This is a genomic window from Variovorax sp. YR634, from assembly GCF_900106655.1.
Taxonomy (GTDB): Bacteria; Pseudomonadota; Gammaproteobacteria; order Burkholderiales; family Burkholderiaceae_C; genus Variovorax.
In genome coordinates, this window is the sequence record NZ_FNOL01000016.1 from 112987 (window position 1) to 155377 (window position 42391).

At 67.8% G+C, this 42391-nt stretch carries 49 protein-coding genes and 1 pseudogene (1 of these 50 cut by a window edge); 20 read left to right on the forward strand and 30 right to left on the reverse strand.

The window, feature by feature from the left end; translation table 11 throughout:
• The 4 genes in view from BLV60_RS23735 to BLV60_RS23750 are tightly spaced (at most 19 nt apart) and all read left to right on the forward strand, a layout consistent with a single transcriptional unit that may run on beyond the window.
• Positions 1 to 557 carry the 3' portion of a glycosyltransferase family 4 protein gene (locus tag BLV60_RS23735; RefSeq protein WP_256329532.1) on the forward strand. The gene continues 835 nt to the left of window position 1, outside the view, so the window shows 557 of its 1392 coding nt (coding positions 836–1392); its start codon lies beyond the left edge, outside the window; it ends in the stop codon at positions 555 to 557.
• Positions 554 to 1330 (forward strand): hypothetical protein, encoded by a 777-nt coding sequence (locus BLV60_RS23740; RefSeq protein WP_093057743.1) that lies wholly within the window; start codon positions 554 to 556, stop codon positions 1328 to 1330. Before BLV60_RS23735 ends, BLV60_RS23740 begins: the two co-directional genes overlap by 4 nt.
• 19 nt (positions 1331 to 1349) lie before the next feature.
• Positions 1350 to 2318, forward strand: coding sequence for a Gfo/Idh/MocA family protein (locus BLV60_RS23745; protein ID WP_093057744.1), 969 nt, complete (start codon positions 1350 to 1352; stop codon positions 2316 to 2318).
• The gene (locus tag BLV60_RS23750) at positions 2315 to 3451 is read left to right on the forward strand and encodes a DegT/DnrJ/EryC1/StrS family aminotransferase (RefSeq protein WP_093057745.1); all 1137 of its coding nucleotides are present in this window, start codon (positions 2315 to 2317) and stop codon (positions 3449 to 3451) included. The genes BLV60_RS23745 and BLV60_RS23750 overlap by 4 nt, the downstream gene beginning before the upstream one ends.
• Before the next feature lie 18 nt (positions 3452 to 3469).
• Here the strand turns inward: BLV60_RS23750 and BLV60_RS23755 are convergent, their stop codons facing one another.
• Positions 3470 to 4174: a response regulator gene (locus BLV60_RS23755; protein WP_256329533.1), complete on the reverse strand. Its 705-nt coding sequence runs from the start codon at positions 4172 to 4174 to the stop codon at positions 3470 to 3472.
• Positions 4171 to 5556, reverse strand: coding sequence for a sensor histidine kinase efflux regulator BaeS (gene baeS, locus BLV60_RS23760; protein ID WP_093057788.1), 1386 nt, complete (start codon positions 5554 to 5556; stop codon positions 4171 to 4173). Before baeS ends, BLV60_RS23755 begins: the two co-directional genes overlap by 4 nt.
• A 138-nt stretch (positions 5557 to 5694) precedes the next feature.
• Between baeS and BLV60_RS23765 the strand changes: the two genes are divergently transcribed.
• The 3 genes from BLV60_RS23765 to BLV60_RS23775 are packed head-to-tail and all read left to right on the forward strand — an operon-like array spanning position 5695 to position 11484.
• On the forward strand, positions 5695 to 6885 hold the full coding sequence (locus BLV60_RS23765; protein WP_093057789.1) for an efflux RND transporter periplasmic adaptor subunit: 1191 nt from the start codon (positions 5695 to 5697) through the stop codon (positions 6883 to 6885).
• Positions 6886 to 6898: 13 nt separating this feature from the next.
• Positions 6899 to 10036, forward strand: a complete 3138-nt coding sequence (locus BLV60_RS23770; protein ID WP_093057746.1) for an efflux RND transporter permease subunit — start codon at positions 6899 to 6901, stop codon at positions 10034 to 10036.
• Between the two features lie 5 nt (positions 10037 to 10041).
• Positions 10042 to 11484: an efflux transporter outer membrane subunit gene (locus BLV60_RS23775; protein ID WP_093057790.1), complete on the forward strand. Its 1443-nt coding sequence runs from the start codon at positions 10042 to 10044 to the stop codon at positions 11482 to 11484.
• A gap of 17 nt (positions 11485 to 11501) precedes the next feature.
• Here the strand turns inward: BLV60_RS23775 and BLV60_RS23780 are convergent, their stop codons facing one another.
• Positions 11502 to 11999 carry a hypothetical protein gene (locus BLV60_RS23780; RefSeq protein ID WP_093057747.1) on the reverse strand — a complete coding sequence of 166 codons (498 nt, stop codon included), beginning with the start codon at positions 11997 to 11999 and terminating at the stop codon, positions 11502 to 11504.
• 179 nt (positions 12000 to 12178) lie between these two features.
• Between BLV60_RS23780 and BLV60_RS23785 the strand changes: the two genes are divergently transcribed.
• The 10 genes from BLV60_RS23785 (at position 12179) to BLV60_RS23830 (ending at position 22633) form a co-directional block, all read left to right on the forward strand.
• Positions 12179 to 13711: a class I adenylate-forming enzyme family protein gene (locus BLV60_RS23785; RefSeq protein WP_093057748.1), complete on the forward strand. Its 1533-nt coding sequence runs from the start codon at positions 12179 to 12181 to the stop codon at positions 13709 to 13711.
• A 37-nt stretch (positions 13712 to 13748) separates the two neighbouring features.
• Complete coding sequence (locus tag BLV60_RS23790; RefSeq protein ID WP_093057791.1) at positions 13749 to 15209, forward strand: sensor histidine kinase; 1461 nt, start codon at positions 13749 to 13751, stop codon at positions 15207 to 15209.
• The gene (locus BLV60_RS23795; RefSeq protein WP_093057749.1) at positions 15194 to 16555 is read left to right on the forward strand and encodes a sigma-54-dependent transcriptional regulator; all 1362 of its coding nucleotides are present in this window, start codon (positions 15194 to 15196) and stop codon (positions 16553 to 16555) included. The genes BLV60_RS23790 and BLV60_RS23795 overlap by 16 nt, the downstream gene beginning before the upstream one ends.
• A 151-nt stretch (positions 16556 to 16706) precedes the next feature.
• Positions 16707 to 17504 carry a hypothetical protein gene (locus BLV60_RS23800; protein ID WP_093057792.1) on the forward strand — a complete coding sequence of 266 codons (798 nt, stop codon included), beginning with the start codon at positions 16707 to 16709 and terminating at the stop codon, positions 17502 to 17504.
• A 19-nt stretch (positions 17505 to 17523) separates the two neighbouring features.
• The gene (locus BLV60_RS23805; RefSeq protein ID WP_093057750.1) at positions 17524 to 18783 is read left to right on the forward strand and encodes an MFS transporter; all 1260 of its coding nucleotides are present in this window, start codon (positions 17524 to 17526) and stop codon (positions 18781 to 18783) included.
• Positions 18780 to 19943 (forward strand): SLC13 family permease, encoded by a 1164-nt coding sequence (locus tag BLV60_RS23810; protein WP_176928899.1) that lies wholly within the window; start codon positions 18780 to 18782, stop codon positions 19941 to 19943. The genes BLV60_RS23805 and BLV60_RS23810 overlap by 4 nt, the downstream gene beginning before the upstream one ends.
• A gap of 43 nt (positions 19944 to 19986) precedes the next feature.
• The gene (locus BLV60_RS23815; RefSeq protein ID WP_093057751.1) at positions 19987 to 20538 is read left to right on the forward strand and encodes a hypothetical protein; all 552 of its coding nucleotides are present in this window, start codon (positions 19987 to 19989) and stop codon (positions 20536 to 20538) included.
• Between the two features lie 50 nt (positions 20539 to 20588).
• Entirely contained in the window at positions 20589 to 21296 is a 708-nt protein-coding gene (locus BLV60_RS23820; protein ID WP_093057752.1) for an AraC family transcriptional regulator, read from the forward strand.
• An 84-nt stretch (positions 21297 to 21380) separates the two neighbouring features.
• Complete coding sequence (locus BLV60_RS23825; RefSeq protein ID WP_093057753.1) at positions 21381 to 22229, forward strand: DMT family transporter; 849 nt, start codon at positions 21381 to 21383, stop codon at positions 22227 to 22229.
• A gap of 86 nt (positions 22230 to 22315) precedes the next feature.
• Entirely contained in the window at positions 22316 to 22633 is a 318-nt protein-coding gene (locus BLV60_RS23830; RefSeq protein WP_093057754.1) for a hypothetical protein, read from the forward strand.
• Positions 22634 to 22655: 22 nt separating this feature from the next.
• Here BLV60_RS23830 and BLV60_RS23835 read toward each other — a convergent pair whose 3' ends face one another.
• The 11 genes from BLV60_RS23835 to BLV60_RS23885 all read right to left on the reverse strand — a co-directional run bounded on the left by BLV60_RS23835 (position 22656) and on the right by BLV60_RS23885 (position 31225).
• Positions 22656 to 23699, reverse strand: a complete 1044-nt coding sequence (locus BLV60_RS23835; protein WP_093057755.1) for an NADP-dependent oxidoreductase — start codon at positions 23697 to 23699, stop codon at positions 22656 to 22658.
• A 109-nt stretch (positions 23700 to 23808) separates the two neighbouring features.
• On the reverse strand, positions 23809 to 25191 hold the full coding sequence (locus BLV60_RS23840) for a HAMP domain-containing sensor histidine kinase (protein WP_093057756.1): 1383 nt from the start codon (positions 25189 to 25191) through the stop codon (positions 23809 to 23811).
• Between the two features lie 91 nt (positions 25192 to 25282).
• Positions 25283 to 25978 (reverse strand): response regulator transcription factor, encoded by a 696-nt coding sequence (locus BLV60_RS23845; protein WP_176928901.1) that lies wholly within the window; start codon positions 25976 to 25978, stop codon positions 25283 to 25285.
• A gap of 50 nt (positions 25979 to 26028) precedes the next feature.
• A complete protein-coding gene (locus BLV60_RS23850; RefSeq protein ID WP_093057758.1) occupies positions 26029 to 26418 on the reverse strand; it encodes a hypothetical protein in 390 nt (129 codons plus the stop codon).
• On the reverse strand, positions 26412 to 26909 hold the full coding sequence (locus tag BLV60_RS23855; RefSeq protein ID WP_093057759.1) for a DUF4260 domain-containing protein: 498 nt from the start codon (positions 26907 to 26909) through the stop codon (positions 26412 to 26414). The genes BLV60_RS23850 and BLV60_RS23855 overlap by 7 nt, the downstream gene beginning before the upstream one ends.
• Positions 26902 to 27369 carry a Spy/CpxP family protein refolding chaperone gene (locus BLV60_RS23860; protein ID WP_093057760.1) on the reverse strand — a complete coding sequence of 156 codons (468 nt, stop codon included), beginning with the start codon at positions 27367 to 27369 and terminating at the stop codon, positions 26902 to 26904. Before BLV60_RS23860 ends, BLV60_RS23855 begins: the two co-directional genes overlap by 8 nt.
• A 126-nt stretch (positions 27370 to 27495) precedes the next feature.
• Complete coding sequence (locus BLV60_RS23865) at positions 27496 to 27870, reverse strand: DUF4148 domain-containing protein (RefSeq protein ID WP_093057761.1); 375 nt, start codon at positions 27868 to 27870, stop codon at positions 27496 to 27498.
• 133 nt (positions 27871 to 28003) lie between these two features.
• Positions 28004 to 29806, reverse strand: coding sequence for a phosphoenolpyruvate--protein phosphotransferase (gene ptsP / locus BLV60_RS23870; protein WP_093057762.1), 1803 nt, complete (start codon positions 29804 to 29806; stop codon positions 28004 to 28006).
• 10 nt (positions 29807 to 29816) lie between these two features.
• A complete protein-coding gene (locus tag BLV60_RS23875; RefSeq protein ID WP_093057763.1) occupies positions 29817 to 30086 on the reverse strand; it encodes an HPr family phosphocarrier protein in 270 nt (89 codons plus the stop codon).
• Positions 30055 to 30510, reverse strand: coding sequence for a PTS sugar transporter subunit IIA (locus BLV60_RS23880; protein WP_093057764.1), 456 nt, complete (start codon positions 30508 to 30510; stop codon positions 30055 to 30057). Before BLV60_RS23880 ends, BLV60_RS23875 begins: the two co-directional genes overlap by 32 nt.
• A 169-nt stretch (positions 30511 to 30679) precedes the next feature.
• Complete coding sequence (locus BLV60_RS23885) at positions 30680 to 31225, reverse strand: hypothetical protein (protein WP_093057765.1); 546 nt, start codon at positions 31223 to 31225, stop codon at positions 30680 to 30682.
• A gap of 100 nt (positions 31226 to 31325) precedes the next feature.
• Between BLV60_RS23885 and BLV60_RS23890 the strand changes: the two genes are divergently transcribed.
• Positions 31326 to 31823 (forward strand): TlpA disulfide reductase family protein, encoded by a 498-nt coding sequence (locus BLV60_RS23890; protein ID WP_093057766.1) that lies wholly within the window; start codon positions 31326 to 31328, stop codon positions 31821 to 31823.
• 65 nt (positions 31824 to 31888) lie between these two features.
• Here BLV60_RS23890 and BLV60_RS23895 read toward each other — a convergent pair whose 3' ends face one another.
• Positions 31889 to 32335, reverse strand: a complete 447-nt coding sequence (locus BLV60_RS23895) for a c-type cytochrome (RefSeq protein ID WP_093057767.1) — start codon at positions 32333 to 32335, stop codon at positions 31889 to 31891.
• Between the two features lie 162 nt (positions 32336 to 32497).
• On the opposite strand from BLV60_RS23895, the gene BLV60_RS23900 reads away from it, so the two are divergent.
• A complete protein-coding gene (locus tag BLV60_RS23900; protein ID WP_093057768.1) occupies positions 32498 to 33208 on the forward strand; it encodes a cytochrome b/b6 domain-containing protein in 711 nt (236 codons plus the stop codon).
• Positions 33205 to 33792, forward strand: coding sequence for a GNAT family N-acetyltransferase (locus BLV60_RS23905; RefSeq protein WP_093057769.1), 588 nt, complete (start codon positions 33205 to 33207; stop codon positions 33790 to 33792). The genes BLV60_RS23900 and BLV60_RS23905 overlap by 4 nt, the downstream gene beginning before the upstream one ends.
• 22 nt (positions 33793 to 33814) lie before the next feature.
• On the opposite strand, the gene BLV60_RS23910 is transcribed toward BLV60_RS23905, so the two are convergent.
• From BLV60_RS23910 to BLV60_RS23980, 15 genes and pseudogenes are all read right to left on the reverse strand, one after another.
• The gene (locus tag BLV60_RS23910; protein WP_093057770.1) at positions 33815 to 34321 is read right to left on the reverse strand and encodes a peroxiredoxin; all 507 of its coding nucleotides are present in this window, start codon (positions 34319 to 34321) and stop codon (positions 33815 to 33817) included.
• Positions 34322 to 34397: 76 nt separating this feature from the next.
• Positions 34398 to 34667 carry a 30S ribosomal protein S17 gene (rpsQ, locus tag BLV60_RS23915; RefSeq protein ID WP_015867662.1) on the reverse strand — a complete coding sequence of 90 codons (270 nt, stop codon included), beginning with the start codon at positions 34665 to 34667 and terminating at the stop codon, positions 34398 to 34400.
• Positions 34668 to 34676: 9 nt separating this feature from the next.
• Entirely contained in the window at positions 34677 to 34886 is a 210-nt protein-coding gene (gene rpmC, locus BLV60_RS23920) for a 50S ribosomal protein L29 (RefSeq protein WP_056589463.1), read from the reverse strand.
• A 55-nt stretch (positions 34887 to 34941) separates the two neighbouring features.
• Positions 34942 to 35358 carry a 50S ribosomal protein L16 gene (gene rplP, locus BLV60_RS23925; protein ID WP_007838137.1) on the reverse strand — a complete coding sequence of 139 codons (417 nt, stop codon included), beginning with the start codon at positions 35356 to 35358 and terminating at the stop codon, positions 34942 to 34944.
• A 52-nt stretch (positions 35359 to 35410) separates the two neighbouring features.
• Positions 35411 to 36325 carry a 30S ribosomal protein S3 gene (gene rpsC / locus BLV60_RS23930; RefSeq protein WP_093057771.1) on the reverse strand — a complete coding sequence of 305 codons (915 nt, stop codon included), beginning with the start codon at positions 36323 to 36325 and terminating at the stop codon, positions 35411 to 35413.
• Between the two features lie 17 nt (positions 36326 to 36342).
• Positions 36343 to 36675: a 50S ribosomal protein L22 gene (gene rplV / locus BLV60_RS23935; RefSeq protein ID WP_007838134.1), complete on the reverse strand. Its 333-nt coding sequence runs from the start codon at positions 36673 to 36675 to the stop codon at positions 36343 to 36345.
• Between the two features lie 9 nt (positions 36676 to 36684).
• Entirely contained in the window at positions 36685 to 36963 is a 279-nt protein-coding gene (rpsS, locus tag BLV60_RS23940) for a 30S ribosomal protein S19 (RefSeq protein ID WP_007838132.1), read from the reverse strand.
• Positions 36964 to 36973: 10 nt separating this feature from the next.
• Positions 36974 to 37798 (reverse strand): 50S ribosomal protein L2, encoded by an 825-nt coding sequence (gene rplB, locus BLV60_RS23945; RefSeq protein WP_093057772.1) that lies wholly within the window; start codon positions 37796 to 37798, stop codon positions 36974 to 36976.
• Positions 37799 to 37800: 2 nt separating this feature from the next.
• The gene (gene rplW, locus BLV60_RS23950; protein WP_093057773.1) at positions 37801 to 38136 is read right to left on the reverse strand and encodes a 50S ribosomal protein L23; all 336 of its coding nucleotides are present in this window, start codon (positions 38134 to 38136) and stop codon (positions 37801 to 37803) included.
• On the reverse strand, positions 38133 to 38753 hold the full coding sequence (gene rplD, locus BLV60_RS23955; protein ID WP_019657681.1) for a 50S ribosomal protein L4: 621 nt from the start codon (positions 38751 to 38753) through the stop codon (positions 38133 to 38135). Before rplD ends, rplW begins: the two co-directional genes overlap by 4 nt.
• Positions 38753 to 39433 (reverse strand): 50S ribosomal protein L3, encoded by a 681-nt coding sequence (gene rplC, locus BLV60_RS23960; RefSeq protein WP_093057774.1) that lies wholly within the window; start codon positions 39431 to 39433, stop codon positions 38753 to 38755. The genes rplD and rplC overlap by 1 nt, the downstream gene beginning before the upstream one ends.
• A 237-nt stretch (positions 39434 to 39670) precedes the next feature.
• Positions 39671 to 40219, reverse strand: a complete 549-nt coding sequence (locus tag BLV60_RS23965; RefSeq protein WP_093057775.1) for a hypothetical protein — start codon at positions 40217 to 40219, stop codon at positions 39671 to 39673.
• Between the two features lie 17 nt (positions 40220 to 40236).
• Positions 40237 to 41808, reverse strand: coding sequence for a hypothetical protein (locus tag BLV60_RS23970; protein ID WP_093057776.1), 1572 nt, complete (start codon positions 41806 to 41808; stop codon positions 40237 to 40239).
• 153 nt (positions 41809 to 41961) lie between these two features.
• On the reverse strand, positions 41962 to 42276 hold the full coding sequence (gene rpsJ, locus BLV60_RS23975) for a 30S ribosomal protein S10 (protein WP_007838118.1): 315 nt from the start codon (positions 42274 to 42276) through the stop codon (positions 41962 to 41964).
• Between the two features lie 21 nt (positions 42277 to 42297).
• Positions 42298 to 42391: pseudogene (locus tag BLV60_RS23980) on the reverse strand (elongation factor Tu); the annotation flags it as partial.

Genomic DNA, 42391 nt, shown 5'->3' on the forward strand with positions numbered 1-42391 from the left:
GGCCGATCACGCGGGAGAGCGTGGGCGCCGAACTCGACCGCTATGACGCCGGGGATGCGGGCAAGGCCGGCGAATGGATGCGTGCGCATGGCAGCCTCGACGCCACGCTCGGCGCGCTCGAGAGCTGCGTGCAGCGCATGGTCCGGCAACATCCGGTGATCGAGGTTCCAGCGAACCAGCGCGCGGACGAGATGTCCCGCTACATGCAGGACTGGATCCGGCGCGGCAGTCCTTCGGCGGCGCACTTGACCATTGCGTCTCTGCATCAGCACGTCGCAGGCCTTCAGCAGTCCTTCAACGACCATCAGCGCATGTATCAGGACCGGATCGACGCGCTGCATGCAGAGGCACTGCGCCAGTCGGAGCATGCGACACAGTCGAACGCCGACTGCAATGCACGGCTGGCCGGAGCCGAGCAGCAGGTCCGGCAGGCGCGCGCCGAACTCGCCCTGCTCCAGGCGCAGTTGCGCGAGGTCTATGCCAGTCACTCATGGCGCGTGACCGGTCCGCTGCGCCGTATCTCGACCCTTGTCCGCCCGGGCGGCCCAAGCGCATGAAGCCGCTGGTGATCGCCGCCCATTCGGGCCACGAACTGCTGCTTTGGAAATGGCTGCGCAATGAGCGGCCGGACTTCGTGGTGCTGACCAACGGCGCCGGGTCAACCGGTGTGCCGCGGCTCGAGCCGACGATCGACAACCTGGCGCAAGCTGGTGCCAACTGGATTCCAGCGGTTGTGCAGCCGGTCGCCGATGCCGACATCTACCGGGCACTGCTCGAAGGCGACACGCGCCTGTTCACGCAGTGGGTCGGTGCCTTGACGACGCACGTCGTCGAACAAGGCATCGACTGCATAGTCGCCGACGAAGCGGAGGACTACAACCCGTCGCACGACCTGTGTCGCCTGCTGGCCAACCAGGTCGCCGCGCACGCCGCAGCGCGCGGCTGCGAGGTCGTCTCGCTCGGCTATCCCACCGTGGGCCATCCCAGCCCGTCGGCGCGGCTGGCTTCCGAGCGCCATGTCATGGTGGAGCTCGACGAGCACGAGCTGCAGGCCAAGCTGGACGACATGCACGGCTATGCGCGCAGCTTCGGCGGCCAACTGGAGCGGGAGCTGGCGGGCTTCATCGCCGAGTTCGGCGTCCAGGCCTATGGGCGGGAATGCCTCTTCGCCGCACAGCCCACGCGCTACGAACTGGCGGAAGCGCCTGCAACCAAGCCCTCTTTCGAAATCATCGGCGAAGAACGCGTTGCCGCCGGCGTCTACAAGCACGTCATCCGCGGCGCTCACCTGCAGACCGTGGCCGACCGGCTGCGCGACGCAATGAGCTGACACAGCCATCGACGCCGCGATGTCCTTCACGACGCCTGCCATCGACGACGACAGCGCGGCCATCGTCGCCGACCCCATCGCCACCTTCGCGGTTCCGCTCCCGCTCGACGCTCCGCTGGCCCATGCAGTCGTGGGCCTCGGCCGCTTCGGCTGCGTCCATGCCCGAAAGCTCCTCGCCTTGAGCGGCTTCCACCTGCGTGCCCTGGTGGATTGCTCGTCGTCGGCCCGCGCTGCCAGCGAACTCGCGGCGCTGCCGCTGTTGCCGAGCCTGGACGATCTGCCGTCGGGCATCGCGTCGGTCACAGTCGCCACCAGCGACGACGCGCACGCCGAAGTCGCGATGGCATTGATGCGGCGCGGCTGCCACGTGCTGGTCGAGAAGCCGCTTTGCATCGACCGGCACGAAGGCGCCCTGATGATCCACACCGCCCGGCAATGCGGCGTCACCCTGAGCACCGGGCACATCGAGCGCTTCAACCCGGTGTTCGACGAAGCCGTGCTAGACCGGCTTCGGAACGCGGCGGCAAGCCACAGCCGGGGCCAGCAGGGCCGGCGTCCCTTCATGCGGTTTCGCCGCTATTCGACCCGCGTCGCCACGGCCAGGGACAGCGTACTGGACCTGATGGTGCACGACATCGACCTGTTCGCCTGGCTGTGCGCAATTCCCGTGGAAGCACCGCTGGAAGTGCTCGCGCGGCACATCGGCGAACAAAGCATCCGCGCCCGAGTGCGGCTGGGTGCCCTGATCGCCGAATTCGAGAGCGGCTACGGCAGCATGCCGGCCAGCGCCCGGTTGCATGTGTGCGACGGCCACCGTGAGCAGCTGCTGGACCTGCGCCGTTCGACAGCGACGACGACCGGCGACGATGCCCTGACACGGCAGTACCAGGGCTTCCGGCGCGCCATCCTGGGCCAGGCCAGCCGCGTCGCGTCGGGTGCCGACGGCCTTGTGGCCGTCACCCGGGCCTGCCAGATACTGCACGCATGAAAATCCCGCTGTTCCGGCCGGCGGCTTCCGCCGAACCGATGGCGACGCGCCTGGCCCAGGCCCTCGCCGCCGTGCTGCGCAGCGGCACGTACATCCTCGGGCCGCAGGTCCAGGCTCTGGAGGCGCGGCTGTCGGCGCTGCTGCATGGCCGCGAGACCGTGGCCGTGGGGTCGGGTTCCGAAGCGCTTTTGCTGGCCTTCAAGAGCCTCGGCATCGGAAGCGCGGGCGGAGGGGACGCGCTGGACGAGGTCCTGATGCCCACCTACACCTTCGTCGCGTGCGCGGAAGCAGTGCTCGGCGCCGGCGCGCGGCCGGTCTTCGTCGACAGTGCGCCAGACGACTTCCTGCCAACGCTTGCGCATTTCCGCAATGCCCGAACGCCCCGGACCCGCGCGATCCTCGCGGTCGGCCTCTTCGGCGACCCGAGCGGCCTGCCCGAGCTGGCCGCCTACTGCCGCGACGAAAAACTGCTGCTGGTCGAGGACGTGGCCCAGTGCCTCGGTGCCCGGGCCAGTGACGGCATCGCCGCGGGCAACGCCGGCACCTGGGGCGATGCCGCGGCAATGAGCTTCTATCCGACCAAGACTCTCGGTGCTGCCGGCGACGCCGGTGCGCTGGCCTTCAGGGACCCGCTCCACGCCAGCAAGGCCCGCCTGTTGCGCAACCACGGCTACCACGACGGCCAGCACCACTGCCTCGGGCACAACAGCCGAATGGACGAACTGCAGGCCTGCCTGCTCAATGCCGCCCTGGACGATTTCCCGGACCACATCGCGCGACGGCGTGCCATCGCCGCACGCTACCTGTCGGCCTGGGCCGACTTGCCGATTCGCTTGCCGCCAGACTCGCCCGGCCACGCGTGGAACTACTTCGTCGTCCGGCTGCCTGGCCCGCGCGAACGCGAAACCTTTGCGGCCCGGCTGGCCGCATCCGGCATCGCCACCCGCATCTACTACGAGCAGCCGCTGCACCGGCACGAGGCACTCCAGCCTTGGCACGGCAACGGCGCCCTGCCGCACAGCGAAGGGCTGGCCGGCTGTTCGCTCGCATTGCCGCTCTACCCGATGCTCGACGACGAGGAAATCGAGTACATCATCGGTGCCGTGCGGCGAGCTGCTGCGACTGGCGCGTGATACGGGCGAACGCGGCGATCAAGGCAAGTCGAGCCGGTACCCCACTCCATAAATCGACCGTATCAACTCCTGCCCCCGGCTCGCCGCATCGAGCTTGCGGCGCAGGTTCTTCACATGGCTGTCCACCGCCCGATCGGTCACCGCGCGCTGGTCTGCATGCACATGGTCGAGCAGCTTGTCGCGCGACAGCACGCGGCCCCGAGCATCGGCCAGCGCCTTCAGCAGGCGGAACTCGATCGGCGTGAGCCCCAGCGGGGTGCCGTGCAGCGTCGCCTTGTACGTCTGCTCGTCGATCTGCAGGGGCGATGCCTCGCGCGACGCATAGCCGCTGCGGCGCAGCAGCGCCTTCACGCGCGCCACCACCTCGCGCGGACTGAATGGCGTCTTGCAGATGTAGTCGTCAGCGCCGATCTCGAGGCCCATCAGGCGGTCGGCCTCTTCGACGCGCGCCGTGAGCATGATGACGGGCACCTCGCTGAACAACCGCAGCTCGCGGCACACGCTCATGCCGTCCTGTCCGGGCAGCATCAGGTCGAGCAGCACAAGGTCCGGCCGGCGAGCCTTCACGGAGGGCACAACCTCCAGCCCGTTGGCGATCCATTGCGAGGTGTAGCCCGAGGCCTGGAGGTAGTCGGCGAGCAGCGCCGCCATGCGCGGCTCGTCCTCGACGATCAGGATGTGCGCGGACGAAGAAGAAGCAGTTGCCATGATCGTGTCGTTCATTGCGGTAGCCGCACCGCAATCCACAGCCCGCCCAGCGGCGAAGCCTTCGCCTCGATGGTGCCGCCATGCGCCTCGACGATGCTGCGGCAGATGGCAAGGCCAAGGCCCGCGCCGCCACTGGCCCGGTTGCGCGAACCCTCGCCGCGGAAAAAACGCTCGAACAGGCGCGGCAGCAGCGCCGCGTCGACGCCAGGCGCCGAATCCATGAGATCGATCGCGATCTGGTTGTCGGCCTCGCGTGCCTCGATGCGCAGCATGCCGCCCGCGTCGGTGTAGCGGCAGGCGTTGAGCACGAGGTTGCTGAAGAGCTGCTGCATGCGCCGTTCGTCGGCGAACATCATCAGCGGCTGCGCGGGCAGCACCAGCTCCAGTCGCAGGCCAGCCGAAGCCAGCCTCTCGCGGAACGAATCCACGCTCAGCTCCAGCAGCTCGCGCAGGTTGATGTCGGCCTTGCGGTACGCGAGTGCGCCCACGTCCGCCATCGACAGGTCGTACAGGTCGGTCACCAGCTTGTTGAGCATGCCCACTTCGTGCTGCAGCGAGCGCACGGCCTGCGCGTCGAGGCGGCGCACGCCGTCTTCCATTGCCTCCAGCTCGCCGTGCAGCACGCCCAGCGGCGTGCGCAGCTCGTGCGACACGTCGGCCATGAACTCGCGACGCATCCGCTCGTTGCGCTGCAAGGTGAAGGCCAGCGAATTGAAGTCACGCGCCAGTTGCCCCACCTCATCGTGCGATGCCACCGCCACGCGGCTCGCGTAGTCGCCCGATGTCAATCGGTGCGTGGCCGCCGCCACACGCTTGACGGGCGCGAGCAGCACCCGCGCGATCCACCACGCGATGCCCGCGGCCAGCAGCACGCACAGGCTGCCGATGACCCAACTCGCGCGCAGCTGGTTTTTCTGGAAGCGCTGGTCGCCGGCCTCGCTCACGCTCTGGAACGGCATCATCGCGACCCAGCCCACGGTCTTGCCGTCGACCACCACGGCACGTTCAATGGCACCCTTGCGAATCTCCCTGAAGCCCACGATCACCTTCCTGTCCGTATCGAGCAGCGCGATGCGCAGCACGGCGCCCGTCAGGTCGGACACCAGCGCCGGGGTGCGCCCCGGCTCGAAGCGCTCGCCCGAGGCGGAAGGCGCGGGCCGCATGATCTCGAACCAGGGGCGGGGGTTGTCTCGCAGGAAGTCCCAGCTGCCGTTCTGCCGGTAGGCCGCAACGGCGTTCGGCAGCACGGAGTCGAGCCGCTCCACGCCCTGCTCGTTGAGGTAGCCGACAAAGCCGCGCTCGAAGTTCCAGCGCGAGGCCGCGCCCATCGCGACCACGGCCAGCACGGCGGTGGCCAGCACGGCGAGAAAGAGCTTGGTGGTGATGCTGATCTTCATGAAGGGCCACAAGATAAGCCAGATGAGGCCCGCGCGGTGCATTCAGCGCCCATGGCCGTGCATGCCGCAGGGACCTCCACATTCGCTCCACATTCACTGAAGACCATGGATTCCAAACCCGATTGGAATCTTCTGAACATGTCTTCCCGCTTCATCCGCACCGGCCTCGCGTGCGCCCTGGCCTTCGGCCTGCTGGGCGCGATCGCGGGATGCTCCGGCTCTTCTTCCGCACCGCCCCAGCTCCCCGCCGCGCAAGTCGGCGTGGTGACCATACAGCCCGAGAACCAGCCGATCACCACCGAGCTGTCGGGCCGCACCCGCGCCCGCCTGAGCGCGGAGATCCGCCCGCAGGTCGGCGGCATCGTGCAGCAGCGCCTGTTCGAAGAAGGTGCGCTGGTCAAGGCCGGGCAGGTGCTCTACCAGCTCGACCCCGCCAGCTACAAGGCGTCCTACGCCAGCGCGCAGGCCAGCGTCGCCAAGGCCGAGGCCACGGTCAACTCCGCGAAGGTCACCGCGCGCCGCAATGCCGAGCTCGCGAAGATCGACGCCGTCAGCCAGCAGACCAACGACGACAGCCAGGCCACGCTGCAGCAGGCCGAGGCCGAGCTCGGCGTGGCCCGCGCCTCGCTCGACACGGCGCGCATCAACCTCGGCTTCACACGTATCACCGCGCCGATCGCTGGGCGCATCGAGGCCTCGACGGTCACGCCGGGCGCGCTGGTCACGGCCAGCCAGACCACCGCGCTCACGACCGTGCAGCAGCTCGACCCGATCCATGTCGACGTGACGCAATCGACCACCGAGCTGCTGCGGCTGCAGCGCGAGCTGGCCGCCGGCACGCTCAAGAGCAGCGGCGACAAGAGTGAAGCCTCGGTGAAGCTGCTGCTGGAAGACGGCACGGTCTACGCCCACGCCGGGCGCCTGCAGTTCGCGAGCGTCACCGTCAGCGAAGGCACGGGCGCGGTCACGCTGCGCATCCTGGTGCCGAACCCAGAGCGCACGCTACTGCCCGGCATGTACGTGCGCGCAGTGCTCGAAGAGGGCGTGGCCGAACGGGCGCTGCTGGTGCCGCAGCAGGGCGTGACACGCACGGCCAGCGGCGATGCCTCCGCGCTGGTGGTCACAGCCGACAACAAGGTCGAGAAGCGCGCGCTGAAGGTGTCGCGCGCGGTCGGCAATCGCTGGCAAGTGACCGACGGGCTGAAGGCGGGCGAGCGCGTGATCGTCGAGGGCTCGCTCAAAGTCAAAGTGGGCGACACAGTGAAACCCGTGACCGCCGACACCACCGCAACGGTGGCCAGCGCGGCAAGCGCCGGCACCAGCCGCTGAGGAAGCAACGCACATGGCACGCTTCTTCATCGACCGGCCCATCTTCGCGTGGGTCATCGCCATCGTCATCATGCTTGCCGGCGGGCTGTCCATTGCCACGCTTTCGCTGGAGCAATACCCCAACATCGCACCCACCAAGGTCTCCATCAACGCGACCTACCCCGGTGCCTCGGCCAAGACCATCGAGGACTCGGTCACGCAGGTGATCGAGCAGAAGATGAAGGGCCTCGACCGGCTCGTCTCGATGTCGTCGAGCAGCACCTCGTCGGGCACCGCGCGCATCGAGCTCACCTTCGAGGCCGGCACCAACGCCGACGTGGCGCAGATGCAGGTGCAGAACAAGCTGCAGCAGGCCGAGTCGCAGTTGCCGCAATCGGTGCAGAGCCAGGGCGTGACGGTCACCAAGTCGGGCACCGACTTCCTGATGATCGTCTCGCTGGTCTCGCAGGACGGCAGCGCCTCGGCCACCGACATCGGCGACTACATCTCCAGCAGCCTGCTCGACGTGCTCAGCCGCATCGACGGCGTGGGCGACGTGCAGACGCTGGGTTCGGGCTATGCCATGCGCATCTGGCTCGACCCCGCCAGGCTGCAGAAGTATTCGCTGATGCCCTCGGACGTGACCAGCGCGCTCACCAGCCAGAACACCGAAGTCTCGGCCGGCCAGCTCGGCGCGCTGCCGGCGGCCGCGGGCCAGCGGCTCACCGCGACCATCACCGCGCGCAGCAAGCTGCGCACCGCCGACCAGTTCCGCGAGGTGATCGTCAAGTCGGACAGCAGCAGCGGCGCGATCGTGCGGCTGGGCGACGTCGCGCGCATCGAACTCGGCAGCGAGAGCTACACCGTCAGCTCGCGCTTCGACGGCAAGCCGTCGTCCGGCATGGGCGTGAAGCTGGCCACCGGCGCCAACGCGCTCACGGTGTCGAACGCGGTGAAGGCCAAGCTCGCGGAGCTGGCGCCCTTCTTCCCCAACCAGATGAAGGCCGTGGTCGGCTACGACACCACGCCCTTCGTGCGCATCTCCATCGAGGAAGTGGCCAAGACGCTGGGCGAGGCGATGGTGCTGGTCGTGCTGATCATGTACCTCTTTTTGCAGAACCTGCGCGCCACGCTGGTGCCCGCCATCGCGGTACCGGTGGTGCTGCTGGGCACCTTCGGCGTGCTGGCGCTGCTGGGCTACTCGATCAACACGCTGACCATGTTCGGCATGGTGCTGGCCATCGGCCTCCTGGTGGACGACGCCATCGTGGTGGTGGAGAACGTCGAGCGGCTCATGACCGAGGAAGGGCTCTCGCCGAAGGAAGCCACGCGCAAGTCGATGCGCGAGATCACCGGCGCGCTGGTGGGCATTGCACTGGTGCTGTCGGCGGTGTTCATTCCCATGGCTTTCTTCGGCGGCTCGACGGGCGTGATCTACCGCCAGTTCTCGGTGACCATCGTCGCGGCCATGCTGCTGTCGGTGCTGGTGGCGCTCACGCTGTCGCCGGCGCTGTGCGCCACGCTGCTCAAGCCCGTGGAGGCCGGCCACCATCAGGAGAAGCGCGGCTTCTTCGGCTGGTTCAACCGCAACTTCGAGCGCAATGCAGACCGCTACCGCTCGGGCGTCGGCGGCCTGCTGCGGCGCGGCAAGCGCAGCCTGCTGGTGTACGCGCTGCTGGTGGGCGTGCTGGCCGTGACCTTCATGCGCCTGCCCACCTCGTTCCTGCCCGACGAAGACCAGGGCACGCTGATGGCCCAGGTGAAGCTGCCCGCCAGCGCCACCGACGAGCAGCTGCAGCAGACCATGAAGCGCTTCGAGCAATACCTGTCCTCGCAGAAGGAAGTCAGCCACTACATCACGCTGACCGGCCTGAGCGGCGACCAGGCCACGGGCAATGCCTTCATCACGCTGAAGGACTGGAGCGAGCGTGGCGGCGACGGGCAAGACGCCGCATCGCTGTCGCGCCGCTTCACGATGGAGATGGCCGCGCGCACCAGCAACGCCAACGTGTTCGTGATGCTGCCGCCCGCCGTGCGCGGCCTGGGCTCGAACGCGGGCTTCGACGTGCAGCTGCAGGACCTGGGCGGCATCGGCCACGATGCGCTGGCACAGGCGCGCGAGCAGTTCCTGGCCCTGGCCAAGAAAGACCCCGCGCTGAGCCAGGTGCGCAGCAACAACCTGGACGACACACCGCAGTTCGCCATCGACATCGACGACCGCAAGGCTTCGGCGCTGGGCCTTTCGACCTCGGACATCAACGACACGCTGTCGAGCGCCATGGGCGGCAGCTACGTGAACGACTTCATCAACAACGGCCGCGTGAAGAAGGTCTACGTGCAGGCCGACGCGCCCTTCCGCATGCAGCCTGACAGCGTGAACAGCTGGTACGTGCGCAACGCCAGCAGCGAGATGGTGCCGTTCTCGGCCTTCGCCAGCAGCCGCTGGACGTACGGCTCGCCGCAGCTGTCGCGCTACAACGGCATGTCGTCGTTCGAGCTGATCGGCGACCCCGCCGCGGGTGTGAGCTCGGGCGCGGCGATGGACGCGGTGGAAAACATCATGAAGCAGCTGCCGCAGGGCATCGGCTACGAATGGACCGGCAGCTCGTATCAGGAACGCCTGTCGGGCTCGCAGGCGCCGCTGCTCTACGCGGTGTCGATTTTGTTCGTGTTCCTGTGCCTGGCCGCGCTGTACGAGAGCTGGTCTGTGCCGTTCTCGGTGATGCTGGTGGTGCCGCTGGGCGTGCTGGGCGCGGTGCTGGCCACGAAGCTGGCGGGGCTGTCGAACGACGTGTACTTCCAGGTGGGGCTGCTGGCCACGGTGGGGCTGTCGGCGAAGAACGCGATCCTGATCGTGGAATTCGCCAAGCAGCTGCAGGACGAAGGCGTTGCGCTGGTCGAGGCCACGCTGCAGGCCGTGCGCCTGCGGCTGCGGCCCATCCTCATGACCTCGCTGGCCTTTATGTTCGGCGTGCTGCCGCTGGCGCTGAGCACCGGCGCGGGCTCGGGCAGCCGCCGCGCCATCGGCGTGGGCGTGCTCGGCGGCATCGCGACCGCCACCGCGCTGGGTATCTTCTTCGTGCCGCTGTTTTTCGTCGTGATCCGGCGCTTCTTCGCGCAAAAGAAAAAACCCGCGGCGGCATCCACGCTGACCGCGCTGCCTGAGGCATGAACGCCATGACCCGAATTCATTTCAGACTCTCCGCACTCGTTGCAGCCGCGCTGCTGGCCGGCTGCGTCAACCTCGCGCCCGTGTACTCGCGGCCCGAAGCGCCGGTGCCCGCCACCTGGCCGGCCTCCACGGGTGCGAAGGAGGCCAAGGATGCAACCGTCTCCGCCACCACCGGCTGGCAGAGCTTCATCACCGACGACCGGCTGCGCCGCACCATCGCGCTCGCGCTGGCCAACAACCGCGACCTGCGCGTGGCGGTGCAGAACATCGAGAAGGCTCGCGCGCAATACGGCGTGCAGCGCGCCGAACTGTTCCCCAGCATCGCGGCCACGGCGGGTGCCACCCGCGCGCGCACCTCGGCGGCAACAAGCAGCAGCGGCGAATCGTCCATCGGCTCGACGTACAGCGCGTCGCTGGGCTTCAGCAGCTACGAGCTCGACCTGTTCGGCCGCGTGCGCAACCTCAACGAGGCGGCGCTGCAGAGCTACCTGTCGACCGAGGCCACGACCCGCAGCACGCAGATCAGCCTGGTGGCGGAAGTCGCCTCGGCCTGGCTCACGCTGGCCGCGGACAACGAACGGCTGAAGCTCGCGCAGGACACGCTGGCCAGCCAGCAGCGCACGTATGCGCTGACCGGCCGCATGCATGAACTGGGCGCCAGCTCGGCGCTGTCGCTGGCCCAGGCGCAGACGACCGTTGATTCGGCGCGTGTGGACGTGGCCAGCTACACCGCGCAGGTAGCGCTCGATCGCAACGCGCTGGACCTGCTGGCCGGCGCCACCGTGCCCGACGAGCTATTGCCGGCCGCAGGCATGGCCACGGCCAGCGCACTGGTCGACGTGCCCGCGGGGCTGCCTTCGACACTGCTGCAGCAGCGGCCCGATGTGCTGGCCGCCGAGCACACGCTGCAAGGCTCGAACGCCGACATCGGCGCGGCGCGCGCGGCCTTCTTCCCGACGATCTCGCTGACCGCGAGTTCGGGCTCGTCGAGCACGGCGCTGTCGGGCTTGTTCAAGGGCGGCAACAGCACCTGGAGCTTCGCACCGTCGGTCAGCCTGCCGATCTTCAACGCCGGCAGCAACCGCGCCAGCCTCGACTCGGCGAAGGCGCAGCGCGAGATCGACCTCGCCACCTACGAGAAGACGGTGCAGACCGCGTTCAAGGAAGTGGCCGATGCGCTGGCCACGCGCGGCTCGATCGGCGAGCAGATTGCGGCGCAGCAATCGCTGGTCGATGCCACGCAGAAGAGCTACACGCTGTCGAACGCGCTCTACCGCAGCGGCAGCTACAGCTTTCTCGAAGTGCTGGACGCGCAGCGTTCGCTGTATACGGCGCAGCAGACGCTGATCGGCTTGCGACTGTCGGAGCAGAGCAACCGCATCACGCTCTACAAGGTGATGGGCGGCGGGGAGACGGTGCGGGCCGAGACCACCGCGTCGGCACGCTGACCGCCCCCCGGAGTCCGTCAGCCCCGCGTAGCGTTCTCTTTCATCTTCGCCAGCGCGATGGCGATGGCCGCGCCGCCCAGTGTCTTGATCAGCCCCGAGTGCTGCGCGTAGAACTGGCTCACCTCGTCGATGACGCCGGCATGCTGCTGCTCGGCGTGCGTGGCGATCTCGGTCACCTGCGCGGGCGACAGCTGCGAGGCCTGGTCGGGCGTGACCTGCGTCTGCCCCGGCTGCAGCACGCGCCCGAGCACGCCGCCGGCCAGCGCCGAGGCGGCGGCCGGGCCCAGCGTGGCCAGGATCTGGTTGAGCACACCAGCCTGCTGCGTGGGCGACGACTGGCCGAACAGCTTGCCGACCGTGTCGCCGAAAGGCGGCGTCTGGTCCGAGCGCATGGCCGCGGCGAGCCCCGCGCCAAGTTCGCCGGGCGAGGCGTGCTGCGCGACCTGGTCGATGTGGTCTTCGGCGTTGTTGCTGTTGTTGCCGATGGCCTGCTGGAGGATGTCGAGTAATCCCATGGTGAGCTCCTTGGTGGTCGGGCATCGTGGCCCCGCCTTCCTGATCGGCAACTGACGGCGCTGTGTCCTGCACCGGCAGGCGTCGCCCAGGCGCTGGCCACGCGCGACAGGTCCGCTATCCTGCCGGCTGGCCAAGATGAAGGACTGACTCTCCCATGCACCCCGCTGTTCAAGCCTCTATGGAACGCAGTTTCGGCGCCATTGCCGATCTGGTTCGCCTCCACGCACAACACACCCCCGACCACGCCGCGCTGGCGGATGCCACGCGCACGCTGGACTACCGCGCGCTCGACGCGCTGATGGACCGCGTCGCGGCCAGCCTGCAGCGCGACGGGCTCAAGGCGGGCGACGCCATCGCCATCTGTGCCTCGTCGTCGGTGAACTACGCGGCCGTGTTCCTGGGTGCGCTGCGCGCGGGCGTCGCGGTGGCCCCGCTGGCGCCCGGCTCCACGCCCGCCAGCCTGGCCCGAATGATCGAGGACGCCGACGCGCGCATCCTGTTCAGTGACGCATCGGCAGCCGACGTGATCGGCCCCGCGAAGGAAGGCGGCATTCCGCGCGTGGCACTGGACGGCTCGCAGGTCGGCCGCGACATCGAAGACTGGCTGGCGCCGGCCGGTTCGCAGCCCGAGGCCGTCGAGGTGCAGCCCTCGTGGGCCTTCAACATCATCTATTCGTCGGGCACCACCGGCGAGCCCAAGGGCATCGTGCAGGGCCACGGCATGCGCTGGTCCCACGTGCAGCGCGGCGCCAGGTACGAATACAGCACCGACACCGTCACGCTGCTGTCGACGCCGCTCTACTCCAACACCACGCTGGTGGTGTTCTTCCCCACGCTGGCTTTCGGCGGCTGCGTGGTGCTGATGCCCAAGTTCGACGCGCTCGGCTACCTGCAGCTGGCCGAGAAGCGCCGCGTGACGCACACCATGCTCGTGCCGGTGCAGTACCAGCGGCTGATGGCGCACCCGCGCTTCGACGAGCACGACCTGTCTTCGTACAAGTTCAAGTTCAGCACCAGCGCGCCCTTCAACGCCGCGCTCAAGGCCGACGTGCTCAAGCGCTGGCCCGGCGGGCTGATCGAGTTCTACGGCATGACCGAAGGCGGCGGCACCTGCATCCTGGAAGCGCACCTGCACCCGACCAAGCTGCACACGGTGGGCCAGCCCGCCGAGGGCAGCGACATCCGCCTGATCGACGAGGAAGGCAACGAGCTGCCGCGCGGCAACACCGAGGTGGCCGGCGAGGTGGTGGGCCACTCGGGCGGCATGATGACCGGCTACCACCGCCAGCCGGAGAAGACACGCGAGGCCGAGTGGTTCGACGCCAGCGGCAAGCGCTTCATCCGCACCGGCGACGTGGGCCGCTTCGACGCCGACGGCTTCCTCACGCTGTTCGACCGCAAGAAGGACATGATCATCAGCGGCGGCTTCAACATCTACCCGAGCGACCTCGAGGCCGTGCTGCGCGGCCATGCGGCGGTGGCCGATGTGGCCGTGGTCGGCGTACCGTCGGAGCAATGGGGCGAGACGCCGGTGGCCTTCGTGGTGCGCCGCGAGGGCGACGCCACGAGCGAAGACGCGCTGCTGCAATGGACCAACGCGCAGCTCGGCAAGACGCAGCGCCTGGCGCGGCTGAGCTTCATCGACGAGCTGCCGCGCAGTGCGATCGGCAAGGTGCTCAAGCGCGAACTGCGTGAACGTGACCACGGCTGATGCGCAGCGGCCCGAAGGCGGAGCAGGACCGCGCCAGATGAAATCCCTGCGCGGTCAGTTGCTGTTCTTCTGGGTGCTGTTGTTCGGCATGTGCGCCGCGCTGGCCGTGGTGATGCTCACGCTGTACCGCAGCAGTGCGGGGGCGCAGGTGGCGGCGGGGCGCACGGCCACCGAGCAGTCATGCCGGGCCATCGCCGCGCGCTATGCCAGGTCGGCCACCGCGCCCGCCCCCGCACAACCCCAGGTCGACCTGCTGCAAGTGCTGCTGCAGCTGGTGCTGGTCGAGGCGCCGCACGTCGAAGGCGGCGTGTGGCAGGCCAGCGGCGGCCAGCTGGCCTACGCCTACCCCACCTACGAAGGCAGCGGCGTGAAGCGCGACGTGCCTGCCGCCGAGCAGCCGCTGATCGCCGAAATGGCGCAGCTTGCGGCCCGCACGCAACAGCCGCAGACCGACGTGGTGCGCGGCAGCCGCGAGGCGCTGATCGTCGCGGCCTGTCCGCTGGCGGCGCCGGGCAACGACCTGGCGGCCTGGACCATGACCCGCACCAACGGCGGTGCGCTGGCTGCGCAGGACAGCCTGCGCACCGGGCTGGGCGTGTTGCTGCTGCTGGTGCTGGCTTCGGGCCTGTGGCTGGGCTTCATCCTGCTGCGCGGACTGCGCCACGTGCAACGCCTGGAAAACCGGCTGGCGCAGGCCGATGCCGACGGCGGCGCCATGCCCGAGCTGCCTCGCACCGGCGTGCGCGAGCTCGACCGCATCGTCGACGGCTTCAACCACTACCGCCAGCGCTTCGAGGAGGCCCGCGCCCACCTGCGCGCGGCCGCCCAGCAGCGCAGCCGCGACCAGCGCCTGGCCGCGCTGGGCCGCATGACGGGCGGCATCGCGCACGAGATCCGCAACCCCATCGCCACCATGCGGCTGAAGGCCGAGAACGCGCTGGCCGCCACGCCCGAGAAGCAGGGCGAGGCACTGCGCGTGATCGTCGGGCAGATCGACCGGCTCGATGGGCTGGTGCAGAGCCTTCTTGCGCTCGTGCAGCCGGTGACGCTGGCTCCGGTAAAAGTGGAGCTGCACCGCTGGCTCGACGAGCGTGTGGCCGCCGTGGCGCCCAAGGCCGATGCCGCCGGCGTGCAGGTCACGCTGCAGCACGACAGGCCCGCCAGCGCCGTGTTCGACCCGGTGCACCTGGCGCGCGCGGTCGACAACCTGCTCGACAACGCGGTGCGCCATGCGCCGCGCGGCGGCCACGTCGTGCTCTCGGCCCTGCAGCCCGATGCGCGCACGCTGGCCATCCGCGTGGACGACGACGGCCCCGGCGTGCCCGAATCGCTGCAAGCCAGCCTGTTCGAGCCCTTCGCCACCGGCCGCGCCGACGGCACCGGGCTGGGCTTGGCGCTGGCGCGCGAAGTGGCGCTGGCGCACGGCGGTGACTTGCATCACATGCCGCTGACACCGGGCACCCGCTTCGAACTGGAACTTCCATGGCGCACCTCCTGATCGTCGACGACGACAACGCGTTTCGCGACACGCTGGCCGAAACGCTGCAGGGCCTGGGCCACGAGACGGTCCCCGTCGCCAGCGGCAACGAGGCCATCGAGACGCTGTCGCGCGAGCGCTTCGACGCCGTGTTCCTCGACCACCGCATGCCCGGCATGGACGGCCTGCAGACGCTTGCGGCCCTGCAGGCGCGTATGGCGCGGCTGCCGCCGGTGATCGTGCTCACCGCGTTCTCGAGCGCGGGCAACACCATCGAGGCGATGCGGCTGGGTGCCTTCGACCACCTGGCCAAGCCGATCAGCCGCGAGGCGGTGCGCGAGGTGCTGGAACGCGCGCTTCAGCGGCACACGGCAGCCTCGCCGTCCGCCAGCAACACCGGGGACGACGACGGCGACCTGATCGGCCCGAGCCAGGCGATGCGCGAGGTGCACAAGCGCATCGGCCTGGCCGCCGCCAACGCGATGCCGGTGCTGGTGCTCGGCGAGACAGGCACCGGCAAGGAAATGGTGGCGCGCGCCCTGCACCGCTACTCGGCCCGCGCCGAACGCCCTTTCGTGGCCGTCAACTGCTCGGCCATTCCGAAGGAACTGCTCGAAAGCGAACTCTTCGGCCACGTGCGCGGCGCCTTCACCGGCGCCACCGGCGATCGGCCCGGGTGCTTTCGCGCGGCCGACGGCGGCGTGCTGCTGCTCGACGAGATCGGCGACATGGCGCTGGACGTGCAGGCCAAGATATTGCGCGCGCTGCAGGAGGGCGAGGTCACGCCGCTGGGCAGCCACAAGACGGTGAAGGTCGACGTGCGCGTGGTCGCTGCCACGCACCGCGACCTGGCCGCCGCCGTGCGCGAAGGACGCTTCCGGGAAGACCTGCTGTACCGGCTCGACGTGCTGTCGATCCGCATGCCGCCGCTGCGCGAGCGACTGGCCGACATCATTCCGCTGGCGGAGCACTTCCTGCGCCGCGCCGCCTTGCAAGGTGCGCCCGATGCCGTGCCCAAGGCGCTGTCGGCCGAGGCGGCGCAGCGGCTGCTGAGCCACCCGTGGCCGGGCAACGTGCGAGAGCTGCGCAACGTGATGGAGCGCTGCCATGCGCTGGTGCGGCACCGCGTGATCGGCGGCGCGGACCTGAACCTCGCGCTCGGTGCCGCAGCTCCCGGCGAAGCCCCCGCCACGCTGCCCGCCGACTGGCTCGAGGGCGAACTGCCAGCCGCCGTCGAGAAGCTCGAGCGCCTGCTGATCGCCCACGCGCTCGCGCAGACGCAGGGCAACCGCGCCGAAACGGCACGCCGGCTGGGCATTCACCGGCAACTGCTGTATCGCAAGCTGGCGCAGTACGGGCTCGAATGAGCCGCAGGTGTCCGCAAACCGGACACCCGGTGTCTCCGGATCATGCGGACGCCGGCTGCCGGACACGCGCAAGTCGTTGATTTAAAAGGATTCATGCGCTGGCACGTTGTGTGAGATGTCCTTGGGCATCCATCCACACAAGGAGCTGACCATGACACCCCGTATCACCTTCATCGCCGCCGCCTGCCTGCTGGCCGGCAGCGCCGCCTTCGCCCAGATGCCGCCCCCACCACCGGGCGGACCGCTCCCCCCGCAGCGGCCCGGCGCCACCGCGCCACTGCCACACGCCGTGCCGACAGCGGGCACGGTCGCCAGCGGCCGCGTGCAGCAATGGCTGCTCAACCCGAACGGCGAGGCCGACGGGCTGCTGCTGGCCGACGGCACGCAGGTCGCATTTCCGCCGCACCTCTCGGCCGCCGTAATGCAGGTACTCAGGCCCGGCGATACGGTGCAGGTCAGCGGCTGGCGCGCACCCGGCGTGCCGGTGGTGCGCATGCAGTCGCTCGCCGCCAACGGCCGCAGCGTGACCGACGAGCCGCCGGTGCCCGGCATGGCCCCGCCGCCGCGCGAGCCGGGCGCGCTCGTTGCCCTGTCGGCGGGCGGGCGCATCGATCGCCTGCTGTACACCGACCGTGGCGACGTGCACGGCGTGCTGCTTGCGGACAAGACCACCGTGCGCTTTCCGCCGCACATCGGCGCGATGTACGGCGCGCAACTGCAGCCCGGCGCCCAGTTCCATGCGCGCGGCTGGGGCACGCGCGGCGCACAGGGCACGGCGTTGGAGGCCACCAGCATGGGTCCGACCGCGGACACGGCGCGCGAGGTGTTCGGCGGCCCGGGGCTGGTGCCTGCGCACCGAGGCCCCGGCGGTCCCCGTGGTCCGAGGGGCGCCGGCCCCGCGCCATACGCGCCGCTGATGGCGCCACCGGCCCCGATGCCGGCGTCCTGATCTTCCAGTCCAGCCTGCCATGACCTCCTCCGCCGCACCTTCGCGCCGCAGCCTGCGCGCACTCGACGCACTGGCCTTCTTCGCGCCCGACATCCAGGGCGGCGTCGGCCCGTTCCTGATCGTCTTCATGGCCGGCACGCTGGCCTGGGACCCGCAGCGCATCGGCACCGTGATGTTCGTCTCGGCGCTGGTCGGGCTGCTGGTGCAGGCGCCGGCCGGTGCGCTGATCGACAGCGCGCGGCACAAGCCGCGCTGGATCGCGGGCGCCATTTCGCTCATCGCGGTGTGCCTGGTGGTCATGGCGAACTGGCCGGGCTACGGCGTGATCCTGGCGGGCCAGTCGCTCATCGGCGCTGCGGGCACGCTGGTGGCGCCGGCCATCGCGGCTGTCAGCCTGGGCATGGTGGGCCGCGCCGGGCTGGATGCGCGCGTCGGCCGCAACGCCGCGATCACAGCGGCCGGCACGGTGCTGTGGGCGCTGGGCACCGGCTGGGTGGGCCACGCGTTCGGGCCGCATGCCATGTTCTTCTACGCGGTGGCGATGGCGCTGCCGACCATCGCGGCGGCCATGCTGATCCGCAAGCGCGACGTCGATCCACGGCTGGCGCGCGGCGCCGATGCCGATCACGAAGCCGACACGCCACGTTCCACCGCACGCTGGTACGACCGCCGCTTCATCGTGCTGCTGGTCTGCGCCTTCCTGTTCCACCTGGCCAACGCCGCCATGCTCACGCTGGTGGCGCAGAAGGTTGGCACGCAGGCCGGCACCTCGGCCACGCTGTGGCTGTCGGGAGGCGTGATCGTCACGCAGCTGGTCACCATTCCGATTGCCCTGGCGGTCGGACGCTGGGCGCCGCGGCTGGCGCGCAAACCCATCTTCCTGGCCGGCTTCGCGGTGCTCCCAGTGCGCGGGCTGCTGTACCTGCTGGCCGACAGCCCGGCCGCACTGCTGTCGCTGCAGGTGCTGGACGGCATCGGCGCGGGCATCTTCGGCGTGATGCTGACCTTGATGATCGGCGACATCACGCGCGGCAGCGGGCACTTCAACTTCGCGCTGGGCATCGGCGCGGCCTGCGTGGGGCTTGGCGCGGCGCTCAGCAACCTGGTGGCGGGCACGGTCGCGCACCTGGCCGGCTATGGCACGGCCTTCGTGATGCTGGCGGGCATCGCGGCCGCTGCGCTGACGCTGTTTGCGCTCGCAATGCCGGAAACTCGCGACCGGCGCCGTTCGATGGCGAACGCGCCGGCCGCCTCCGTACTGACCACCGCCGCTCCATGACCAAAGACACCGTGCCGACCCTGGCATCTTCCTCCTCGTCCGCCGCTTCCGGGGCCGACGCTCCCGCAACCCACGAAGGCGGCGGAAACGGCCTGCTCTGGGTGCTGGTGGCGGTGGCGGTGCTGTTCGCCTTCGTGCGCCCGCGCGCGCCGATGGACTGGCTCAAGCTGATCGACTGGCAGACTGTGGGGGCCCTGGCCGGGCTGCTCGCCATCACGCAGGGCGTGGAAAAGAGCGGCATGCTGCAGTCGGCCGCCCAGCGGCTGCTGGCGCGCACCACCAATCTGCGCCAACTGGCGCTGCTGCTCACCGCCACGGCCGCCGTGCTGTCGGCACTGGTCACCAACGACGTGAGCCTGTTCCTGCTGGTACCTCTGACGCGCGTGCTGGCCACGCAGGCGCACCTGCCGCTGGCGCGGCTGGTGGTGCTCCAGGCGCTGGCGGTGAACGCGGGCTCCGCGCTCACGCCCATCGGCAATCCGCAGAACCTGTACCTGTGGCACCGCACCGGCGAAAGCTTCGGCGGCTTCATGCTCATGATGGCGCCCACCGTGCTCGTCATGCTGTTCTGGTTGTTCGTGGCCGTGTGGCTGCTGGTGCCGCGCACGGCCATCGCGCTCAAGCCGGCGGCCGAAGCCGCGCCGGTTCAGCCGAGGCTGCTGGCGCTGTCGGGCGTGCTGTTCGTGGGCTTCGTCGTCGCGCTCGACCGGCACTGGCTGCTGGCGGGCCTGGCGGTGGTGTTCGTCGCCTACCTGCTGTTCCAGCGCCGCGTGCTGCTGGGCGTCGACTGGGCGCTGCTCGCCATCATCGCGCTGATGTTCGTCGACCTGCGCCAGCTCGCCGAACTGCCGGCGGTGGCTTCGCTGGTGGGCCAGTGGCCGATTGCCGAGGGCTGGCGCGCGTACCTCGCGGCCATCGTCACCTCGCAGTTCATCAGCAATGTGCCGGCCACCATCCTGCTGGACCGCTACGTGCACGACCTGCCCGCGCTGGCGGCGGGCGTGAGCGTGGGCGGCTTCGGCTGCGTGCTGGGCTCGCTGGCCAATCTCATCGCGCTGCGGCTGGCCAAGGTGCCGCACGGGTTGCGCGAGTTCCATCGCATCAGCATTCCCTTCCTGATCGTGTGCGCGGCATCGGCGGTGCTGCTGCGGCTCGGTTGATCGCGTTTTCCGTTTCACAACCACACTCGAAAAAGGACATTCCATGCCACATCCTCACGACACCCTCGACGTCTGGTCGGTCGAAGGCCGTTTCCAGCACCTGGTCTACAGCCCCAAGGGCCACATCGAAGGCGTGCTGATCGACACCGACGGCGTGCCCACGCAGTTCGTGTTCGATCGCCACGACGAATGCGCCGCGCCCGCGTTTGCCGGCCTGCAGGCCGGCCAGGCGCTGGTGATCGAGGGCATCGAACAAGACCCTTCGCCCAAAGGCGAAACCGAACACACGGTCTACCGCTTCGAGCGGCTGGCCTCGGTCGACGGCAAGGCGCCGCGGCAGGTGGACGCCGGCGAACGCATCGACGGCACGGTAGTCCGCTTCAACTACGCGCGCCACGGACAGGCCAACGGCGTGGTGCTGGACACCGGCGACTTCGTCCACACAAAGCCCGACGGCCTCGCGCGGCTGGCCCTGAAGGTCGGCGACAAGGTGCGGGCCGAGGGCCGCTCACAGCCGCTGGCGACGGGCCAGGGGCGCGTGGTCGAAGCGGTGCGGGTCAACGGGCAGGCGCTGCAGGACGTCGACGGAAGCTGATGCTGCCTGTGGCATTGCCGGGGCGCTGCGCGGACAATCCATGACAGCCCATGCCTGTCCTCGGTTCCTCCCCGTCGCCCCACCATGAACTCGCCCTGCGCGACTACGGCCACTCGCATGGCAGCCACGCGCACGACCACTTCCAGGTGCTGATCGGCCTCGACGGCGTGCTGGAGATCGAAGTGGAAGGCCGGGGCGCCGGCATCGGCGCGGGCGAGGCGCAGGTGGTCGCCCCGGGCGACCGGCACGACTTCAGCGCGCGCAAGCACGGCAGCCTGTGCCTGGTGCTCGACACCACGCAACCGGCATGGGCCCGCTGCGCCGAGCGCGCACCGCCCGATTCGCCGCAACTGCACGCGCTGGCGCGCTACCTGGCGCAATGCATGAAGCAGCCACAGGCCTCGGCCCTGGCATTGCAGCATGGCCCCGCGCTGTTGCTGGAGGCCTGGAGCCCGGCGCCGGCATCTGCCGATTCGCGCCGACGTCGTATCGACTGGCCCCTGCTCGCCGACTGGGCCCGGGCCCGCTGGCACGAGCCGTTGAGCGTGGCCGACCTGGCCGATGTCGCCTGTCTGAGCCCGAGCCAGTTCGCGCAGCGCTGCCGCGACGAGCAGGGCGTGAGCGCGATGCACTGGCTGCGCTCGCTGCGGCTGGCGCATGCGCGTGAGCTGCGGCTGGGCGGCATGAGCGTGGCTGAGGCGGCACGCCGCACGGGCTACCGGTCGCCCTCCGCACTCACAGCCGCACTGCGCCGCTGACTGCGCCCTCCCCGGCGCAAGACCGTCGTTGCGCGACGACGGACCGTCATTGCGCGACGACCGCGTCGCTTAGCCTTGCCGCCCATGTCGTCCACCGTCTACGCCCTGCTGGCCATCGCGCTCTGGGCAACGCTCGCCTCGCTCGGCACTGCGCTGTCGCATCTGCCGCCTTTTCTCCTGACCGGGCTTGCGCTGATCATCGGCAGCGTGCCGAGCTGGCCACTGGTGCTGCGCGACCGCTCGGCCTGGCGGGTGCCGCCGTGCACGCTGGCGCTGGGCATCTACGGGCTGTTCGGCTTTCACTTCCTGCTGTTCATCGCGCTGCGGCATGCGCCGCCGGTCGAAGCCAACCTCGTCAACTACCTGTGGCCGCTGCTGATGGTGGTGCTGGCGCCGGTGCTGCTGCCGGGCATGTCGCTGCGGCCGCTGCACGTGGTGGCTGCCCTGCTGGGGTTCGCGGGCGCAGCGATCGCGATCCTCGGCGCGCGCAGCGGCGGCGCGGCGGCAACGGGGGCGCAGGAGTACTGGGGCTTCGTGCCGGCGCTGGGCTCGGCCTTCGTCTGGGCGAGCTATTCGCTCTGGACGAAGCGCGTGGCGGCCTTCCCGACCTCGGCGATCGGCCTGTTCGGGCTGGTCTCGGGTGTGCTCTCGCTGGCCTGCCACGCCGTGCTCGAGCCCTCGGTGGCGCTGTCGGGCCGGGACTGGCTGCTGCTCGTGCTCTGCGGCCTCGGCCCGCTGGGCGCGGCTTTCTTCGTGTGGGACATCGCGCTCAAGCGCGGCGACGCGCGGCAGATCGGCATCCTGAGCTACCTCACGCCGCTGGGCTCGACCGCGCTGCTGCTGCTCGTCACCGGCCGGCCGCTCACCTGGACCATCGCCGTGGCGGCCTGGCTCATCGTCTCGGCGGCGGTCATGGGCACGCGCGCGCGCTGACTTGCGCAGAATCAGGCTGTATCCGACGGCTCGGCGTCTTCTTTTCTGGCTAGAGTGGAGGCTCAGGAATAAAGGAGCCAACCCACATGGACGACAAGAACAGGGATTTCGAGATCACGCCCAAGCTGGTGTTCGACCTGAACCTGGCGCTGTACCTCGACCTGGTGGCCGCGCTGGAGGGCGCGGGCGCCGTCACCTACCGCCAGATGGCGGCCCGGGTGCTCAACATCAGCATGGACGCGCGCGGCGACGGCGACACCGGCCTGTCGACGGTGCTCGAAGGCATCGCGCGGGGTTTCGCCGGCCACGGCGACGGCATGTCGATCGAGCTGCTGAAGGCCGCGAGGGGCCTTCGCGAAGACGAGGCGATGGGCGACATTCCCATGCGGCCCGACGAAAGCTGAAAAAGCGCCTTTTGCTTCTTTTTCAGGCTTGCGCCACCTGCAGCACCAGCTTGCCGAAGTTTTCTCCGGCAAAGAGCTTGTTGAGCGACTCGGGGAAGGTGTCCAGGCCCTTCACGATGTCTTCCTTGCTCTTCATGCGCCCGTCTTTCAGGTAGCCGGCCATCTCGGCGATGGCGATGTGATAGCGGTCGGCGTAGTCGAACACCACGATGCCTTCCATGCGCGCGCGATTCACCAGCAGGCTCAGGTAGTTCTTGGGGCCGGCCGCGGGCATGCTGTTGGCGTTGTTGTACTGGCTGATGGCGCCGCAGATGATGATGCGGGCCTTGCGCGCGAGCCGCGCCAGCACCATGTCGAGGATCTCGCCGCCGACGTTGTCGAAGTAGATGTCCACGCCCTTCGGGCAGTGGGTCTTGAGGCCTTCGCGCACCGCGCCTGCGCCGGCCTTGTAGTCGATGCAGGCGTCGAAGCCCAGCTCCTTCACAACCCAGTCGCACTTGGCGGCGCCGCCGGCGATGCCGACCACGCGGCAGCCCTTGATCTTGGCCAGCTGGCCCACGGTCTGGCCCACGGCGCCGGCCGCGCCGGAAACCACCACCGTCTCGCCCGCCTTGGGCATGCCCACGTCCATCAGGCCGAAGTAGCCGGTCATGCCGGGCATGCCCAGCACGTTGAGCCACTGGGTGATGGTGCCCACGCGCAGGTCGATCTTGACCAGGCCGTTGCGCTTGACCTGGTCCTCGGGGATCAGGATGTATTCCTGTACGCCCAGCGTGCCGTAGACGGTGTCGCCCACAGCGAACTGCGGGTTCTTCGAGGCAATGACGCGGCCGACGCCGCCGGCGCGCATCACTTCGTCGATGCCCACGGGCGGGATGTAGCTCTTGGCGTCGTTGAGCCAGCCGCGCATGGCGGGGTCGAGCGACAGCGACAGCGTCTTGACCAGCACGCCGCCCTCGGCCGGCTCGCCGACGGGTTCGGTGGTGAATTTCCAGTTCTCGCGGGTGGCCGTGCCCTCGGGGCGTTTGGCGAGGCGAACCTGGTGGTTGGTGAGTGAGCTGCTCATGGTGTCTCCTTGACCTTGAATGCCGGACGCTGGCACGGAGGCGCATCGTAGCCGTGGCCTGCGGGCGGGCTGGTAGCGCAGGTGACAGCGCCCGTCGGGCCGCTTTGCCTCAGGCCAGCCTGACGATGATCTGCAGCCCCGGCCCGGCGTTGCGCACCGTCAGCTCGCCGCCGTGCGCCTCGGCAATCAGCCGGCACAGGTACATGCCGAGGCCGACGCCGCCGGTGGCGCGCGCCCGTGCGCCGTCGGTGCGGTAGAAGGGCTCGGTCAGCCGTTCGAGCTGTTCGTCGTCCACGCCGGGGCCGTGGTCGCGCACCTCGATCTCGATGCCCTGCTTCCTGCCGTCGAGCACCGCGCGCAGCGACACGCACGGCGGCCGCGGCGCGTCGGCGCTGTAGCGCAGGGCGTTGTCCAGCAGGTTACGCACCAGCAGGCGGATGCGCATGCGGTCGACGGCATGCGGCGGCAGGCCTTCGGCCAGGTCGAGGTGCACGTTCTGCGCACCGGGCATCTCGGCCACGATCTCGCGGATCAGTGCCGCCAGGTCGACCGGTTCGCGCTGCAGCGCCACGTGCGGGCTCGCGAGGCGTTCGCTTTCGAGCAGGTCGCTGATGAGGTCGCGCATCTCGTTGAGGTCGCGCAGCAGCGCCTCGCGCTCGGCCTGGCCTTCGGGCGTGATCGGCAGCAGCTCGGCATTGAGCCGGGCGCGCGTGAGCGGCGAGCGCAGTTCGTGGCTCAGGGCGAGCAGCAGACCGCGCTTGGCGTCGAGCATGGCCTGGATGTCGTCGGCCATGGTATTGATGCGTTCGGCAAGGTCGCCGAGGTCATCGTTGCGGCGCACCGGAATGGGCTGCGTGAACTCGCCACGGCCGAAGCGCTGCGCGCCTTCGCGAATGTCGATCAACGGCCGCAGCAACCGGCTCACGTAGGCATAGCCCAGCAGCACGCACGACAGCAGCACGCCGAGCGTGGCCCAGCCGGTGGCGCGCGGCGCCAGTTGCCAGAGCTTGGGCGCCCAGCCGAAGATCACGCGGTGGCCGTCTGCCGTGGGGCGGATGAACCACTTGTCGCCGCCGAACACGTCTTCGCGGTCGTGCATCCAACCGCCGGGGCTGTTCGCGCCGCCGGGATTGGAATCCCAGTTGACCTTGGGTCCGACGATGCGGATGGTGATGGGCAGCCGCGCCACCAGCGCCTGTGCGCGCGCCACGTCGGGCGGCGTGCCGATCTCCGAGACCAGGCGGTCGGCGTAGTCGGTCAGCATCGGCTTGGCGGCTTCGGCCCAGCCGGTGGAAAAGGCCTTCTTCATGCCGCCCATGAACACCGCCGCCATCACCATGGCCAGCACCACGAACATCAGCACCAGCCGCACACGCAGCGAGCGGCGCCAGCGGCGCTTGCCCTGCACCTTCTCATTCCAGCGCGCATGCCACTTCGCATGCCAGTCTTCGCGCGATTGCTCGTCGCGGCACTCCTCGCCGCGCCACCTCATCCTGCGGGATTCCCGACGGCCGAGACTCATTGAAATACCTTCGCGCTTCGCGCTGCGGTGCGAGCTTGCTTGGGGCGGCCCGGCGCTGCGCTCATGCAGGTTCGCTTCGTGCCACGGCCAGCGCGTAGCCGGCGTTGCGCAGCGTCTTGATGCAGTCCAGCGGCTCGAGCTTCTTGCGCAGGCGGCTCACCACGATGTCGACCGCGCGGGTGTAGAGCTCGGCCTCGTGACCGCGCAGGCGGTTGAGGATGTCGTCGCGGCTGAACACCTTGCCGGGTTCGGCGGCCAGCAGCGCCAGCAGTTCGAACTCGGTGCCCGTGAGCTCCACGCGCTCGCCATGGCGCAGCACCTGGCGCCGGTCGAGGTCGATCGACAGGCCGTCGAACACGCGGTGCTGCGTGCCGTTGATCACCGCCTGCGGCACGCTGCGCTGGCGGCGCAGGATGGTCTGCACGCGCGCCACCAGCTCGCGCGGCTCGAAGGGCTTGGGCACGTAGTCGTCGGCGCCGAGTTCGAGGCCGACCACGCGGTCCATCACTTCGCCGCGGGCAGTGAGCATGACGATGGGAATGTCGCTTTCCTTGCGGATCTCGCGGCACAGCGCGAAGCCGTCCATCTCGGGCAGCATGACGTCGAGGATGGCCGCGTCGTAGGTGCCGGCGCGCAGCTTGGCGAGGCCTTCGCTCGGGCGCACGGCGCTCTCGAGCGTGCAGCCGAAGCGTGCGAAGTAGGTGGTCAGCGGCGCGGCGAGGTGTTCGTCGTCGTCGATCAGCAGGATGCGCGGCATGGCGGGATTGTGCCTCCTGGCAAGGAAATGGCGGATGACCTCGCTGACCATCAAACCTGCCGGCATCGCACCGCCCAGGTCAGGCCCGTCACGAGGAGTGAGAGCAAAAGCGCGTGGTAGACCACGTCGGGCACGGTGCGCGGACCGATGCCCGCCACGATGGTGCCGAGCCCGACCAGCGTGCCCAGCAACGCGAAGCCCTGGCCGAAGATGGCGGCGCGGCGCGCGTCCTCTGGGCGCAGCCAGGTCTCGACCGTGGCGAGCACCAGCACGGTGGCGATCACCGCTTCGGCGACGCGGGCGTGCCCATGCGCATAGCCCGGCACGATGCGGCCGGCGTGCACCATCGATGCGAGGCCGAGCGCGAGCGCCTCGGTCAGCATCCATGCGCGCGCGGCCTGCGGGCGCATGACGGGGACTGTGCCGCGTTCGCTCACCATGGATCGGCCTTCCCGATGCGGCCCAGGTGCGTGGCGGCAAAGCCCGCCGCGTACTTGAGCCCGTAGCCGAGTGCGCGGTCGAAGCCGATGTGGACCAGCCAGATCAGGCTGCCGGCCACGGCCCACGGCATGGCCGCAAGCACGCCGAGCGCCAGCAGCAGCACCGGCCCGACGTACGAATGCGCCGCGTTGTAAAGAGCCGCCCCCACGCGCGGCCCCGCGAGGTAGCCCAGCAGCGAGAGATCGGGCGCGAGCAGCCAGAGCGCGAACACGCCCCAGCCCGCGCCGAACTGGGCGTAGGCAGCGAGTGCCACGCCGAGCACCACCGCGCCTTCGACCCGCAGCAGCGCACGCACCCCGCCGGCTGCCGCTGCCTGTTCGGGAGATACGGTGGAGCCGGCTTCGCCGGTCCACAGCTGTCGCCCCCGGAGAGGGGGAAGGCGAAGCGACACGAAGTGCGCGAAGCCTGGGGGTGATTGGAGCCTATCCACGATGGCTCCAGCGGCGGCCACCTCGGTCCATGAAGTCGCGCACCTTCTGCTGCTGCGCGGCATTCAGGTTGTCGTAGAAGTCGGCGGCTGCGGCAATGATCTCGGGGCTGCCGTTGCGCACGGCGGCGGTCTTCTCTTCGACCAGGCGCGTGGCGCCGGCCTGGTCGAGCTTGTTGCCCGCGAACAGCGCCTTGAACTGCGAGCGCGGATCGCCCGAGCCGCCGGCGCCGCGCATGGCTTCGCGCTGCGCCTGCAGCTTCTCGGCCAGCACGGTGAGCTTCTGCTTCTGGTTGGCGTCGAGCTCGAGCTTGCTGCCCACGCGCTCGATCATCTTCGCGCGGAACTCGGCGCTGTCGCCACCGCCCCAGCCGTGCCGTTGACCGGCACAGCCGGCGATGCTGCCGGCAACCATCGCGGCGCCCGCAAAACCGAAGAGAGTTCGTTTGATCCAGTACTTCATGGTGATTCCTTGTGTTGTCTGTGAGGAGGAAGCTCCATGGTGCGATCTGCACCGGGCCAAGTCCTCTCGCTGCGGTTGCGGCGTGTTTCGTTTTATTGCGACGCGCGTGGAGGCGAACCAGGCGGCTTACAGGCGGCTGCTCTTGGCGTTGGCAGCCGAGGCGCGCGCGTCGACGGGGTTCTGCATCGTCGAGATGACCTGGCTGTTCACGCGCGAGCTGGCCGACACGTTCTGGTCGGGCGCAGCGGTGGCGCGCACGGCTTCGGCGACGATGCGACCGCGCTCGGTCGACACGGCCATGGTCTCGGCGCCGCGCGAACCGCGCACCACGTTCTGGTTGGGTGCCGATGCAGTGCTTACGGCTTCGGCGCTGACGTCGGCGCGGCTCTTGGCCGACACGGCGGGCTGCACGCCCTCGTAGCTTTCAGCCTTGGCGCCGGCTGCTGCGAGCATGGCGAAGGAGCCGACGGCGATGATCTGGGTCAGGGAGAGAGATTTCATGATGCAGGCCTTTCTTTCAGGGTTGGAAGAGGAGGCCTGATCGTGCTTGCGGGGTTCCCGCAAGTCCTTTCGCCGCAGTTTCGGCGTGTATCGTTTCTTTTCACCCACCCGCCAGGGTGAGTGAAAAGTACGCTCAACCCGCCATCACGGCGGCAGGGTCGTCGGACTCGAGCACGCTCTTGGCCCATGCCTCGAGCTTGCTGGTGTCGGCGCGCAGCACTTCCTGCTTAACCGCAAGAATGCGCGAGGGGTGCATCGAGAAGCTGCGCAGGCCCAGGCCCAGCAACAGGCGCGTGAAGGCCACGTCGCCCGCCATCTCGCCGCACACGGCCACGCCCTTGCCCTGGCGACGGCACTCGGCGATGGTGTCGGCCACGAGGCGCAGCACCGCCGGGTGCGCAGGGTCGTAGAGGTGCGCCACCGATTCGTCGGCGCGGTCGATGGCCAGCGTGTACTGGATCAGGTCGTTGGTGCCGATCGACAGGAAATCGAAGTGCTTCAGGAAGATGCGCAGCGTGAGCGCAGCCGCGGGAATCTCGATCATGGCGCCGAGCTTCACCGGGCCATGCACCGCGCCGCGGTTGTCGAGCTCGGTGCGCGCGAAGTCGATCAGCGACAGCGTCTGGCGGATCTCGCTCGCGTGCGCGAGCATGGGGATCAGCAGGTGGATTTCGCCGTGCGCCGCCGCGCGCAGGATGGCGCGCAGCTGCGTGAGGAACATCGCCGGGTCGGCCAGGCTCCAGCGAATGGCGCGCAGGCCGAGCGCGGGGTTCAGGTGCTCCTGCTTGTTGGCCGACTTGCTGTCGAGCGGCTTGTCTGCCCCCACGTCGATGGTGCGGATGGTGACGGGCATGCCCTGCATGCCCTCGACCGCGCGCTTGTAGGCCTGGTACTGCTCTTCTTCGTCGGGCAGGCGGGTCTGACGCGTGGTCGACTCGCGGCCCATGAAGAGGAATTCGCTGCGGAACAGGCCCACGCCCACGGCGCCGGCCTTGACTGCGCCCACGGTGTCTTCGGGCATCTCGATGTTGGCGAGCAGCTCGACGCGCTGGCCGTCGAGCGTGATGGCCGGCTTGTGGCGCAGCCGCGCGAGCCGGCCGCGTTCGAGATCGCCTTGGCGCTGCTTGAAGCCGTACTCGGCCAGGATGATCGGCGACGGGTCGACGATCACCACGCCGGCGTCGCCGTCGATGATGACCCAGTCATCCTGGCGCACCAGCTGGCTCGCGGTGCGCGCGCCGACCACGGCCGGAATGTCCATGCTGCGCGCGACGATGGCGGTGTGCGAGGTGCGCCCGCCGACGTCGGTGACGAAGCCGGCGAACACGCTCTTCTTGAACTGCAGCATGTCGGCCGGCGAGAGGTCGTGCGCGATGAGCACCAGCGGCACGTCGATGCCGTCGCCCGCGGTGGGATCGTCGTTGTCGTCGTCCGAGGCGGCGGCGCGCTTGCGGCGCGGCGGGCTCGGTGCCAGCACGGCGGCCGTGCCCTTCATGCGATGCAGCAGACGCTCGACCACCTGTTCGAGGTCGGCCTTGCGCTCGCGCAGGTACTCGTCCTCCATCTCGTCGAACTGGCGCGCGATGATTTCGAGCTGCGTGGTCAGCGCCCATTCAGCGTTGTAGAGCCGCTCGCTGATCCAGTGCTTGACGCCGCCGCTCAAGGCCTCGTCCTGCAGCAGCATCTGGTGTACCTCGAGCAGCGCCGCGAGTTCGTGCGGCGCGTCGTTGGGGCCCATCAGCGCGACGTTGGCCTGCAGCTTGGCGAGCTCGTCGGCCACCGCGTTGCGCGCGGTGCGCACACGGTCGATCTCGGTCTCGATCTCTTCGGGCTTGATGAAGTAGTGGGCCACGTCGATGCGGCTCGACACCACCATCACTGCGCGCCCGATGGCAATGCCACGGGCGACAGGGAGGCCGTGGACTGCGAAGGTCATGGGACGGTCCTTACTCGCCTTCGCCGAACTTGTCGTCCATGAGCTGGACGATGGCGTTCATCGCTTCTTCTTCCTGCGCACCGTTGGTCTCGAGCTCGACGGTCGAGCCGATGCCGGCGGCCAGCATCATCACGCCCATGATGCTCTTGGCATTGATGCGACGGTCGCCGCGGGAGAGCCACACCTCGCAGGGAAAGCTGCCTGCGAGCTTGGTCAGCTTGGCCGATGCGCGTGCGTGCAGGCCCAGCTTATTGCTGATGGTCACGGATTTCTTGATCACTGTGCTTTCTTTTCGCCTGATTCTGGGGAGCCGCCACCGCCACCTGCATGACGCCCGCGGTGCCGCCCGCGAGGGCGCGCTGCACCAGCGTCTCCAGAGGCTCATGCCGGTAGGTGACGGCGCGCAGCAGCATCGGAAGATTGACCCCCGCCACCAGCCGCGACCGAACGCCGTCCACCAGCTTCTGCGCCACGTTGCAGGGCGTGGCGCCGAACACGTCTGCCAGCACCAGCACCTGCGAGCGCGGCGTGTGCAGCTGCTGCGCAAGCGTGATGCGCGCGGCCGCCAGCGTTTCTTCGGGCGACACGTTGGGCAGCACGTCGAGCGCGACGATGGCCTGCTCGCAATCGGGAAACACATGCAGCGCACACTGCCGCAGCGCGTGTGCGAACGGTGAGTGGGCGATGATGAGAATGCTGTTCATGCGGGACGGAGGACGACTCGTCGATTATGCGGGGGCGCCCAGGGGAAGTAGATATACGACATAACGCAGCAGCCCCGAAAAACAGACAACGCCGCGCGAAATGAGACAGCCGTGTGTCCACACCTGTCGCGGGAGGCACTATCAAAACAATAGCGAATGGTGCGATCGTTCACGGAAGCCGCAGGCCCTCGAAGAATGTCTTCGACGCTTCGGCCGAGGAAGGCTCGCCCAGCACGGTGGCTTGGTAAAGCGCCACAGTGCCGTCTTTTTGCGACTGGGCGAACCAGAGCACCTGTACCGGCGCGGCGCCCTGCTGCTTTGGCTGGGCATCGAGCCGCAACGGGGCGGGTGTGGCGGTCGCGCGCTGCACGCTGGCGGGGGCTTGCGTCATCTGCTGCGCTTCTCCCAGCTGGCCGCGCGTGGCAGCGCGCCATGCGTTGAGCCAGGCCTCGGCCTCTTCGGGGCCTTTGGCGGAGGCATGCGCGATGGCGAAGGTCGCACCGCCGGCTTCGCAGCCCGCCATGTCGACCTGCACCGATTCGGCGCCCAGCGGCAGGGCACGGCTTGCGCGGTCTGGCTTGCAGGGCAGCAGCGCGATCAGGCCCGATTCGGCGACCGGCACTTCGCGCCAGTTGAAAGTGGGGCTGCAGGCTGCGAGCAGGGCCGCCGCGGCCAGCGCAAGCCAGGAAGAAGAGAAAGCGGGCGACGACGGCATGGGGCAGCGATTATCGAACCGCGCGAGGGCCGCCGGAACGCCGCCAGCACGATCCGGCACGCGGAACTAAAATCGCGCCGCCCTTCTCTTGCTTGAAGCCATGAAAAAATACATCGCCGCTGCCGCCGTCGTCATCGCATTGGCCACCGGCGTGGGCGTGTACCTCGGCTCCGGCGCCACTGCCGCGCCGGCCTCGACCTTCGTGCTGCTCGACGGCACGCAAAAGAGCACGGCGGACCTGAAGGGCAAGGTCACGCTGGTCAACTTCTGGGCCACAAGCTGCGTGACCTGCGTCGGCGAGATGCCCAAGGTCATCGCCACCTACGACAAATACAAGGCGCAGGGCTACGACACCCTGGCCGTGGCCATGAGCTACGACCCGCCGAGCTACGTCGTCAATTTCGCCCAGACGCGCAAGCTGCCGTTCAAGGTGGCGATCGACAACACCGGCAGCGTGGCGCAGGCCTGGGGCGACGTGAAGCTCACGCCGACCACCTACCTGGTCAACAAGCGCGGCGAGATCGTGAAGCGCTATGTGGGCGAGCCGGACTTCGCCGAACTGCACAAATTGATCGAAAAGCTGCTGGCCGAAGCCTGATCTCCGGTCTTCCCAACGAAAAGGCGCTCCGAAAGAGCGCCTTTTGTTTTGGCGAAGCGGCTTGCTTATTGGTTGCGGAAGCTGTCGTGGCAGGCCTTGCAGCTCGCGGCGGTCGGGCCGAACTGGGCCTTGAGCGCGTCGAGGTTGCCGGCCTTGGCAGCGGTCACCAGCTTGCCGGTTTCTTCCATCAGCTTCTGCTGGCGCTCCTTGAACTTGGCGTCTTCCTTCCAGACTTCGGGCTTGGCCTTGCCGCCCTCGGTGCCGGCACCAAAGCCGGCCCAGGGCAGCTTCGCCATGTCGGCGACCACTTCGGCATTGGCCGCGGCAACGCTGGCATCGTAGGGCGCACGGCCGTTGGCCATGGCGCCGAGGCGAGCGAAATGCTGGCTCATCACGAACAGCGCGCTCTGGCGGTACTTGATGGAGTCCTCGGGCTTGGCAAACTGGGCCGCGGCGGGAAGAGACATGGCAGCGCAGGCGGCTGCAAGGGCGAACGAAGCTAGTCTGGTCATCGTGGGTCCTCGTTGTGGGGAAAGCGCCGTCGAATGCGGCACTGCCGGCGAGTGTAGGGGCGGCCCGTGTCCAGCGCATAGCAACAACCCGAAGCAGACTGGGGCCCGGACTTTGCTAATCTGCGCCTTCCGCAGCATTGCGCCCCCTTGGCGCCTTCTTCGATGACCGACTCCTCCGTGGCCGCCTTTCGGGCGGCCTCCGGCCCCGGTGCCCGCACGCGGGTCTGGGACCTGCCGACGCGCCTTTTCCACTGGGCGCTGGCCATCGCCGTCATCGGCATGATCGGCACCGGCCTGGGCGGCGTCATGGAATGGCACTTCCGCCTTGGGTACACGGTGCTTTCGCTGCTGCTGTTCCGGCTGCTCTGGGGTTTCGTCGGCGGCCGCTGGTCGCGCTTCGCGGCTTTCGTCTACGGTCCGGGGTCTGTTGTCGCGTACCTGCGCGGACGGGCGCATCCGGACCATCTGATCGGGCACACGCCGCTGGGCGCGCTGTCGGTGTTTGCGGTGCTGGCGATCCTGGCGCTGCAGGTCGCTACCGGGCTGATGGCGGACGACGAAATCTCGGCGTCCGGGCCGCTCACTCGTTTCGTCTCGGGCGAGGTCGTGAGCCTGGCCACGGGCTGGCACAAGGCGCAGGGCAAGTGGGCCGTGATTGCGCTCGTGAGCCTGCATGTGCTGGCGGTGTTGTTCTACGTGCTCGTCAAGCGGCATCGCCTGGTGCGGCCGATGGTGACGGGCGACAAGCTGGTTTCCGCAGAGAGCGGGCAGGTAGCGCCAAGCCGCGACGACGCGGCCTCGCGCTGGCTTGCGCTGGTGTTGTTCGCGCTGTGCGCGGGCGTGGCTTATTGGGTTTCTTCGTTGCGCGTATGAGCTTCTCTGTGTCACGCCCCCTGCCGCTGTCGGCGATGCCGGCTGTCGTGCTGCTCACGCCCGAAGAGGCGCACGAGATCGAGGCCGCGCGCGCGATCTTCAGCGACTACGCGGGTTCGCTGGGCATCGATCTGGACTTTCAGGATTTCGACAGCGAGCTGGCGCAACTGCCGGGCGAATACGCCGAGCCACGCGGCACGCTGTTGTTGGCGCTGGTCGATCCGGTCAATGTGTCGGAAGACGCCGGGCGCCAGGCGCCGACGCTGCAACGTGCCGACGGCACGCTGGCGCATGTGGCGGGGTGCTGCGCGCTGCGGCCGCTCGACAGCGCGGACTACGCGAACGCCGCGGAAATGAAGCGCCTGTACGTACGCCCCGGGTTCCGCGGCCTTGGCCTGGGCCGTCAACTGGCCGAGGCGATCATCGATGCAGCACGCAGCGCGGGATATGGCTGCGTGCTGCTCGACACGCTCGACGACATGGAGTCGGCGCGGGCCCTCTACGAAGACCTGGGCTTCGCGGAGGTGCCGCCCTACTATCACAACCCCGTCGCCGGAGCCCACTATCTCAAGGTGGATCTCTGAGATCTCTGACCGGAGCGGCCGATCAGCCGCGGGCCTGGGCCAGCAGGGTGTCGGCGTCGCTGACTTCGAACTTGCCCGGTGCCTCGACGTTCAGCGTCGCGACCTTACCGTCCTTCACGAGCATCGAATAGCGGTTGCTGCGAAGGCCCATGCCACGCCCGGTCAGGTCGAGCGTGAGGCCAGTGGCCTTGGCGAAATCGGCGCTGCCATCGGCCAGCATGCGCACCTTGGCGCCGGTCTTCTGGTCGCGCGCCCAGGCGCCCATCACGAAAGCGTCGTTCACGCTCACGCACCAGATCTCGTCCACGCCGGCGGCCTTGAAGTCGTCGAAGTGCTGCACGTAGCCCGGCACATGCTTGGCCGAGCAGGTGGGCGTGAAGGCGCCGGGCAACGCGAACAGCGCGATGGTCTTGCCCGCCGAAGCCTTGCTCACGTCCACGGCGTTCGGGCCGATGCTGCAGCCTTCGCCCTCGATCTCGGAATATTCCTGCAGGGTGGCCGAAGGAAGGGTGTCGCCGACTTTGATCATTGAATGTGCTCCTGAAAAAGAAAAACGGCCCACATTGTGGGCCGTTTCTAGATGGGCTGTATCGAGCCGGGGATGATCAGACCAGAACGGCCTTCTCGACCAGACGGGTCACGACCCAGTTCTTGGTCTTCGAGATCGGACGGCTTTCCGTGATCTCGATGGTGTCGCCCAGCTTGTACTCGCCCTTTTCGTCATGGGCGTGGTACTTGCTCGTCTTGGCCACGATCTTGCCGTAGAGCTCGTGCTTCACACGGCGCTCGACCAGCACGGTCACGGTCTTGGCACGCTTGTCGCTGACCACCTTGCCGATCAAGGTGCGCTTGAGGGATTTTTTAGCTTCCGTCATGTTCACTCCTTACTTGGCGGCGGGGGTTTCTTGCTGCTTCTGAGCAAGAATGGTCTTGGCGCGTGCGATGTCGCGACGCGTGACGCGCAGCGTCGAGGTGTTCGACAGCTGTTGCGTGGCTTTCTGCATGCGCAGGCCGAAATGGGCCTTCTGCAGATCCTTGATTTCGGCTTGCAGGCCCGCGACGTCCTTCGTGCGCAGGGTTGCGGCCTTCGTCACCTTGGCCGGAGCCGCGGTTTCTTTTTTCTTACGTGTTGCCATGGATGTTCTCCTCTCAGGCGCCGAGCTGGCGAGCGACGAACGTCGTACGCAGCGGAAGCTTGGCGGCGGCCAGGCGGAACGCTTCGCGGGCGAGTTCTTCGGGCACGCCGACGATCTCGAACACGATCTTGCCAGGCTGGATTTCAGCGACGTAGTACTCGGGGTTGCCCTTACCGTTACCCATCCGCACTTCAGCGGGCTTGGTAGAGATTGGCTTGTCCGGGAACACGCGGATCCAGATACGACCACCGCGCTTCACGTGACGCGAAATCGCGCGACGAGCGGCTTCGATCTGGCGCGCCGTGAGGCGGCCGCGGTCGGTGCATTTGAGACCGAAGTCACCGAACGCAACCGAGTTACCCGTGGTTGCGATGCCGGTGTTGCGGCCCTTTTGTTCCTTGCGGAACTTTCTGCGTGCAGGTTGCAGCATGTTTTGTTACTCCGTGAGGGCCCCAGGCACTTGCGTGCCCGGGAGCGACCGATTACTCGGTCTTGGCACCGTCCGCTGCTGCAGCGGGCGCGGCTTTGCGGACGCGCTTAACGGCGGGTTTCGAGTCTGCACCGGCACCGCCGGTTGCTTCTGCGGGCTTGTCGCTGCCATCGGCCGGGGCGGTGTTGCCACCGATCGGGCCACGGGCACCGGCGCGCGGGCCGGGACCACGACGGTCGCTGCCCGGACGGTCGCCACCAGGGCGGCCATCACGGCGCGGACCGCGCGGACGACGTTCTTCTTCAGGACGCGGCGTTTCGACGGCCGGCAGGTCGTTACGACCCAGCGTGTCGCCCTTGTAGACCCAGACCTTGACGCCGATGACGCCGTAGGTGGTCTTGGCTTCCGAGGTGCCGTAGTCGATGTCGGCGCGCAGGGTGTGAAGCGGCACGCGGCCTTCGCGGTACCACTCGGTACGTGCGATTTCGATGCCGTTCAGGCGGCCAGCCGACATGATCTTGATGCCCAGGGCACCCAGACGCATGGCGTTTTGCATGGCGCGCTTCATGGCGCGGCGGAACATGATCCGCTTTTCGAGCTGCTGCGTGATGCTGTCGGCGATCAGCTGCGCATCGATTTCGGGCTTGCGCACTTCTTCGATGTTGACCGCAACCGGCACGCCGAGCTGCTTGCCCAGTTCGCGCTTGAGGTTCTCGATGTCTTCGCCCTTCTTGCCGATCACGACGCCCGGACGTGCCGAGTAGATCGTGATGCGTGCGTTCTTGGCGGGACGCTCGATCATGACGCGCGAGACCGAAGCGTTCTTCAGCTTCTTCTTCAGGTATTCGCGAACCTTGATGTCTTCGGCCAGCATGCCCGCGAAATCGCGGTCGCTTGCGTACCAACGGCTGGACCAGTTACGGGTGACCGCAAGGCGGAACCCGGTTGGGTGGATTTTCTGTCCCATATTTCTTCCAGGCCTTCTTAGTTGCCAACCGTCACGTACACATGGCACGTGGGCTTGCTGATGCGATTGCCGCGACCCTTGGCCCGCGCCGTGAAGCGCTTGAGCGTTGCACCTTGCTCGACGTAGATGGTCTTGACCTTCAGCTCGTCGATGTCGGCACCGTCGTTGTGCTCGGCGTTGGCAATTGCCGACTCGAGCACCTTCTTGATGATCACAGCGGCCTTTTTCTGCGTGAACTGCAGAACGTTGAGCGCTTGATCGACCTTCTTGCCGCGGATGAGATCCGCGACCAGACGGCCCTTGTCGACCGACAGGCGGACACCGCGGAGGACTGCACGTGTTTCAGACATGGTCGTTCCTTACTTCTTCTGGACTTTTTTGTCCGCGGGGTGCCCCTTGAACGTGCGCGTGAGCGCAAATTCGCCGAGCTTGTGGCCGACCATCTGGTCGGTGATGTACACGGGCACGTGTTGCTTGCCGTTGTGCACAGCGATGGTCAGACCGATGAATTCGGGCAGGACCATCGAGCGGCGCGACCAGGTCTTGATCGGCTTCTTGTCCTTGGTCGTCACGGCCTTGTCGGCCTTGGCCACGAGGTGGTGGTCGACGAAAGGACCCTTTTTGAGAGAGCGAGTCATTGGCTATCCCTTACTTCTTGCGACGCGACACGATGAAGACCTGCGTGCGCTTGTTGTTACGGGTGCGATAGCCCTTGGTCAGATTGCCCCATGGGTCGACAGGATGGCGGCCTTCGCCAGTCTTGCCTTCGCCGCCACCGTGCGGGTGGTCGACCGGGTTCATCACGACGCCGCGAACGGTCGGGCGAATACCCTTCCAGCGCTTGGCGCCTGCCTTGCCGAGCTGGCGCAGGCTGTGCTCTTCGTTGGCAACTTCGCCGATGGTCGCGCGGCATTCGATGTGAATGCGGCGGACTTCGCCCGAACGCATGCGGACCTGGGCGTAAACGCCTTCACGGGCCAGCAGCGTGGCCGACGTACCGGCCGAACGTGCGATCTGCGCGCCCTTGCCGGGTTGCAGTTCGATGCAGTGGATCGTCGAGCCGACCGGGATGTTGCGGATCGGCAGGGTGTTGCCGGCGCGGATCGGGGCTTCGGCGCCCGACAGCAGCGTTGCACCTGCTTCAAGACCGCGCGGGGCGATGATGTAGCGGCGCTCGCCGTCGGCGTAGCAGACCAGAGCGATGTGGGCGGTGCGGTTCGGGTCGTACTCGATGCGTTCGACCTTGGCCGGGATGCCGTCCTTGTTGCGCACGAAGTCGACAACGCGGTAGTGGTGCTTGGAACCACCGCCACGGTGACGGATCGTGATGTGACCGTTGTTGTTACGGCCGGCCTTCTGGAACTGGGGTTCCAGCAGGGCTGCGTGAGGAGCACCCTTGAACAGGTGGTCACGCGAGATCTTCACCGCGCCGCGTTGGCCCGGCGAAGTGGGTTTCATCTTGATGACGGCCATGATTAAGCGCCTTCCCCGACGAGGTTGAGCTCTTGACCGGCCTTCAGCGTCACATAGGCCTTGCGAACGTTGTCGCGGCGGCCGATGGACTTGCCAAAGCGCTTGGTCTTGCCCTTGGTGTTGAGCACCGACACGCCCTGGACTTCGACCTTGAACATCAGTTCGACAGCGGCCTTGATCTCGGGCTTGGTGGCGTCTTGCAGCACCTTGAAAGTGACAGCGTTCGACTTCTCGCCGACCATCGTGGCCTTTTCGGACACGATCGGGGCGACCAGCACCGCCATCAGGCGGCCTTCTTCGAACGTACGTTCAGCGGCGGTAGGGTTCACGCGGCTCATGCGAACATCTCCTTGAGCTTGTCGACGGCACCCTTGGTGACCAGCACCTTCTTGTAGTGAACCAGCGACACCGGGTCGGCGTAGCGGGGTTCGACCACGAGAACGTTGACCAGATTGCGCGAGGCAAGGTACAGGTTTTCGTCGACTTCTTCGGCGATCACGAGCACGGACTCGAGATTCATCGCCTTGAAACGGGCTGCCAGCGGCTTGGTCTTGGGCGAGTCGACCTTGATCGAATCGACCACGGCCAGACGGCCTTCGCGAGCCAGCTGCGAGAAGATGGACGCCATGCCGGCGCGATACATCTTCTTGTTGATCTTCTGCGAGAAGTTTTCGTCAGGCATGTTCGGGAAAATCCGGCCACCCCCGCGCCACAGCGGCGAGGACGTCATACCGGCACGGGCGCGGCCCGTTCCCTTTTGCTTGAAAGGCTTCTTGGTCGAGTGCTTGACCTGTTCGCGGTCCTTCTGGGCGCGCGTGCCTTGGCGTGCGTTGGCCTGGAATGCAACGACGATCTGGTGAACCAGGTCTTCGTTGTAGTCACGGCCGAACACGGTCTCGGGGGCGTCGTACTTCGACGCGGCCTGGCCTTGTTCGTTCAGGAGTTCGAGTTCCATTACTTCGCTCCTTGGGCCGCTTGCGGCTTGGCCTTGACGGCGGGACGCACGGTGACGAAGCCACCCTTCGAACCCGGAATCGCGCCCTTGATGAGCAGCAGTTGACGTGCTTCGTCGATGCGGAACACGTCGAGGTTTTGCGTCGTGCGGGTAACGTCGCCGAGGTGACCCGTCATGCGCTTGCCGGGGAACACGCGACCGGGGTCTTGTGCCATACCGATCGAGCCGGGAACGTTGTGCGAACGGCTGTTACCGTGCGACGCGCGTTGCGAGCTCATGTTGTGACGCTTGATCGTGCCAGCGTAGCCCTTACCGATGGAAGTGCCCTGCACGTCCACCTTCTGGCCCACGGAGAAGACGCTCGTCACTGCGATCACGCCGCCAGCCTTGTGCTGACCAGCGGTATCGGCGGTAACGCGGAATTCCTGGATGATTTCGCCTGCTTCGACACCTGCCTTGGCGAGGTGGCCGGCTTCGGGCTTGGTCACGCGCGATGCTTTGCGCGAACCGAACGTCACCTGCAGGGCGACGTAGCCATCGGTCTCTTGGGACTTGATCTGGGTCACACGGTTGTTGGACACATCCACCACCGTGACAGGAACTGCGTCCCCGTCATCGGTGAAGAGACGCATCATCCCCACCTTGCGGCCCAGCAACCCGAGGGAGTTGCTCAGACTCATTTGTTTTCTCCAAAAATGGAAACTCCCTACGCCGCTGCCACTTCAATTGGCGACAGCGTTTGCCGGGCTTCCCCGACAGCGTAAGAAGGTTGATAAATCTCTGCCAGAACGACACCCAATGCAGACGCAGCAAGGGCAGAGCCAGCGATTATAGCCCGCGATACGGGCTCCGCGCAAGCGCTGCAGTTGTGGCCGTCTTGAGGGCGCCGAGGCCCCGTTTCCGGGGTCTTTCGCGGCTTATTTCGGCTCTTTGGCCGGCAGCGAGATGATTTTTTCGCCTTCCGCGGACGACTTCATCTCGCCCGCAGCCTTCATGGCCGGGGCGGCCAAGCCGGTCTGCACGGGGATGGCGACGATGCTCATGGCGCCGTTCTGCGTGACAAAGACGTTCAGATAGGCGAGACCTTCGCGGTCGCTCGTCACCGTGGCGGTGGCGGTCGTACGCTGGCCGGCGGGAAGGGCCAGGCTGCTGCTTGTGGTCAGGGTCAGGCCGGCATCGGTCGTCAGGCGCGCGGTGGCACCCGACAAATCGCTCACGCCGTCGAACTGCAGAACAACAGAGATTGGCCGGCCGACCTGGGGCGTGCCCTCTACCCTGAACTGGATCACGACACCGGAATCGTTGGGCTTGCGTGCCGCAACCGTCATAGGCGCAGCATTGCGGGACGAGGCTGCGTGCTTCGCGGTGCGGGGCGCCGGCACGCCATCTGCAAAGACCGGCGCCGACGCGGCGGCTAGCGTCAGGCATGCCACAGCGGCAATCGTCGAACTGGAACGGAGGTTCATGGCGGCCTTCCTCGCTGCTACTGAATGATCACGCCGAAGCAGGTGCTGGTGGCGGAATTGTTGAGATCGTTGACAACCAGAACATAGTCGCCAGCCGACAGGTTGACCGAACTGGTGTTTCGGCTCACCACGCCACCCCGATAGATTGCGTAGTTGGGATTAGCGCCCCCCGGCGGGGAGATCGTGAACTGGTAACCACGGTTGGTGGGCGCCGTGAAACGCAGGTACGCGAAGCTTCCGAGCTTGTTTCCGTCACGCTGAGGATCCGCAGCGTTCGTCACACAGGCCGAAGTGGCCGTACCGACCACCGCCTGCTTGTACATCGGCAACGCGATCGACACGCCGCCATCATTGCCCTCCCCCGCGCCGTAGGCATCATTGACCGTGATGCTCTGCCCCGTGAGCAACGCGGCCAGCGTGGATGCACTGCCCTGCGCTGTCGCGTTGAATGCCACGGCGAACGGATGAATCGACGTGACCGGCGCACCGCTCCTGAATAGCGCCCCCGTCATCGTGTCGTGGATCGGCTTGAAACCGACCTGCTGATTCAGATTCCAGAAGATCGACTGAATCGAGGATTCGCGGAACCATCCTCGGTTGGTCGCCGGCCCCTGCGTGAGATCGAGGCTGCCGCCCTGGGCCTGGCCAGGGCCACCCGAATCGACATAGTTGCTGCGCCCCAACGCAATGCCCGACCAGCCGTTGCCCCATCCTTCGGAGAAAGCGAGCCGGCGGTCAATGAGTTCACTCGTGGAGTGCGCGCCGCCCGGCGAATCGTCGCGGCTGAAGGAGGCCTGGTAGTAGTGCCCCCATTCGTGCGCGATCACGGGCGCGTCGAATTCGTCGGTATCCACATCTTCCTTGCCGAGCACGTAGATTTCGGCACCCGAACTTCTGCCAATGAAGAACGTGGTGCCAATCTGGCCCAGCGCGATGCTGCCGCCGGAGTTGGTGTTGTTGACACTCCAGAACACCTTCAGCGACGGAAACGCAGTCGCCGGAGCCACCGACAGCACTTTCTGCATCGCGGTGTAGACCGTGTCCATCACGGCGAACGGCCCGGACACACGCTGGCTGGTGTAGCTCGACCCGCCCCATCCACTGCCGGCGCGCAGATCGCGGGTGAGCGCCGCGGTGCCGGTGGAGAATGCCGACGACTGCATGGAATAGATCGCGTTCGACTGCGTGTTGTCACGCACGGTGACGTCCCAACTCGGAAGCGCGCCAGTGCGGGTCAGTTGAGCGCGCACGCGGACAACGACGTTCGCGTTTGACGGAACGCTCGCCGAGTAGGCGCCGTTGTCATCGGTGGAAGTCGTGGCCAGCTGGCTGCCACTGGTGGCGTCGAGTACTTCGACAAAAGCACCACGCACCGGTTTGACCGAGATATCGGAATACACGAGGCGGCCACTGGGATTGGGCACCGACTCGTAAGTGGCCGTACCGCTCAGGGCAACTGGCGTCGTCGGAAGCACGGGCAGCAAGGGAATGCCGCCACCGCCACCTCCCCCACCGCCGCCACACGCGGTCAACAACGCCGCCGCGATGCAAGCCACCAAACCCGACGCAAAAGAGATGCTTTGTCTCATAGCTGTGCTGCCCTCGTTTCAGCTGTCCGACGCCTCGATGGAGGGAGGCTGTCGTCCGGCGAGGATGCCACATCTGCGCGACATAAAGCACAAAGCCCGCCTGCATTTCTGCAGGCGGGCTTCACAAATAACCGCGACGCGAGGTCGAACGGATTACTGCAGCTTGATCTCGACGTCCACGCCGGCCGGCAGGTCGAGCTTCATCAGCGCGTCCACGGTCTTGTCGGTCGGGTCGACGATGTCCATCAGGCGCTGGTGCGTGCGGATTTCCAGCTGGTCGCGCGACGTCTTGTTGACGTGCGGCGAACGCAGGATGTCGAAACGCTTCATGCGGGTCGGCAGGGGCACGGGGCCCTTGACGATCGCGCCGGTGCGCTTGGCGGTGTCGACGATCTCGGCTGCCGACTGGTCGATCAGCTTGTAGTCGAATGCCTTCAGGCGGATGCGGATTTTTTGCTTGGTAGCCATGGTGATTCCTTTGCGTCCGGCTTAGATGTCGAGGATCTTGGCCACGACGCCCGAACCCACGGTACGGCCGCCTTCACGGATGGCGAAGCGCAGGCCTTCTTCCATCGCGATCGGG

What these genes read in the sequence shown, in the direction of transcription:
- BLV60_RS23880 (WP_093057764.1), bottom strand. Translation starts at nt 30,510, where the DNA reads ATGAACAGCATTCTCATCATCGCCCACTCACCGTTCGCACACGCGCTG.
- rpsC (WP_093057771.1), bottom strand. Translation starts at nt 36,325, where the DNA reads ATGGGACAGAAAATCCACCCAACCGGGTTCCGCCTTGCGGTCACCCGT.
- BLV60_RS23780 (WP_093057747.1), bottom strand. Translation starts at nt 11,999, where the DNA reads ATGGGATTACTCGACATCCTCCAGCAGGCCATCGGCAACAACAGCAAC.
- rplW (WP_093057773.1), bottom strand. Translation starts at nt 38,136, where the DNA reads ATGAGCCGCGTGAACCCTACCGCCGCTGAACGTACGTTCGAAGAAGGC.
- BLV60_RS23835 (WP_093057755.1), bottom strand. Translation starts at nt 23,699, where the DNA reads ATGAGCAGCTCACTCACCAACCACCAGGTTCGCCTCGCCAAACGCCCC.
- BLV60_RS23770 (WP_093057746.1), top strand. Translation starts at nt 6,899, where the DNA reads ATGGCACGCTTCTTCATCGACCGGCCCATCTTCGCGTGGGTCATCGCC.
- BLV60_RS23900 (WP_093057768.1), top strand. Translation starts at nt 32,498, where the DNA reads ATGACCGACTCCTCCGTGGCCGCCTTTCGGGCGGCCTCCGGCCCCGGT.
- BLV60_RS23810 (WP_176928899.1), top strand. Translation starts at nt 18,780, where the DNA reads ATGACCAAAGACACCGTGCCGACCCTGGCATCTTCCTCCTCGTCCGCC.
- BLV60_RS23860 (WP_093057760.1), bottom strand. Translation starts at nt 27,369, where the DNA reads ATGAAGTACTGGATCAAACGAACTCTCTTCGGTTTTGCGGGCGCCGCG.
- ptsP (WP_093057762.1), bottom strand. Translation starts at nt 29,806, where the DNA reads ATGACCTTCGCAGTCCACGGCCTCCCTGTCGCCCGTGGCATTGCCATC.
- rplV (WP_007838134.1), bottom strand. Translation starts at nt 36,675, where the DNA reads ATGTCTGAAACACGTGCAGTCCTCCGCGGTGTCCGCCTGTCGGTCGAC.
- BLV60_RS23790 (WP_093057791.1), top strand. Translation starts at nt 13,749, where the DNA reads ATGAAATCCCTGCGCGGTCAGTTGCTGTTCTTCTGGGTGCTGTTGTTC.
- rplP (WP_007838137.1), bottom strand. Translation starts at nt 35,358, where the DNA reads ATGCTGCAACCTGCACGCAGAAAGTTCCGCAAGGAACAAAAGGGCCGC.
- rpsS (WP_007838132.1), bottom strand. Translation starts at nt 36,963, where the DNA reads ATGACTCGCTCTCTCAAAAAGGGTCCTTTCGTCGACCACCACCTCGTG.
- BLV60_RS23845 (WP_176928901.1), bottom strand. Translation starts at nt 25,978, where the DNA reads ATGCCGCGCATCCTGCTGATCGACGACGACGAACACCTCGCCGCGCCG.
- BLV60_RS23830 (WP_093057754.1), top strand. Translation starts at nt 22,316, where the DNA reads ATGGACGACAAGAACAGGGATTTCGAGATCACGCCCAAGCTGGTGTTC.
- BLV60_RS23755 (WP_256329533.1), bottom strand. Translation starts at nt 4,174, where the DNA reads ATGAACGACACGATCATGGCAACTGCTTCTTCTTCGTCCGCGCACATC.
- baeS (WP_093057788.1), bottom strand. Translation starts at nt 5,556, where the DNA reads ATGAAGATCAGCATCACCACCAAGCTCTTTCTCGCCGTGCTGGCCACC.
- rplC (WP_093057774.1), bottom strand. Translation starts at nt 39,433, where the DNA reads ATGAGTCTGAGCAACTCCCTCGGGTTGCTGGGCCGCAAGGTGGGGATG.
- BLV60_RS23965 (WP_093057775.1), bottom strand. Translation starts at nt 40,219, where the DNA reads ATGAACCTCCGTTCCAGTTCGACGATTGCCGCTGTGGCATGCCTGACG.
- BLV60_RS23850 (WP_093057758.1), bottom strand. Translation starts at nt 26,418, where the DNA reads ATGGTGAGCGAACGCGGCACAGTCCCCGTCATGCGCCCGCAGGCCGCG.
- BLV60_RS23885 (WP_093057765.1), bottom strand. Translation starts at nt 31,225, where the DNA reads ATGCCGTCGTCGCCCGCTTTCTCTTCTTCCTGGCTTGCGCTGGCCGCG.
- rplD (WP_019657681.1), bottom strand. Translation starts at nt 38,753, where the DNA reads ATGGAACTCGAACTCCTGAACGAACAAGGCCAGGCCGCGTCGAAGTAC.
- BLV60_RS23765 (WP_093057789.1), top strand. Translation starts at nt 5,695, where the DNA reads ATGTCTTCCCGCTTCATCCGCACCGGCCTCGCGTGCGCCCTGGCCTTC.
- BLV60_RS23750 (WP_093057745.1), top strand. Translation starts at nt 2,315, where the DNA reads ATGAAAATCCCGCTGTTCCGGCCGGCGGCTTCCGCCGAACCGATGGCG.
- BLV60_RS23745 (WP_093057744.1), top strand. Translation starts at nt 1,350, where the DNA reads ATGTCCTTCACGACGCCTGCCATCGACGACGACAGCGCGGCCATCGTC.
- BLV60_RS23890 (WP_093057766.1), top strand. Translation starts at nt 31,326, where the DNA reads ATGAAAAAATACATCGCCGCTGCCGCCGTCGTCATCGCATTGGCCACC.
- rpsJ (WP_007838118.1), bottom strand. Translation starts at nt 42,276, where the DNA reads ATGGCTACCAAGCAAAAAATCCGCATCCGCCTGAAGGCATTCGACTAC.
- BLV60_RS23905 (WP_093057769.1), top strand. Translation starts at nt 33,205, where the DNA reads ATGAGCTTCTCTGTGTCACGCCCCCTGCCGCTGTCGGCGATGCCGGCT.
- BLV60_RS23740 (WP_093057743.1), top strand. Translation starts at nt 554, where the DNA reads ATGAAGCCGCTGGTGATCGCCGCCCATTCGGGCCACGAACTGCTGCTT.
- BLV60_RS23795 (WP_093057749.1), top strand. Translation starts at nt 15,194, where the DNA reads ATGGCGCACCTCCTGATCGTCGACGACGACAACGCGTTTCGCGACACG.
- BLV60_RS23815 (WP_093057751.1), top strand. Translation starts at nt 19,987, where the DNA reads ATGCCACATCCTCACGACACCCTCGACGTCTGGTCGGTCGAAGGCCGT.
- BLV60_RS23825 (WP_093057753.1), top strand. Translation starts at nt 21,381, where the DNA reads ATGTCGTCCACCGTCTACGCCCTGCTGGCCATCGCGCTCTGGGCAACG.
- BLV60_RS23820 (WP_093057752.1), top strand. Translation starts at nt 20,589, where the DNA reads ATGCCTGTCCTCGGTTCCTCCCCGTCGCCCCACCATGAACTCGCCCTG.
- rpsQ (WP_015867662.1), bottom strand. Translation starts at nt 34,667, where the DNA reads ATGACGGAAGCTAAAAAATCCCTCAAGCGCACCTTGATCGGCAAGGTG.
- rplB (WP_093057772.1), bottom strand. Translation starts at nt 37,798, where the DNA reads ATGGCCGTCATCAAGATGAAACCCACTTCGCCGGGCCAACGCGGCGCG.
- BLV60_RS23775 (WP_093057790.1), top strand. Translation starts at nt 10,042, where the DNA reads ATGACCCGAATTCATTTCAGACTCTCCGCACTCGTTGCAGCCGCGCTG.
- BLV60_RS23800 (WP_093057792.1), top strand. Translation starts at nt 16,707, where the DNA reads ATGACACCCCGTATCACCTTCATCGCCGCCGCCTGCCTGCTGGCCGGC.
- BLV60_RS23805 (WP_093057750.1), top strand. Translation starts at nt 17,524, where the DNA reads ATGACCTCCTCCGCCGCACCTTCGCGCCGCAGCCTGCGCGCACTCGAC.
- BLV60_RS23785 (WP_093057748.1), top strand. Translation starts at nt 12,179, where the DNA reads ATGGAACGCAGTTTCGGCGCCATTGCCGATCTGGTTCGCCTCCACGCA.
- BLV60_RS23910 (WP_093057770.1), bottom strand. Translation starts at nt 34,321, where the DNA reads ATGATCAAAGTCGGCGACACCCTTCCTTCGGCCACCCTGCAGGAATAT.
- BLV60_RS23895 (WP_093057767.1), bottom strand. Translation starts at nt 32,335, where the DNA reads ATGACCAGACTAGCTTCGTTCGCCCTTGCAGCCGCCTGCGCTGCCATG.
- BLV60_RS23970 (WP_093057776.1), bottom strand. Translation starts at nt 41,808, where the DNA reads ATGAGACAAAGCATCTCTTTTGCGTCGGGTTTGGTGGCTTGCATCGCG.
- BLV60_RS23865 (WP_093057761.1), bottom strand. Translation starts at nt 27,870, where the DNA reads ATGAAATCTCTCTCCCTGACCCAGATCATCGCCGTCGGCTCCTTCGCC.
- BLV60_RS23840 (WP_093057756.1), bottom strand. Translation starts at nt 25,191, where the DNA reads ATGAGGTGGCGCGGCGAGGAGTGCCGCGACGAGCAATCGCGCGAAGAC.